Origin of the sequence: Streptomyces sp. SUK 48 (assembly GCF_009650765.1) — a bacterium.
In the GTDB taxonomy this organism is placed as follows: Bacteria; Actinomycetota; Actinomycetes; order Streptomycetales; family Streptomycetaceae; genus Streptomyces.
Genome location: NZ_CP045740.1, coordinates 1887870 through 1945540, shown reverse-complemented (window position 1 = coordinate 1945540; position 57671 = coordinate 1887870). Strand labels below are relative to the sequence as shown.

Sequence of the window (57671 nt, the reverse complement as noted above, 5' to 3'; positions counted from 1 at the left end):
GACCCGGCGGCCCCCGGCACGCAGCCGGTCCGCCAGTTCCCGTGCGATGGTGGTCTTGCCGGCGCTCGGCAGACCCGTGAGCCAGACGGTGGCTCCGGTGGTCACGTCGTTCTCCTGAGTCCGAGACGGTGTCTGTGTCTGTGTCTGTGTCTGTGTCTTTGTGTGTGCCTGGGGGAGCGTCATCCGTGCAGCCCGCACTCGGTCTTGGCGCGTCCCGCCCAGCGTCCGGCGCGCGCGTCCTCGCCCTCCAGGACCCGGCGGGTGCAGGGGGCGCAGCCGATGGAGGCGTAGCCGTCCATCAGCAACGGGTTGGTGAGGACGCCGTGTTCGGCGACATAGGCGTCCACGTCCTCCTGGGTCCAGCGGGCGATGGGGGAGACCTTGACCTTGTGCCGCTTCTCGTCCCAGCCGACCACCGGGGTGTCCGCCCGGGTCGGGGACTCGTCGCGGCGCAGCCCGGTCGCCCATGCCCGGTAGTCCGCCAGGCCCTCCTCCAGGGGGCGCACCTTGCGCAGGGCGCAGCACAGGTCGGGGTCGCGGTCGTGCAGCCCCGGGCCGTACTCGGCGTCCTGCTCGGCCACCGTCTGCCGGGGCGTGAGGGTGCGGACGTTGACGTCCATCACCGCCGCCACGGCGTCCCGGGTGCCGATGGTCTCCGGGAAGTGGTAGCCGGTGTCCAGGAAGACCACGTCCACGCCCGGGCGCACCCGGGAGGCGAGATGGGCGACCACGGCGTCCTCCATCGAGGAGGTGACGCAGAACCCCTCGCCGAACGTGTCCACCGCCCAGCGCAGGATCTCCAGGGCGGAGGCGTCCTCCAGCTCCCGTCCGGCGCGCTCGGCGAGCTCCCGCGACTCGTCGTCGGTACGCGGCTTCTGATCGGTCGTCATGTCCGCTCGCCCTCTTGGTCGTCGGCCCGGCGCAGTCCCCGCGCGAGCAGTCCGAGGAACTTCAGCTGGAACGCCCGGTTGCACGCCCCGCACTCCCAGGCGCCGTGGCCCTGCTCGCTGGGCCGCAGGTCCTCGTCGCCGCAGTAGGGGCAGTGGAAGGGCGCCGCGCGCTCGCTCACGACAGGGCCTCCTCGGGGGCGCGGGCCGCCCAGACGGCGAACCGCTCGCCGTCCGCGCGCTCGGCCAGATAGCGCCGCAGCACCCGCTCGATGTAGTCGGGCAGCTCGTCCGAGGTGACCTTCAGACCGCGCACCTTGCGGCCGAAGCCCGCCTCCAGGCCGAGCGCGCCGCCCAGGTGCACCTGGTAGCCCTCGACCTGGTTGCCGTCGTCGTCCAGGACCAGCTGGCCCTTGAGACCGATGTCGGCGACCTGGATACGGGCGCAGGCGTTCGGGCAGCCGTTGAGGTTGATGGTCAGCGGCTCGTCGAACTCGGGGAGCCGGCGCTCCAGTTCGTCGATCAGGGAGCTGCCGCGCGCCTTGGTCTCCACGATGGCGAGCTTGCAGAACTCGATGCCGGTGCAGGCCATGGTGCCGCGCCGGAACGTGGACGGGGAGACGGTGAGGCCGAGCGCCTCCAGGGCCGAGGACAGCGGCTCGACCTGGTCCTGCTCGACGTCCAGCACGATCATCTTCTGCTCGACGGTGGTGCGCACCCGCCCCGAGCCGTGCGCCTCGGCGACCTCGGCGATCTTGGCCAGCGTGGTGCCGTCGACCCGGCCGACGCGCGGCGCGAACCCGACGTAGAAGCGGCCGTCCCGCTGCCGGTGCACCCCGACGTGGTCGCGCCAGCGCCGCACCGGCTGCTCGGGCGCCGGCCCGTCGGTCAGCTTGCGCCCGAGGTACTCGTCCTCCAGCACCTGCCGGAACTTCTCCGCGCCCCAGTCGGCGACCAGGAACTTCAGCCGGGCCCGGTTGCGCAGCCGCCGGTAGCCGTAGTCGCGGAAGATCGAGATGACGCCCTCGTGGACGTCGGCGACCTCCGCCAGCGGCACCCAGGCGCCCAGCCGCACACCGATCTTCGGGTTGGTGGAGAGCCCGCCGCCGACCCACAGGTCGAAACCGGGGCCGTGCTCGGGGTGTTCGACCCCGACGAACGCGATGTCGTTGATCTCGTGCGCCACGTCGAGCAGCGGCGAGCCGGAGATCGCGGACTTGAACTTGCGCGGAAGGTTCGAGTACGCCGGGTTGCCGATGACCCGGCGGTGGATCTCCTCGATGGCGGGGGTGCCGTCGATGATCTCGTCCTCGGCGATGCCCGCGACCGGGGAGCCGAGGATCACGCGGGGCGTGTCACCGCACGCCTCGGTGGTGGACAGGCCGACCTCCTCGAGCCGCCGCCAGATCTCCGGCACGTCCTCGATACGGACCCAGTGCAGCTGGATGTTCTGCCGGTCGGTGATGTCGGCGGTGCCGCGCGCGAACTCCTGGGAGACCTCGCCGATCACCCGCAGCTGCCCGGTGGTCAACCGGCCGCCGTCGATCCGCACCCGCAGCATGAAGTACTCGTCGTCCAGCTCCTCCGGCTCCAGGATCGCGGTCTTGCCGCCGTCGATCCCGGGCTTGCGCTGGGTGTACAGGCCCCACCAGCGCATCCGGCCGCGCAGATCGTTCGGGTCGATGGAGTCGAAGCCGCGCTGGGAGTAGATCGTCTCAATACGTGTCCGTACGTTGAGACCGTCGTCGTCCTTCTTGAACTGCTCGTTGCCGTTCAGCGGCGTGAGGTGGCCCTGGGCCCACTGGCCCTCACCGCGGTGACGGCTCACCTTGCGGCGGGGCGCGGAGGCGGCGGGGTTCTGTGGGGAGGCGGCCATGGTTACTACGTCCTTCGGACAGGCTGCGGACAGGGAGAAGCGGCGTTGAAATGGCTCTGACCTGCGCAAAAGCGCACACACGGCGGGGGATGGGGGCCGGGTGCGGGCAGCGGTCGAGCGGGGAGGGGGAACGGGGTGCTGTAAGAGTCAGCTCGCCGGACAGATGGCGCTGGACATGCGGCCGAGGTCGACGTGCCGCCGACTCACCAAGGCAATTCCAGTTCCAGGCATGACGGCAGCGTGTCACGGCGATCTGGACAGAGTCCAGCTTCTTCCATCATGTGGACACCCTTGTCTCGCATCGCGGGACAAGGGTGTGTTGCCTCACATGCGTCGCGGGGAGGCTTGTCCGGGCAGGTCAGGCAGGGTACGCACCCGGCCAGGGGCCCGGGTCGGACACCTCCGGCTCCAGCTCCACCCGGGTGTCGTACAGCGTGAAGCCGCGCCGCTGGTAGTTGGCCATGGCGAACTCGCCGTCCTTGTCGCACGTGTGCAGCCATACCCGCTTCGTCGGCGCCAGCCCCGGCCAGCGCTCGGCGAGGTCCCAGGCGCGCGCGGTGCCCCGGGCCAGCAGATGCCCGCCGATGCCGCGGCCGCGGAAGGCGGGGAGCAGCCCGAAGTAGAGGATCTCCACGGCGCCCTCGTCCTGCGCCGCCAGCTCCAGGAAGCCGGCCGGCGTGCCGCGGTCGTACGCCACCCAGGTCTCGACACCGGGCCCCTCCAGCAGCTCCTGCCAGCGCGCGTACGGCCAGCCCAGCCGGTCGGTCCAGCGGATGTCCCCGCCGACGGCCGTGTAGAGGAAGCGGTTGAACTCGGGGGAGGGCACCTCGGCCCGTACGATCCGCACCTCGTCCTCGGGCGCGGCGGCGGGCAGCAGATCGGCCGGGGACGTCTGCTCCAGGTACCAGGTGGTGACAGGGACGCTGCTCATGCGGGCCAGAGAATCATCCCGCCCGGGTGTCTGTCGATCGACCGGCCCCCTTGGCACGAGGCCGGGCCGGGGCGGAGCCCGGCGGCTCAGCCCAGCGACCGGTCCAGTTCCGTCAGCGGCACCGTGAACAGCATCCGGTCGGACAGCGACCACACGTCACCGGTCTCCCCGTCGTACGACAGGGAGCCCGCGGACTCGGCCCAGCAGCGGTGGGTGGCGTCCGCGCCGCACCGAGCCGCCTTCGCGCCCCGGGTGTCCTGCCGCCACAGCCCCCCGTGCCCGTCTTGCGAACCGGGCAGCCGTCCCACATACCAGGACGTGCGCGGGGCGCCGGGCGCCCGGTACGACAGGACGCCCCGGATGCCGGTCACCTTCGTCCGGTACTCCTCCACCGCCTCCGCCCGGCCCTCCGCGTCGGTGGCGAGCAGCCCGGCGCGGCGCGGGTCGGTGCTGAACGCGTACCGCCACAGCCGCGCGGGGCGCTCACTGCCGGGGGAGGTCCACTCCGCGGCGACCAGGCCGGCCGGTGCCGTGCCCGCGTCCAGGGCGAGCGCGCTCGGGCAGGGCGGCCCGTCGGCGGAGCAGCGGCCCGCGGTGTAGCGGTAGCTGCCGATCGCGGGCATCACATAGCCGTACCCGTCGGCGGACCAGCCGCCGCGCACCCGGCCGATCGCGGGCCCGTCGACGGTGGCGCGCTCGATCCGGCCGAGGTCGTACACATAGAGCGCGGCGGAGCCGCCCCGGCCGGCGGTGACCAGCAGCTTGTCCCGGTACCAGACCATGGAGGAGACCCGGGAGCCCAGGCCCCGGTAGTCGCGGCCCCCGTCCACCGGCACCACCAGCAGCACCCAGCGGTAGACGGGGCGGTCCGGATCGTCGGCGTCCACGAAGGCGACCCGGGCGAGGCCCCGCTCGGCGCTCGGGCCGGTGCGGGTGCTGTGGGTCCAGCCGCTGAGGACCACCCGGTGGGTGCCCCGCACCGCGCCGTCGCCGGCGTCCCCGGACGTGGTCACCGAGGCGGGCCGCCAGCCCGCGGCACCGGTGTCGGCCGGGTCCCAGCACCAGGCGCGGCTGGGCGAGGGCGCCACCGGCAGCGAGGCGCGGTCGGTGTCGTCGCAGCCGGATCCCTCGCGCAGGGTGCGGTCGGTGTCGGCCAGCACGGTGTCCATGCCGACCGGCCGGCCCATCGAGGCGGCCAGGGTGTCCAGGGTGCGCGCGGGCACCAGGCTCTCGCGCAGCCGCAGCCGGCCGGTGTCCGCGGGGGAGGTGAGCGGCTTGAGCGCGCCGGGGCGCTCGGTGACCTGCGCCTGGGAGGTGCTGATCAGGGTGGCGGCCGCGGTCAGCGCCAGCGCGGTCCCGGTCAGCGCGGCGCGCAGGGCCGCGCCCCGCCTGCGCCGACGATGTCTGCCGCGTTGCTTCATGTCGTCCCCTCTTCAGGGCCCTTTCGCTCCGGCGCGCGCCGTCCCCCCGGCCCCCGGCCGAGGCGGGTCAACTGCGCCCGCCGATCGTTGCGTTGACACCGCGGTCGGGCCCGTAGGGGATGCTACGGCAGTAACGGTCCGCGCAGGGCGAAGACCCCGCAAATACCCGGAAGTCACGTCGGAAGCCCCGTGCCCCCGCCGTCACGCGGGTCGCGGCCGCTTGGCCGGCGGGGCCGTCCGCCGGTGCGCCACCACCGCCGCGGTGGAACGGGGCAGCAGGTCACGGGGGTCCTCGGGGAGGACGACCTCGACGTCGGCCGCATCAGAGAAACGATACGGCCGATGCTGGAGAAGTCCCCCGAGATAGCGCCGGATACGCGACATCTCCGCCCGCACCGTCACCGTGCGTGACGGGTCCTGGAAGAGGTCCCCGGCCAGCTCCGCCGCCCCCCGCCCGTCCGGGTGTTCGGTCAGCAGGAACAGCAACTCGGCGTGGCGCGGGCTCAGTTCCCGCGACCAGGCGCCCCCCGGGCCGGACGCCGACACGGTCACCGCGGCGCGCTCCGGCCGGGACAGGTCCAGTACGACGCGGGAGGCGGCCGCCGTACCCGGCTCCCCGTCGGCGCGCAGCAGCCAGCCCCCGCCGAGCGGTTCCGCCGCGCACCAGCCGAGCGAGGGCAGCCACCGGCGGCCCGGCACCAGCGACTTGGGCAGCGCCACCCGCCCCAGGTACGGCATCCCGGTCACCGCCGCCGTCCAGCCGTCCCGGTCCACCACCAGCGCCCGCCCGTCCAGCCGGGCCAGCACCGGTGCCGCGATCGCCCGCAGCCGCTCCAGCGAGCCCAGATGCAGCTCCCGCAGCCGGGCCTCGGCGAGCTTCGCCACCGCGTCCACCCAGGAGAGGGTGGCCGGATGCATGGTCTCCAGCGGGCCGCTCACATCCACCACGCCGAGCAGCCGGCCGTCCCGCGGATCCGTGATCGGCGCCCCCGTGCACGTCCAGGAGGTGTGCGACCGGACGAAGTGCTCGGCGGCGAACACCTGGACCGGCCGCCGGACGACCGCCGGGGTGCCCACCCCGTTGGTGCCGACGACGTCCTCCCGCCAGTCCGCGCCCAGTTCGAACCCGAGCGCGTCCGCCTTGCGCAGCACCGGCGGCGACCCCTCACGCCACAGCACCCGCCCGTCCGCGTCGGCGACGACCATGATGTGCTGGGCGACGTCCGCGACCGAAAGCAGCCCCTCGCGCAGCACCGGCAGCACATGCCGCAGCGGCGACTCCTCGCGCCGTCTGCGCACCTCGTCCGCGGGCAGCAGCCCGGATCTGACGTCGCGGTCCGGGTCGACGCCGCCGCGCAGCATCCGCCCCCAGGACTGCTCGATCACCGGCCGCGGCGCGAGCGGCACACGCTGCCCGGCGAGCGCGGCCTCGCGCACCTCGCTCAGCACCCGTGCCGCCCGCGTCGCGTCCACGGCGGCCAGGCGCGCCACGTTCATCGGCGGGTTCACCAGGGGTTCTCCTCCCGGAGAAGAGGGTCGTACACATTCTTCCAGCCGCCCGAAGAGCGCTTTTCGGCCGGTCGTCCCTCACATACTGCCGGGCCGGGCAGGCCGGAGGCACAGACTTCGCGCAGGTGCGCCGACGAGTTGCAACCCCCTGCAACCCTGGTGAACCGCCGCCTCCCGGTCGAGACTTGACCAGTACGCCCCGCGTGGCGTCCACGGGCCGCACATGGCCCGGGTGGCGGGGGTGGTGCCGTGTCGGCGCGGCACCACCCCCGGCCGGTCACCGGCGCATTTCGGCCAGAGCGCCGAAGTCCGCGAGCGGCCACGGTGATTCAGGCGACCGGCCGCGCCCGCTCCACCACCGACGCCAGATCCAGGCCCCCGGCAGCGTGCCGAAGGTGCCGCCGTGGTCGCCGCCGAGCCGGGAGGCGCAGAAGGCGTCCGCGACCGCCGGCGGCGCGTGCCGCACCAGCAGGGAGCCCTGGAGCACCACCGCGAGCCGCTCTGCCAGCCGCCGCGCCCGGCCCTCCGCGCCCTCCAGATCGGCGAGTTCGGTGAACAGGTCCTTCACCGCGCGGTCCAGCCGGTGGTCGGCGCCGTGCGCCCGCCCGATCTCGGTCAGACACGCGTCCAGCGCCGCCGGCTCCCGTTGCAGCGCCCGCAGCACATCGAGCGCCTGCACGTTCCCGGCGCCCTCCCACACGGAGTTGAGCGGCGACTCGCGCACCAGCCGGGGCATCCCCGACTCTTCCACGTACCCGTTGCCGCCCAGGCACTCGGCGGCCTCGACCACCAGGGGCGCGCACCGCTTGGTGATCCAGTACTTGGCGGCCGGCACCGCGAGCCGCAGGAAGGCGCGCTCCCGCTCGCTCCCGTCGTCGTACGCCGCCGCCAGCCGCAGCGCCAGCGCGGTCGCCGCCTCCGACTCCAGCGCGAGGTCCGCGAGCACCGTGCGCATCAGCGGCTTGTCCAGCAGCCGCCCGCCGAACGCCTCGCGGTACGCGCAGTGGTGCACCGCCTGCGCCACCGCCTGCCGCATCAGGCCCGCCGAGCCGAGCACGCAGTCCAGCCGGCTCGCCGCGACCATCCCGATGACGGCGCGCACCCCGCGCCCCTCCTCGCCGACCCGGCGCGCCCAGGTGCCGTCGAACTCGACCTCGGCGGAGGCGTTGGAGCGGTTGCCCAGCTTGTCCTTGAGCCGCTGGAGCAGGAACACATTGCGCGTGCCGTCGTCCAGGACGCGCGGCACCAGGAAGCAGGTCAGGCCCTCGGACGCCTGCGCCAGCACCAGGAAGGCGTCCGACATCGGGGCGGAGCAGAACCACTTGTGCCCGGTGAGCGCGTAGGCGCCCTCCTGGGCGAGCGGACGGGCCAGCGTGCTGTTCGCGCGCAGGTCGCTGCCGCCCTGCTTCTCGGTCAGGCCCATCCCGAACAGCGCGCCGGGCTTGCGCGCGGCGGGCCGCAGCTCGGGGTCGTACACCGTGGAGGTCACCCGCGGCTCCCAGAGCGCGGCGAGCGCGGGATCGGCGCGCAGCGCGGGCACGGCCGCGTGGGTCATGGACAGCGGACAGCAGGTGCCCGCCTCGACCTGGGTCCAGAGCAGGAACCCGGCCGCCCTGCGCACATGGCCGGCGGGCCGGGTCCAGGCGCCGGTCAGCCCGGCCGAGACGCCCTTGCCGAGCAGCCGGTGCCAGGCCGGGTGGAACTCCACCTCGTCGATCCGGTGGCCGTACCGGTCATGGGTGCGCAGGCGGGGCGGCTGCTCGTCCGCCTGTCTGCTCCACTCCTGGAGCTGCGCCGAACCCCCGGCCCGCCCCAGCGCGGACAGCTCCGCGCGCACCTCGCCGCGCAGCTCGTCCGGTGTGTGCCGATCGACGGCGTCCACCAGCGCGCGGTCGGTGGCGAAGAGGTCGTGGCCGGCCAGTGGGGGCGGCTGGTTCGTCACGGTGTGGGTGGAGAAGCCTGCCATGCTTGCGAACCTACCCGGAACGGCGGCGATGCGGGCCTCCAGGGTGACACAGGGTGGCCGGGCGACGGGAGGAAACGGGACAGCCGGGTGCGGGTCGTGCGCGGGCGCCCGACGGAACGCCCCGTGAGGTGAGGAGGGGCGCTCGCTGCGGATACCTTTGGGTCGTGCAGCCAGCAAGTGATTCCCCCGAACGGTCGGCCGGACGGCTCCACCGGGCCCGCGCTCTCTACCGGAACGTATCCAAGCGCAGGACCGCCTGGCTGCTGCTCAAGGACACCGTCAACTCCTGCATGGAGTACCGCATCCTCGGCCTCGCCGCCGAGGCCGCGTTCTTCACCCTGCTGTCGGTGCCCCCGCTGCTGCTCTGCCTCATCGGGCTGCTCGCCTACGTCGACACCTGGACCGGCGCGCACACCATCGGCAGCCTGGAGACCAACCTCCTGGAAGCCTCCCGGACCGTCCTGTCCGACAAGGGCGTCAAGGAGATCACCGAACCGATCCTGCACGACGTCATCAAGGGCGGCCGGCCCGACGTCATCTCCCTCGGCTTCCTGTTCGCCCTGTGGTCGGGGTCCCGCGCGGTGAACGTCTTCATCGACACCATCACCGTCATGTACGGCCTCGACGGCGTCCGGGGCATCGTGCGCACCCGGATCATGTCCTTCGTCCTCTTCATCGTGGCCCTGCTGATCGGCTCGGTGGCGCTGCCGCTGATGGTCGCGGGCCCGGACGCGGTGGTCCGGGTGGTGCCCTGGTCGGAGACGGTCGTACAGGTCCTGTACTGGCCGGTCGTCATCGTCCTGTCCATCGTCTTCCTGACCACGCTCTACCACGTGTCCGTGCCGGTGCGCTCGCCCTGGATCGAGGACGTGCCCGGCGCGCTGGTCGCCCTCGCGATGTGGGTCCTCGGCAGCTTCCTGCTGCGCATCTACCTCGTGCACACCATCGAGGGCGCCACGATCTACGGCTCCCTGGCCGCGTCCGTCGCCGTCATGCTCTGGATCGGGGTGTCCGCCTTCGCCGTGCTGGTCGGCGCGGCGGTCAACGCCGCGATCGACCGGGTCTGGCCGGCCGCCGCGACGGCCGCCGCGCGCGAGGCCAACGAGCGGGTGCGGCACGCGCAGGTCGCCGAGTACGTCGCCCGGGCCACGGCGGCGCGGGAGAACCTCCCGTACGACCCCGACAACCCTGACGACCCCGACGACCCCGACGACCCGGACATGCCCTCCGAGTTCCCCGAACGCTGGTCGCGCTTCCTGCCGCCGGAGGACGTCACCTCGCGGCTGCGGGGGCCCGCGTGGGGCGGCCATGGGGCGCACCGGCGGGTGACACCCAAGGAGGAGAAGGGCGAGAAGGCAGAGCAGGGGGAGAAGGCGGAGCACGGGGACGGGGAGCGGGGCGACGGCCCGCAGCGGAACGGCGCCGGGCCCCGGCCGGCGAACGGCCCGGGCCCGCGCGCCGACGATGGCTTCCCCTGGTTCCCGGGTAACGGCGGCGGCCCCCATATCCCCGGCGACGGGAGTGGCGAGAACCCTTACCGGCAGTGGTGATCGAGAGCTCTTACCGGCAGTGGTGAACGGGCCCGGCGTCCCGGCCCCGGCCCGGCCCGGCGACGCGGCTCCGGTCGACCGGGCCCCGGCACGGACACCCGCCCCGGTTCAGCCGAACGTGACCGGCCCCCGGGGCGTGTCCACGGTGAAGCGGAGCGCCACCGGCCCCTCGGCCAGGTCGAGCCCGGTGCCCAGGGCCGCCAGCGGGCCGCGCACCTCCTCCGGTCCCGGCACGGTCGCAAACACCCCGAGCAGCGGGGTGAGCGGCAGACCCGAGTCGGCGGGGTGGCACGAGTCGCCCCAGTCGATCAGGAACGGCACCAGACCCGAGGGATGCGCCGGCTCGCCGCCGGTCAGCCGCCACCGCAGCAGTTCCCCGCCCGGGGTGCGGCGGCTCATCGCGTGCGCGGGCCCCGGGTCGTAGCCCCGCGCCCGGGCCGCCGCGATCGTCTCGTCCAGGTCCGGCGGGCTGATCGCCCACGTCAGCACCCGGGGCCCGGGCAACCGGTCCACCCCGAACGGCCGTTCACCGACCGGTGCCGGCTGCTCCGGGTCCGGGCCGACGATCTCCAGATAGGCCCGGCCGCCGAGCCCCACCAGATGGTTCCGGGTGCCGTGGCCGAGGTGCGCGCCGCCGGGCGCGGGAGTCACCCCGGTGCGCCGCGCGAACTCGGCGACGGACGCGGCCAGATCGGGGGTGGCGAGGACAAGGTGGTCCAGGTGCGCGGGAATGGCGTTCACCCCGCGGGAGGCTACGGTCAACGGCCGTGCCGTTCAAGGCCGTCACACGCGCACGGCCCGCATCGACCGCACCACCCGGGCCAGTTGACGTAGACCGGCATCATCAGGTCACCGCAGGCCCCCGTACCTCCTCCGCCGCCCCCTCCGCACGCGCACCACCGGCCGCCGCCACGGCTCCGAACCGGCCGCCGTCGCCGCCCTCGCGGCGGGCTCGGACCCGCCCGCGCCGCCCCGCCGCGATCCCGGCGTCCCCTCACCTGGACGGCGGAATCCGCTGGGCTGTCCGGCCCCTCAAGTGACGTTTCTGCGGTGAACGGATTGCGCCATTCCAGTGAGTAAAGCTGGCGTCATGGCAAGTCAATGTGAGTACCTAGAGATGCTCTTGGATTGGTAAAGAGCATTGAGGGGCGGCGGCCCTCGCCGCTGTGCCGTACCCACAGAAGGAGCCGGACCGTGACCCACGGTAAGAAGCTGCGCGACCGCATCGCCGGGCCCGGAACCACACCGCTGATCGGCGTCTACGACATGTATTCGGCGTCGATCGCGGCCAAGCACTACGACGGTATGTTCGTCTCCGGATTCGGCTTCGCCGCCTCGTACTACGGCCTGCCGGACATCGGATTCATCGCCTGGCCCGACATGGTGGCCTTCGTCCAGCGGCTGCGGGGCGCGTTCCCGCACCACCACCTCCTCGTGGACATCGACGACGGGTACGTCGATCCCGAGGTCGCCTGCCACGTCGTCGAGCACCTGGAGCGCATCGGCGCCTCCGGCGTGATCCTGGAGGACCAGAAGCGGCCCCGCCGCTGCGGCCACGCCGACGGCAAGCAGGTGCTGCCGCTGGAGGAGTACCTGGAGAAGCTGAACCAGGTCCTGGAGACCCGCAAGGACCTGGTGGTCGTCGCCCGCACCGACGCGACGGACGAGCACGACATCCTGCACCGCGCCGAGCGGCTCGCCGCGACCGACGCGGACGTGGTGCTGGTCGACGGGGTGCGCAGCGTGGAGTGGATCAAGCGCATCCGGGAGGTCGTCGGCGGCAAGCCGCTGCTGTTCAACCAGATCGCCGGCGGCAAGTCGCCCCGCCTCTCCCTCGGCGAGCTCTCCGACTTCGGCGTGGACGTCGCCATCTACAGCACGCCCTGCCTGTTCGCCGCGCACGAGGCGATGGACTCGGCGCTCACCGGGCTGAAGGCCGCCGACGGCCGGCTGCCCGTGGTGGACCCGGCGAGCGGGATCGGCGTGCAGGCGTCCACCACCCTGCTGGAGCGGAACATCGCGCGCGAGCGGCTCGCCCCCGAGAGCGTGGGCGTGTGAGGGCCGCCGGGATCGGCACGGCGGCCGCGCTCACCGCGGCCTTCCTCGGCGCGGGCGCCGCCCCGGCGCTCGCCGACAACAGCCTGGTCACCCTGGTCGACAACTCGCACGCCGATTCCTGGCTGGAGGTCGACCGCACGGCCAATGTGCAGACCGGCAAGGGCGACGCGGGCAGCGACCACGACGGCAGCGCGGTGGACGCGATCCAGGCGCTCCTCGGCAACCCCCCGGCGCCGGACGAGGACTGAGGGGCGAGGGCCGGGTGTCTCCCGTGGAGGGGGCGCCCGGCCCTCGTCGGTACCGGCCGTCGCTGTCGCCCCGCACCCGTCGCTGTCGCCCCGCACCCGTCGCCGTCGCCCCGCGCCCGTCGCCCCGCGTCCGGCGCGCGGAGGGCGGCCCGTTACGCCGAACGGCCCAGCCGGAGGTCTGTGCACCGGAATACACCGGGCCCCTGTGGTGCTCTGGAAATGAAAGGTGCATGACGGCGAAGGGCTGGTGGGTGATGACGGCAGACCCGGCGGACCCGGTGGTCCGCACGCCCCACGGTGCCGTCCGCGGCCGCCGCGAGCACGGCGTCGCCGTGTTCCGGGGCATCCCGTACGCCGCCCCGCCCGTCGGCCCCCGCCGCTTCCGGCCCCCCGAGCCACCCGAGCCCTGGGACGGGATACGGGACACGGCCGGCTTCGGCCCGACCGCGCCGAAACCGCCGTACTCCGAGGCGTTCGCCCAGTACCTCTCCGACCCCTCGATCCCCGGCGACGACTGCCTCAACCTGAACGTCTGGACGCCCGACCCGGCCCCCGGCGCCCGGCTGCCCGTCCTGGTGTGGCTGCACGGCGGCGCCCTGACCAGGGGTTCCTCGGCCGTCCCGGTCTACGACGGCCGTACCTTCGCCCGCGACGGCGTCGTCTGCGTCTCGGTCAACTACCGGCTGGGCATCGAGGGCTACGGACTGTTCCCGGACGCGCCGCCCAACCCCGGCCTGCGCGACCAGCTCGCCGCGCTGCGCTGGGTGCACGAGAGCATCGCGGCGTTCGGCGGCGACCCCGACCGGATCACCCTGGGCGGCCAGTCGGCCGGCGCGATCAGCGCGGGCGTCCTGCTCGCCTCGCCGCACACCGCCGGCCTGATCCGGCGCGCGGTGCTGCAGAGCGGCCCGCCCGAGGTCTTCGAGAGGGACAAGGTACGGCGGATGGTGCGCCGGATGGCCGCCCGGCTGAAGATCCCGGCGACCGCCGCCGCCTTCGCCGCCGTCGACCGCGAACTCCTGCTGCGCACCCAGGCCGAGGCGGGCCGGCTCTCCACTCCGGTGCTCGGCGGACCGGCGTTCGGCATCGTCGTGGACGGCGACCTGGTGCCCCGCGACCCGCTGGAGGCGCTGATCGACGGCGACACCGCACGGGACGTGGACCTGCTGATGGGCTGGACCCGGGACGAGTACCGGCTGTGGCTGGTGCCCGGGGACTGCTGGAGCACATCGACCGGCTCGGGGCGGTCGCCGTCGCGGGCGCCATGGCCCGCTGCCACGCGAGCCACGAGATACCGCGCGGCTACCGCGCCCTGCACCCGGACGCGGGCGCCGCCGAGATCGTCGGCCAGATGGTCACCGACCACATCCTGCGCGTCCCGCTGCACCGCCTCGCCGACGCCCGCCCCGCCACCAGCCACCTCTACGAGTTCGCCTGGCCCTCCCTGCGCCCCGAGCTGCGCGCCTGCCACGCCCTGGAGCTCGGCTTCGTGTTCGACTCCGGCGACCTCCCGGAGTCCCAGAAACTGGCCGGCGAGGGCGCCCCGCACGCGCTGTGCGACGAGATGCACGGCGCCTGGGTGCGCTTCGCGGCCACCGGCGACCCCGGCTGGGAGTCCTGGAGCCCCGCCCACCCCGTCCGCGTCTTCGGTGACGGCGAGGCGTACACCGCCCACGGCCCCCGCGACGCCGAGTACGCCCTCTGGTCCACCGCCCCCCACCCCCCGCCGCCCCGCCGCCCCACCTCCGTCCCCCGCGCGCCCGGCGCCGAACTGGCCTCCGCCATGCGCCGGCTGCGCCGGTCGGTGGGGGCACGGCGGCGCTGAGCCCGGGACGCCGGGGGCAACCGGGAGCGACCGGTCAGAGCGTCTGCGCCCCCAGCGTCCGCGCGATCGAGGCGATGCTCTCCGGGCCCACCCGGCAGCAGCCGCCGATCAGACGGGCGCCGCCGCCGTGCCAGGAGGTGACCTGGGCGGGTGTGAAGGTGGCGGGGCCGGTCCAGGTGTGGGTGGCCGACTGCCAGGACTCACCGCTGTTGGGATAGACCACGACCGGTTTGCCGGTGACACGGGCGGCGAGTTCGACGGCGGGGGCCGCGTCCTTCGGGGCGCAGCAGTTCACGCCCACCGCGATGATCTCGTCCGCGTCGGCCGCGAGCGCGAACGCCTCTTCCAGGGGCTGGCCGGCCCGGGTGCGGGGGCCGTCGATCGTGTACGACAGCCACGCCGGGACCCCCAGTCCGCGCACCGCCCGCAGCAGCGCGGCGGCCTCGTCGGTGTCGGGGACGGTCTCCAGGGCCAGGACGTCCGGCGCGGCGGCGGCCAGTGCTTCGAGGCGAGGGCGGTGGAAGCGCTCGAGGTCGGCCACGCCGAGCCCGTAGCGGCCCCGGTACTCGGAGCCGTCCGCGAGCATCGCGCCGTACGGCCCGGCCGAGGCGGCCACCCACAACGGGCGCTCCACGCCCGCGTCCTGGGCGCGCCGGGCCGCCCGCCGGGCCAGCCGGACGCTCAGCGCGAGCAGGCGGGCCGCCTCGGCACGGTCGATGCCGCGCCGGGCGAAGCCCTCGAAGGTGGCCTGGTAGCTGGCGGTGATCGCCACGCTCGCGCCCGCCAGGTAGTAGGCGAGATGGGCCTCGGCGAGCGCCTCCGGGTGTTCGGCGAGCAGCCGCGCGGACCACAGCGCGTCGCTCAGGTCGTGCCCGGCGGACTCCAGCTGGTTGGACAGTCCGCCGTCGAGGACGACCGTCCCGGCGGCGAGGGCCGTGGCGAGGGCGGGGGCGGAGGCGTTGCCGGTCATACGGGTGACGCTAGTCCACCGGGAGGGGGAGCGGCGGGTGGTGTCCAGGGGGTGGGCAGGGCACGGGGACCCCGGACACGTTTCGGTCCGCGCCGAACCGACCCGGGGCTAGCGTAACCGTATGACCGCAGACCTTCGGGAAACCTCGTTCGCCGCGCTGCACCGCCCCGGCGAGCCGCTGCTGCTGCCCAACGCCTGGGACCACGCCTCGGCCGCCGCCCTGGCCGCCCGGGGCTTCCCGGCGATCGCCACGTCGAGCCTCGCGGTGGCGGCGGGCGCCGGGCTGCCCGACGGGGCGGCGGCGACCCGGGAGCACACGGTGCGGCTCGCGCGGACGCTCGGTTCCGGGCCGTACCACCTGTCCGTGGACGCCGAGGGCGGCTTCGGCGACGACCCGGCACAAGTGGCCCGGCTGGCTGCGGAGTTGTGGGCGGCCGGCGCGGTCGGCGTCAACCTGGAGGACGGGCTCGGGGCGAGCGAGCTGCTCGCCGCGAAGATCCACGCCGTCAAGGCCGCCGTGCCGGGGATGTTCGTCAACGCCCGCACCGACACGTACTGGTCGGGGGACGGCGACGAGAAGGACACCCTGCGCCGCCTGGACGCCTATCAACAGGCGGGCGCCGACGGGGTGTTCGTGCCCGGCCTCACCGACCCGGCCCGCATCGCCGAGCTCGTACGGCGCCTCGGCGTCCCCCTCAACATCCTCCACTCGCCCGCCGGATGCACCGTCCCCCGCCTCGCCGATCTGGGCGTGGCCCGCATCAGCCTCGGCTCCCTGCTGTACCGCAGGGCGCTGGGCGCGGCACTGGATGCCATGACCGACATCGCCGCCGGCCGGACGCCGGGCGGTACGACCCCCTCCTACGACGAGGTGTGCGCGCTGGAGCGCAGCGTCCCGGCGAGCAGGCCGGCGAACTCCACCGGATGATCCAGCGTGCCCAGATGCCCGCCGGGGAACTCCGTGAACGCCGCGCCCAGCCGCCCGGCCGTGAACTCGGTCGTACGGTAGAGGAGTTGACCGCGTGACGCGGCACCCGCGACGAGCGTGAGCCGAGCGGCCGACTCCGGTCGCGGCACCGGCGTGTACGCGGTGAACGGATGCAGCACGCTGGCGAGGAACACCCCCATCGGGGTCGCCGACTCGCCCTCGGCGGGCGGCCGTTCGCCACCGTCCAGCTGTCCGAGCAGCTCGGCGCGCCGCTCGGCGCCGTCCGGCAGCACGGCCACGCACGGCGGCTCGTGCGCGACCGCGTGCGCCACCCGCTCCGGATGCCGGGCGAGCAGATCGAGCACCGCGATACCGCCCGAGCTGGTCCCGAACACATACGCCGGCTCGCCCTCGGGCAGGACCGCCGTCAGCACCCGGTGCGCCCCCTCGCTCCAGTCCGTCACCCGCTGCTCCGGCACCGGCAGGCCGAGCCGGCCATGGGCGAGCCCCAGCGGGTCGTACGTCACCACCGTGAACCGCGTGGCCAGCGCCTCGACCAGCGGCCCGAGCCCCATCGGATGCCCGGCGCCGCCCGGCAGCAGCAACAGCACGGGGCCCTCGCCCGTGACGTCGTAGTGGTCGCGGCCGTCGTCCGCCGTCTCGGTCATCGCTCATCCTCTCCGGGGCCGGCGCCCGGGACCCGGGGGCCGGGCGCCGATCGTCCTGACCGGCCGACAGTACGCGCCGGTCCGGCCCCGGAGCCTCCGAATTAGCCGGCGCCCGGACCGGGGGAGAAGACGAAGGAGAACTCCGCCGGTTCCGCGCGCAGTCGGTACCGCGGCAGCGGGCCGGGGCCGCAGGACTGGGAGCCGATGCCGTGCTGGGCGTGGTCCAGGGTGACCCAGACCGTGTCGCCCGGCGCCAGACCGGTGCGGTGGGTGGCGGCGTCCAGTTGCTCCGTGGTCCAGCGGCGGGCCGTCAGGAGGAACACGGGATCGCCCTCGACGCGCAGCCCGCCCAGCTCGGCCCAGCGGACGTCGATCCGGGCGCCGTTCTCCTGCGGACGGACGTACGGCGTCTGGAGATCCTCGACCGTCGACTCCCAACGCCCCAGCATTGCGGCCGACTTGGTGTCCGGGTACGCCTCCCCGGGGCCGCCGCCGAACCACCGCACCCGGTCGGTGGAGGCCGCCCACAGTCCGTACCGGATGCCGAGCCGGGGCAGCGGCAGCGTCCAGTCGCCCTCCGGCACGACGCGCACGGCCAGCCGCAGCCGGTCACCGTCCGCCGTCCAGCGGTACACCGTGGACAGCCCCAATTCCGTGCCGGCGGGGGCCACTCGGGTGCGGACCGTCAGCGTGTCGCCGCCCGCCTCCATCGCGTCGAGCCGGTGCCGCATCCGGTGCAGGCCGAGCCGGCGCCACAGCGGTCCGCAGCGCGGGTCGTGCTGCCAGGCGGCGCCCTCGTCGTTGTCGGTGGGCGCCCGCCACACGTCCAGCCGCAGGCCGGTGACGGGCACGTCGCCGACCGCCGTGAGAGTCCCGGTGCGCGCGTCGAAGCTGCCGGGACCCAGGTGCAACACCTTTCCGGCGGAGCGGAGCCGGGCGGTGGCCGGGACCCGAGGGGGTGTGCGCTCCACGGCCCGGAACTGGCCCCACGCGACGACATGCCCCCGCTCCGCCCAGGGCGCGTCGGCCGCCAGCACCGCCCTGACCAGCCAGTGCGCCTCTCCGTTCGGCGCCCCGGCCGGGGGCGGGGGGAGTGCGACGTCCGCCGACTCACCGGGCGCCAGATCGGGCACCGGCAGCGCTCCGGAGGCCAGCGTCTCCCCGTCCACCTGGTACGACCAGGAGAGGGCGAGCGCCGACAGACCGGCGACGTCGTACCCGTTGGTCACCCGCACCGTGCCGTCCCCGCCGTCGTTGGTGAGGCCGACCGGTTCCAGCACCTTCTTGTACTCCACCAGCCCGGGGGAGGGCCGCCGGTCCGGGAAGACCAGCCCGTCGCAGACGAAGTTCCCGTCGTGCAGCTCCTCCCCGAAGTCACCGCCGTAGGCGAAACCCAGCTCCGGATGCGCGATGCCGTGATCGATCCACTCCCAGACGAAGCCGCCCTGGAGACGGTCGTACGACGCGAACAGCCCCTGGTAGTCGGCGAGTCCGCCGGGACCGTTGCCCATCGCATGGGCGTACTCGCACAGGAGGAAGGGGAGTTGACGCCGGTGCCGCGGGCCCCCGTCCAGGTGCCGGCCGATGCGCTCCACCTCCGCGTGCCCGGCGTACATCCGCGCATACACGTCCGTGTCACGGCAGTCGCGGTCGCCCTCGTAGTGCAGCGGGCGGGAGGGGTCGCGGGCGCGCATCCATCCGGCCATCGCGGTCAGGCCCCGGCCCGTGCCGGCCTCGTTGCCCAGCGACCACAGGACGACCGACGGATGGTTCTTGTCCCGCTCGACCATTCGGGCCGCCCGGTCCAGCAGGGCCGGGGTCCAGCGGTCGTCGTCGACGGGGTTGTCCCGCCAGCCCGTCTCGGTGAAGCCGTGGGTCTCCAGATCGCACTCGTCGATCACCCACAGGCCGTACTCGTCGCACAGGTCGAGGAACGCCGGATGCGGCGGATAGTGGGAGGTGCGCACGGCGTTGATGTTGTGCCGCTTCATCAGCAGCACGTCCGCGCGCATGGTCCCGGGGTCCAGCGCGCGGCCCCGCTCCGGATGCCACTCGTGGCGGTTGACGCCCCTGAACAGCACCGGCCGCCCGTTGACCCGAAGCAGCCCGTCCGCCACCTCCACCGTGCGGAAACCGATCCGCAGTGGCACCCGTTCACCGCCGGTGGCCAGCACTCCGTCATACAGCCGGGGTTCCTCCGCCGACCAGGGCCGCACCGCGACCGTGACCGGCTCGCCGGCCGGGACGTCGATGCCGAGGTCCGCGACCGTGACCCGGCCCTCGACGTCCGAGTCGACGCGCAGGGTGCCGGTGCCGGTGCGGTGGTCGTAGGACGCGTGCACGAAGAAGTCCCCGACGCCGTCGGCCGGACGGTGCAGCAGGGTGACATCGCGGAAGATGCCGGGCAGCCACCACTGGTCCTGGTCCTCCAGATAGGACCCGGCCGACCACTGGTGCACCCGTACGGCGAGCACATTGCCGGCGGCCCGCAACAGCGGCCCGACCGCGAACTCATGGGCCAGCCGCGACCCCTTGAAGGTGCCCAGCTCCGTGCCGTTCAGCCACACCCGGGCGCAGGACTCCACCCCGTCGAACCGCAGCACCGCCCCGTCGCCCGCGCCGTCCGGCCAGTTGGCCGGGAGGTCGAAGTACCGCAGATGGTCGCCGGTCGGATTCTCGGCCGGCACGCGCGGCGGATCGACCGGGAACGGATAGCGGTGGTTGGTGTACACCGGGGAGCCGTGGCCCTGGAGGACCCAGTGGCCGGGGACCGCGAGCTCGGCCCAGCCGCCGGCGTCGTACCCCTCCCGCGCGAAGGACCCGGCCTCCGCCGTCGGCGACAGCCTGAAGCGCCAGGAGCCGTTCAGGGAGAGGGACGTGGCGTCGGAGGACGCATACCAGGCGCGAGGCGGCAGCGCCCCGGAACCGGGAGACACATCCTCGACGTACTCGGTGTCGGTGTCGACGTCGGTGGTGTCGGCGTTGTCGGGGGAGGGGGCGACGGACATCGGTCTCCGATCCGGTGCCACACACGACGGAAAGGGCGGGGTCGGGCGGGAGGGATGCTCACGCGAGGCCAGGGCCTCTCGTGTGGATCATGCCGGGCTCGCGGGCCCTGGCACCGCACCTCGCGGCGTTGTCGTCGGTTGCCATGGCTCCGCCATGTCGCCCTCCTCCGCCTTGCGACGCACGGCACCGGACCCCGCTCCCTGATCCGGCCTGATCCAAACGAAAGACCCTAGGCGCGGCGCCGGGCCCCCGACAAGGGCGCACCGTCAGCCGTCCAGGGCGTCGGCACGGCCGTCCAGGACATCGGCACAGCCGCCCGGGACGTCCTCGCCGTCGCCCAGGACATCCGCGACGAACGCGTTGGTGAACTTGCCCGTCGGGTCCAGCGACCGGACGAGCGACCGGAAATCGCCGAGGCGCGCGTACCGCCCCCGCACCACCGCCGCCGGAATGCCGGACAGCTTCCCCCAGTGCGGACGCGGCTCGAACGGCTCCAGCGCCTCCTCCAGCGCGCGCACCACAGGCAGCACGGCCGCCTCGTCCCGCACCCAGGTGAAGTGCAGCGCCGCCGAGTCCCGCGCGTACGCCGGGCTGAGCCACTGCGGATCGGCGGCGACCGTGCGCACCTCGCAGGTCTGGAGCACCCCCGCGACGCTCGCCCGTATCCCGTCGACCGCGTTCAGCGCGTCGACGGCCGCCGCGCGCGGCACCAGGTACTCCGACTGGATCTCCGCCCCGCTGCTCGGCGTGAACTCCGCTCGGAAATGCGGCAGTCGCTCGTGCCACGGCCCGGCGAGGCCCAGCTGCCCGGTGCAGTTGACGGCGGGCATCCCCGGCACCGGATGCATCGCCCGTGCCGCCGGCCGCGCCCAGGGGAAGTCCACCTCGGGCTGGTCGGTGCGCCGTTTGACCCACACCTGCCGGAAGCCCGGCTCCCGCCAGTCCGTGAACAGGCTGACGCTGTACGCGCAACCGGCGATCGTCTCGAACTCCAGTCCCTCAAGCGGCAGTTCGGTGTACACCCGCTGCTCCACCTCGAACGCCGTTTCGAGGTCGAGGGTGAGCGCGGTGACCACGCCCAGCGCGCCCAGCGAGGTCACGGCGCCGTCGAACCGGGCGTCGCCCCGGGCGATCGTCACCGTCGTACCGTCCGCGACCACCAGCTCCACCTCCCGCACCGCCGAGGCCAGCGGCGGGTTGGCCAGGCCCGAGCCATGGGTGCCGGTCGCCACCGAACCGGCCACCGAGATGTGCGGCAGCGAGGCCATGTTCGGCAGGGCGAGACCCCGGGCGTGCACCGCGCGGGCCAGCTCGGCGTAGCGCACCCCGCCCGCGACCCGGACCGTGCGCGCCGCCGTGTCCACCTCGATCACCGGCGCCAGCCCCGCCACCGACAGCAGCACCCCGTCCGGGCCGGGGTCGGCGACCCGGTTGAAGGAGTGCCCGCTGCCCAGGACCCGCACCTTCGCCGCACCGGACACCAGGGCGCGCAGCGCGTCCGGCGAGGCGGGACGCCGGTACTCCTTCGCGTCGTAGGCGATGGTGCGGGCCCAGTTGGTGACCGTCTCCCTCATGCTGCCGATCCTCTCGCCGGGGCGGCGGGTCCGTTGCCCCGCTTCTGTGCCGCGGCCTACGGTAGAGACCGCCTGGCGCCCGTGGCGCCCCTGCCGCACCGAGCCCGGAGGGTCCGTCCTTGCCCGAGCGCCCGCCGGCCGTGCTCGCGATGGCGGCCGAAAACGTGCCGTACGTCTTCCCGCCCGGCCTCCTCGCCCGTCTGCGCGCCCATCTGGACCTCGATCCCGCCCTGGTGGCCCACGACTTCACCGCGCCCCGGGTCCGCGACGCCCTCGCCCGCGCCGAGGTCCTCGTCACCGGCTGGGGCTGCCCCCGCCTGGACGCGGCCGCCCTGGACGGCGCCCCGAAGCTGCGCGCCGTGCTGCACGCGGCCGGGTCGGTCAAGGGGTTCACCACCGCCGAGGTGTGGCGGCGCGGCATCCTCGTCTCCTCGGCCGCCGACGCCAACGCGCTGCCCGTCGCCGAGTACGCCCTCGCCATGATCCTGCTCACCGGCAAGGACGTCTTCGCGCTGCGCGAGGAGCTGCGCGAGCGCCGGGGCTTCCCCCGCGGCGCGATCCTCCCCGGCCTCGGCAACCACGGCCGCCGCGTGGGCGTCGTCGGAGCCTCCCGCATCGGCCGCCGGCTGATCGCGCTGCTGCGCCCGCACGACCTCGCCGTCGCCCTCGCCGACCCCACCGTGGACGCCGCCGGGGCCGGGCGCCTCGGGGTGCCGCTGCTGCCGCTGGACGACCTGCTGCGCACCAGCGACATCGTCACCCTGCACGCCCCCGCCACCCCCGCGACCCGGCACCTGATCGGCGCCCGCGAGCTGGCCCTGATGCCCACCGGGGCGGTGCTCCTCAACACCGCGCGCGGCTCCCTCGTCGACCATGACGCGCTGGCCGCCGAGGTGCGCACCGGGCGCCTGCGCGCCGTCCTCGACGTCACCGACCCCGAACCGCTGCCCGCCGGCTCCCCGCTGTACGACCTGCCGGGCGCCTTCGTCACCCCGCACCTGGCCGGCTCCCAGGGCAACGAGGTGGCCCGGCTCGGCCGGGTGGTGGTCGAGGAGGCCGCGCGGCTGGCGGCCGGCGAGGCACTGCGCCACGCCGTCGACCCGGACACGCTGGACCGGATGGCCTGACCCCGGACCGCGAGGGAACCCCTCCCGGACGCGCCCGCGGGACCCGGCACCGATCCGCCCGGGCCGGGGGCATACGGTGGGGCGGTACGCCTGAGCCGGGAGGAGACATACGGATGGGCACTCGCACCGCACTGGTCGAGGATCTGATGGAGCGCTTCCCGCACGTGCCGCGGGAAGCCGTCTTCAAGGAGGACCTGCTCCGCGGCGGTGTCGCCTTCGACAGATCCGCCCTGAGCGACAACGAGGGCGGGGACGTCAAGCCGAAGTCCTACTTCATCTTCTCCTTCGACCACGGCACCCTGCCCGAGCTGGGCGAGGCCGCGCTGCGCCGGCCCCCGGAGGAGATCATCCTCACCGGCGGGCCGTACGACCTGCGCCGTACGGTTGTCTCCGTACGGGTGAACCCCGCCTCCCCCTACCGGGTCGCCGCCGACGACCAGGGGGTGCTCGGCCTCTACCTCGACGGCAAGCGCATCGCCGACGTCGGGGTGCCGCCGATGCCGGAGTACTACCGGCACACCCTCTCCAACGGGAAGTCCGTGATGGAGGTCGCGCCCACCATCCAGTGGGGCTACCTGATCTATCTGACCGTCTTCCGGGTCTGCCAGTACTTCGGCGCCAAGGAGGAGTGCCAGTACTGCGACATCAACCACAACTGGCGCCAGCACAAGGCGGCGGGGCGGCCGTACACGGGCGTCAAGGACGTGGAAGAGGTCCTGGAAGCCCTGGAGATCATCGACCGGTACGACACCCAGAAGGCGTCCACCGCCTACACGCTCACCGGCGGCGCCATCACCAAGACGGTCGCCGGGCGCGACGAGGCCGACTTCTACGGCCACTACGCCAAGGCCATCGAGGAGCGCTTCCCGGGCCGCTGGATCGGCAAGGTCGTCGCCCAGGCGCTGCCCAAGGACGACGTGCAGCGGTTCAAGGACTACGGCGTGCAGATCTACCACCCCAACTTCGAGGTGTGGGACCGCCGGCTGTTCGAGCTGTACTGCCCCGGCAAGGAGCGCTACGTAGGCCGCGACGAGTGGCACAAGCGGATTCTGGACTCCGCCGAGATCTTCGGCGCGCGCAATGTGATCCCCAACTTCGTGGCGGGCGTGGAGATGGCGGAGCCCTTCGGCTTCACCACCGTCGACGAGGCGATCGCGTCCACCACCGAGGGCCTGCGCTTCTTCATGTCGCACGGCATCACGCCCCGCTTCACCACCTGGTGCCCGGAGCCGACCACCCCGCTCGGCAAGGCCAACCCGCAGGGCGCGCCGCTGGAGTACCACATCCGGCTGCTCCAGGCGTACCGGCAGACGATGGAGGACTTCGGGCTGTCCTCCCCGCCCGGCTACGGCCCGCCCGGACCCGGCCGCGCGGTCTTCTCGGTCAGCTCCTTCATGGACAGCCTGCCCGCGCGGGACCCGGTCGCGGAGGAGTCGGCCACGGCCTGAACCGCCACCGTGCGTGACCGCTCGCGCACGTGCCGCTTGTCAGCGGGGCCGGGCCCGTGAAAGGCTCGGTTCCGCGAGGTTTATGCCAACTCCGTCGTCCCTGTGGTGAGTTGCCCTCGCCCGTGATGCAGGAGTTCCATGCCCGACCTGCCGACCCCTCAGGACGACGCCGAGGCCGCGCTGTTCTCGGAGTCCTGGGACGCGGTGCTCGCGTACGCCGCCCTGTGCGCCTCCGGTGCCGCCACCGCCCACCGGCTGGCCACCGAGGCGTTCACCCTCGGCATGCGCGAGGTCCGCGCGGCCGGCCGTACCCATGTGCGCGGCGCGGGCCGCAGCCCGGCGCGGCTGCCCACGATCCCGGCCCTGCTCACCGCCGTCCGCGCCACGGCCGCCGCCTGGTCGGCCGCGGGCCGGGGCCGGCTGCTCGCCCCCGGCCTTCCCCAGTGGCTGACCTCGCCCGAGGCGTCCCGCCTCACCGGCTCGCCCCGCGCCCATCCACCGGCGCTGCGGGCCCTGCGCGACCTCGGCGGGACGGACGCGGCGCTGCTGTGGCTGGCCGAGGTGGAGGCCCTGCCGCTGCCCGCGGCGGCACACCGGCTCGGGCTGGACCCGGCCACCGCCCGGACCGAACTCGACCGGGTCCGGGCGCTGTTCCGGGAGCGCTGGCGGCGCGCCCGGGGCGAGGCCCCGGAGCCGGAGGGCGCCGGGCTGGCCGCCGTACTGGCGGGCGGGGTGCTGGGCTGGGGCGGGCTGGACTATCTGGAGCGGCGCCGCCGGTCCGCCGAGGCGCGGCTCGGGACCGGCCGGGCCGGGGAGCCCCCGAGGGGTGAACCCGAGGAGCGTGCCGGGCTCCGGCGGCTGCTGCACGGGGGCGGGATGTTCGCCACCGCCCTGCTGCTGTCGGCGATGGCGCTGGGCGCCTCGCTGATGGCGCCCGGCGGTTCGGGCGCGGACTCCTTCACCGCCCGGGACGACACCGCCGCCACCCGCGACGACAGCGCGGCACCCGACGGCGGCGGCGCGTCCGGCCATGGCACCGCCCGGGGCAGCGGCCGTACCGGCGCCCGCCCCACCCCCGCGGGCTCCACCCCGGCGCCGACACCGGCCCGGACACCGGCCTCGGCCCCGATGCCCGAGCGTGAGCCGGTGCACGGGCCGAAGGGGACCACCGGGACCCCGTCCGCCGCCGCCCGGGTACCCGACGGCCAGGGCGGCCGGGACCCCGGCCGTACGAAGCCCGGGCCCGGCCCCGACGCCCCGCCCAGGGGCCTCTCCTCCCTGGTCCACGGCCCGGTGAGCGTCCCGGCCCCGCCGGCCGGTCGGCCGTCGCCCTGCCGGGTCGTCTACGACCGGGTCAGCCAGTGGTCCGGCGGCTTCCAGGCCACCGTCACCGTCACCGGCGAGCGGGCCCTCGACGGGTGGCGGGTCGACTGGACGTTCCCGGACGGCCAGAAGATCGGCCGGGTCTGGGACGCCACCGTCCGGCAGGACGGCGCCCGGGTCACGGCCACCGCCGCCGACTACGACCGGGCCGCCCCGGCCCGCACCGCCGTGTCCTTCGGCTTCACCGGCACCTGGACGAACGCCGACCGCGCCCCGGCCGCCTTCACCCTCGACGGCCGGCCCTGCGCCTAGGGCCTCTCACCCCCCCAGGGCAACTGGTCTCTACCTGACGAGCCGTCGTACGGCCGTCTCACCAGGTCGTATCACGAGTCGTGATCGTTCTCAGAGCGGATTGCGTCTTGGCCGGCCCCCGGTCCGGTGCTGGACTGGGTCCACGGCGGATCCCGGCCGAACCGGCCGCGGACCGTGCGCCATCGGCGCGACCTCGATCCAGGAGAACGCAATGCCTCTCATCCACGTGCAGCAGACCCCCGGCAAGACCGCCGAGCAGAAGGCCGAGCTGGTCCGCGAGCTGACCGACGCCTACGTCAAGGCCACCGGCAGCAAGCCGGAGAGCGTCTGGGTGACCGTGCAGGAGATCGGCACCGACAGCTGGTCCATCGCCGGCGAGACGCTGGCCGCCCGCGCCGCCAAGCGCTGAGTCCACGGGCCGCCACCCGAACCGCCGTTCCCGGGCGCATCACCCCCGTTACGCCCGGGAACGGCTTCCCTTTTCGGTGACCAAGGAAGTTGCCACGAGCCATGAAGTCCGCATCCACACGCACCCCCTACGCGCTGCTGCTCGCCGTCCTGTCCTCGCTGAACGCGGGCGGCCTGTTCGCCTCCGACATCAACCTGCCCGGCGTGCCGGCCACCGCGCACGCCTTCCACACCCCGGTCGCGTCGGTGCAGTGGACGTTCAGCGCCTTCATGATCGGCATCGCGGTCTCGCAGGCGGTCTACGGGCCCATATCCGACGCCTACGGCCGTAAGCGCGTCATCGTCTCCGGGCTCGGCCTGTTCGTCCTCGCCTCCCTGGTGTGCGCCGCGGCGCCCACGGTCGAGGTGTTCGGCGCGAGCCGGCTCCTCCAGGCGCTCGGCGCGGGCTCGGGCATGGTGCTCGGCCGGGCCGTGATCAGCGACCTGTACGAGGAGAAGGACGCGGCCCGGATGTTCGCCACGGTCATGCCGATCGTCGGTGTCTCCCCGTCCGTCGCCCCGCTGATCGGCGGCTATCTGACGACCTACGTCTCCTGGCGCGCGCCGTTCGTGGTCACCGCCGTGATCGGCCTGGTGACCCTGGTCGCCATGATCACCGCGATCCCCGAGAGCCTGCCGCCGGAGCGCCGCAGCAAGCACCTCGGCGCCACCCTCAAGGGCTACCCGAAGCTGCTGTCCCGCCCGCTGTTCTGGGCCTACACCGTCAACCTGTGCGTGGCGTACGGCGGTTACTTCGGCTACCTGGCGGCCTCCCCGCTGGTCTTCGAGAAGATGCGGCTGGCCACCGAGACCACCAGCTACTGCTACATCACCGTCTCGCTCGCCTACGTCGCGGGCAACCTCACCTCCCGTGCCCTGGTCCGCACCCGGTCCGTCAACCGGCTGCTCTGGATGGGCCACGGCTTCTTCCTCGTCGGCGCGCTGATGATGCTCGGCCTCGGGCTCAGCGGGGCCGGCGGCCGCTGGGGTCTGCTGGTGCTCGTCTTCATGCCGGTGATGACGTTCGGCAACGGCTTCCTGCTGCCGCTGTCGATGAGCGCGGGCGTGACCACGTTCCGCTCCACCGCCGGTTCGGCGTCCGGCCTGATGGGCGCGCTCCAGCTGCTGTCCGCCTCGCTGGGCATCTACCTGTCCAGCCGGCTGCCCGCCGGTGACCTGTTCGCCCTCGGCTGGTTCGTGCTGACCGCCGCGGTGCTCGGCATCTGCGCCTTCGCCTTCTTCCTGTCGCTCGCCTCCCGTGCGACGGCGGCGGCCGCGCCCGCGCCGGTGCAGGGCGGCGGGGAGCACCCGGCCGACCGCCCGGCCGCGGACCTTCAGGAAGCCGCCATGGAATAAGGCCACCCGGGGCCGTAGGAGCGACGACAGCGGCACCCGTACGACGCCGACGCGCGTACGGGTGCCGCGGTCAGGTGTGCGAGGATTCCTCTGCGGCGACCCCGAAATCTGTATTGATCTATTCATCAACATAGGTGATCCGAGTTCTGATCACAGGGCCGCCCGTCGAGGATTGGGGGGTCCTGTGGAATTGCGCCAGATCCAGTACTTCGTCGCCGTCGCGGAGGAACTGCATTTCGGCAGGGCGGCCCAGCGGCTGCACATCGGCCAGCCCGCCGTCAGCCAGCAGGTGCGCCGGCTGGAACGGGAACTGCGCACCCAGCTCTTCGACCGCTCCAGCCGCACGGTCACGCTCACCGCGGCCGGACAGGCCCTGCTGCCCGAGGGCCGCCAACTGCTCAAGGCGCTGGACTCCTTCGCCGCCAAGGCCCAGCGGCTGGCCGCCCAGAAGGACGCCACCTTCCGCGTCGGGATCAGCTCCGCCCTGGGCGAGCGCCTGGACGACTTCCTGGACGCGCTGCCCGACTCCGGGACCGGCACCCGCTTCGAGTTCCAGACCCTCGGCGCCCACCACCGCCTGGAGGAGGTACGGGCCGGCCGGCTGGACGCCGCCTTCGTCCGGGGCGTCGAGAGCGCCCCCGGCCTGCGGCTGCTCACCCTCTGGTACGACCCGCTGGTGGCCGCGCTGCCCGCCGCGCACCCGCTGTCCGGCCGCGCCGGCCTGAACCTCGCCGATCTGGCGGGGATTCCCCTGCGGATCGCCTCGCGCGGCGAGAACCCGGCGCTCCACGACGCCGTCGTCGCCGCGTGCCGCAAGGCCGGTTTCGAACCCACCTTCGGCGCGCCCTTCACGGGATTCCAGGACACCCTCGCCGAGATCGGCGCGAGCGGCGACGGCTGGACCCTGATGTACCCGACGGCGGCCGACACCGTCTCCTCGCGCCGGATCGCGCTGCTCCCGCTGGACGGGGAGCCCATCACCATGCGGATGTTCCTCGCGCTGCCGGAGAACGCCGACCCGATGCGCCTGGAACTGCTCACCGAGACGGCGGCCCGGGTCCGCCGGAAGACGATGGGCGCCGCCTGACGCGGCCCGCTCCACGCACAGCGCCCCGGGAGGGACCCGTACTCCGGTCCCTCCCGGGGCGCTGACTTCCGGTCGTCCCGGCCGCCCTACAGGCTGAGCATCCTCAGCGGCGCGTCCCGTACGACCTCCGTGATCCGGCCCTCGTCGAGACCGGCCTTGGCGAACCAGTCCCGGCTCTGCGTCGTCCACTCCCCGATGTCCATCTGGGAGGTCTGCCCCAGATCGGAGCTGTAGAGCGCGCGCGGCACCTTGGCGAGGACGGCGGCGAAGTCGTCCCAGTCCTGGTAGCCCAGCAGGTACGTCAGCGCGGTCTGCTCCGCGTACACCTGTTCCGCCGACGCGATGTCCAGCAGATCGGCACAGCTCAGACCGGTCATCGGGTTCGCCGGCTGATTGAGCATCACCCGCGGTACGTCGAGCCGCACCGCCTCCTCGACCAGCAGGGCCACCTCGCGTCCGTCGGCATGGCCGGTGGAGATCACGACCGGCAGGTCCCGGGCCATGCGCAGGATCTCCCGCACCTCGGGCCGCAGGGCGCCGTCCCCGTCCGTGACGGTGAGCGGCCGCAGCCCGTCCCGGGCCAGCAGCGGATGCGCCGGGGTACGGGACAGCCGGCTCGTGTGGGTCCGCCCGGTCACCGTCGGCAGATGGACGATCAGGCGCAGCCCGCTGTCCTCCCCGTGCTGCACGACGGCCTGCTCCACGGCCCGGGTGTCCAGGCCGCCCGCGATGTCGTTGAGCACGATCGAGCCGGAGACGGGCAGGCCCTGCTGACGGGCCTCCCACGCCTGGGCCGCGGTGGAGCCCAGGTGGTTCTTCAGCACCACCCAGCCGCCGAGCCGGGCGTACTGCTCACCGGCCGTGGTGGCGGTGTGCCGCCGCACGTAGGCGTCCGGGCCGACGTGGTAGTGGACGTCCACGAACGCCGCCTGTCCGGCGTCGGCCGCGGTCCTCGGTTCAGTCGTCGTCACGGCCCTCGTCCTCCCAGGGGCGCGCGTAGCCGTAGCGGGCCCGCGCCTCGTCCAGCCGGGTGCCGTCCGCCGCGGCCTCCCGGATGCGCCGCTCGGTCCGCTCGACCGCCTCGGCGCGCCGGACGACCTCGGCGACCAGGTCGGCGGGGATGCGCAGGGCCCCGTTGTCGTCCGCGAACACCAGGTCGCCGGGGCGGACCACGGTGCCGTCGATGTCCAGGTCGACGCCGGTGCGGTCGAGCACCACCCGGTTCTTGCCGCTGACCATGGTGACGGCGGTGCTGAACAGCGGGTACCCGGACTCGCGGGTCTCCCGTACGTCACGCACGGCACCGTGCACGACGGTGCCCGCGATGCCCCGGCGCAGCGCCACCGAGGTGAGCAGGGAACCCCAGTTGGTGCAGGCGCCGGTGCCGCCGTTGTCCGCGACCACCACCGAGCCGGGCGGCACGTCGTCGATGTAGTTGGCGGCGTTGTGGAACGCGCCGTCCTCCTCGACGGGCCGGTAGCGCAGGGTGAACGCGGGTCCGAAGGCCACGGCGCCGGATGTGCGGGCGGCGATGCCCGGCAGCACGAACGGCGCGGCCCGCAGGCTGTCCAGCGCGTCGGCGAGAGCGGCCGTGTCCAGCCGCGCCAGGCGCGCGCTCAGCTCACTGTCGAGCAGCGGGTCGGCGGATACGGTGGTCATGCGGTCTCCTCCACGAGCTGACGGGCGATGGTCCAGGCGGCGAACTGACCGGCGTACCCGAGGACTTCGGGGCCCCGGTTGGGGACGGTCAGCTCTCCGGTGCGCTCCCGCGCCCCGTCGTGCAGCGTGCACAGCAGGCGGACGGTGCCGGTGTGGTCGTGCGGACCGCCGCCGTCCCAGGCCGCGTCCAGCGTCACGGACACCCGGCCGGACGGCTCCTGGCCCTCGGCCGGCCGCCGCTCGGCGGCCAGTTCGGCCGCGAAGGCGCCGTCGGTGACCCGGTCGTCGGCCGCCAGCGCCAGTCCGCGTGCGTCCAGCAGCTCGGCGAGTTCCTGGACGGCGGTGCGCTCCCTGCTGGTGACGACGTACGCGCCGAGCGCGTCGTCCAGCCGCTTCGCCAGCTCCGCCGCGCTCTCCGGCGGGCAGTCGATCCGTACGTCCACATAGGGGTAGTGCCAGCGGTAGGCGGGCTTGACCCGCAGTCCCAGGTCCTGGACCAGGGCGTCCACCGCGGCGGCCGCGTCGGCCTCGATGACCCCGAGGGTACGGCGGAACACCGTGACGACGGGCTCCGGTTCGGGCAGGTGGGCGAGGCCCTCGCGCAGGAAGCCGTCGAGCATCGGCAGGCACTCGCGCGGCGGGCCGGGGAGCATCACCACGGTGGTGCCCTGCACGTCGAGGCGGCAGCCCCAGGCGGTGCCGTTGGTGTTGGGCAGCAGTTCGGCGCCCTCGGGGAACTGCGCCTGGCGGCGGTTGTCCTCGTGCACCGAGACGCCGAAGCGGGTCAGCCGCTCGACGACGCCCTGCCACGCCTCCTCGCGGTGCTCCAGCGGGCGGCCGACCGCGCGGGCCACCCCGACCCGGGTCACGTCGTCCGAGGTGGGGCCGAGGCCGCCCATCACCACGATCACGTCGTCGCGGCCGATGGAGGAGCGCACGGCGTCCGCGATCGCCGCCTCGTCGTCGCCGACGGTGTGCCGGACCCGGACCGGTACGGCGCGGGCGGCCAGCCTGCGGGACGCCTCGCCCGCGTTGCTGTCCTCCAGGACCGCCCGCAGCAGCTCGTCCCCGACGGTGACGACGGCCGCGGTGTGGACGCGCGGCACGGCACGGCAGGCGTCCAGCACGGACGCGGCGCACTCGGTGGTGGTCGCCGTACCGCCCAGGTCGTACGTCACCCGGTCCCGGCGGCGCGTCACATGCGAGACCGCCTCGCGCACCTGGCCCGCGGCCTCGCCGAAGCCGAGGTGTTCGAGGAGCAGCCCGACCGTGAGGAAGGCGGCGAGCGGGTTGGCCCGGCCGGTCCCGGCGAGGGCGGGGGCGCTGCCGTGCACCGGCTCGAAGTAGTTGCCGTTCTCCCCGATGTTGGCGCTGGGCGCGAGACCGAGGCCGCCCATCACCCCGCCGCCGAGGTCGGACAGGATGTCGCCGAACATGTTCTCGGCGACGATGACGCCGAAGCGCTCCGGGCGGCGCGCCATCCACAGCGCGACGGCGTCCACGTTGAGGATCTCGTACTCGATCTCCGGGTAGTCCGCGGCGATCTCTTCCAGGCGCTCGCGGGCGTACGCGCTGCTCTGCCGCAGGACGTTCGGCTTGTCGGCGAGGGTGACCCGGGGGTGCCCGTGGGCGCGGGCGTGCTCGAAGGCGTAGCGCAGGATGCGGTCGAGGCCGTGCCGGGTGAGCATGCGCACGCTCGCGGTGGTGGCCTCGCGGCCGCTGATCCGCGCGTTGGGGTGGTCCGCGACGAGCGGCCACATCTCCTCGGGCACCCGGTCCCAGTCGAGGCCCGCGTAGAGGCCCTCGGTGTTCTCGCGCACCACGCAGAAGCGGTACGGGGTGCCGCCCAGGTAGCTCTCGACCGGCCGGAGGTTGGCGAACAGGTCGAGACGCTGGCGCAGTTGGATGATCGGGGACACGTACTGCGGGGCCCGCTCGCGCAGGTGCGGCTCCAGGTCGGCCAGGGCCTCGCGGCCCGGCTTGCTGGTGGTGGCGCCGAGCAGCACCGCGTCGCTGCGGCCGATCAGGTCCCAGGTGCGCTGCGGCACCGGGGTGCCCTCGGTGCGCCAGAACTCCCAGCCGATGTCGCCGTGTTCGAGGGTGAGGGGCAGCCCGAGGGCGTCGATCACCGGGAGGGCCGCATCGAGTACCTCGGGGCCGATGCCATCGCCGGGAAGTACTGCGACGGTCTTACTGGTCATGGATCCTCTTCGTTTGCTGTGGTGCCAGGAACGCGGCGACGGCCCGCCGGGTGGCCTCCGGCTGGTCGGCGTGGGGGCGCATGCCCGCCCCCGGAATGCCGACGCCGCGGTGCCCGGGGCCGGTTGCGAGGTGCTGCTCGCCCACGAGATTCGACTCGGTGCCGTACACGTGCAGCAGTCTGCCGGGAAACGCCTCGACGCGGCTGCGGGCATCGGCGCGGTGCAGCAGGCGCAGGCCGGTGGCCAGGCGCCAGCCGTGGAGCGGGTCGTCGGCGATGTCCGGTGCGCTGTCCGATGTGTCCCGCGAGCCGGCCGGGGCCGGGACGGGCGCGGGGTCCGCCGGGCCGCGGACCACCTCGTGCAGCAGGTCGAGCGCGGCGGCCGTACCCCGCTCGGCCACGGCCGCCGCGATGCGCTCCAGGGTCGCGTCGAGCACCCCGTCGGCGACCGTGGGGGAGGACAGCAGGACGACATCGGCCCGGTGTGTCCAGGGCCGGTCGAGCAGATACTGGACGACGGCGCCGCCCAGGGCGTTGCCCACCAGGACGTCGGGCTCCTCGGCGCGCAGGACCCCCGCCCACCGGTCGGCGAGGGCCGCGAGGTCGTCCCCGTCGCGCAGCAGCGACAGGGTGTCGTACACCGTCACCCGGTGACCGGTCGTCACCAGCGCCTCGGCGACCGGCTCGAAGAAGGCTCCCCGGTCCCAGCGGGCCATGACGGGCGCGAGCACACAGGCGGTGCGCGGCGCGCCCGCCTCGCCCAGGCGTACGGCGACCGGGGCCCGCAGGGACGTCGTGGTGGGCGAGGTCATGCCGCGACCACCGGGCTGGTCAGCTCGCGCGCGGCGCTGAAGGCGGCGCCCATGTGGTCCGCGGGCAGCTTGGCGCGCTCTTCGACGGAGAGGTCGAAGTGGCCGAGGACCAGGTCGGGCAGCGGCAGCGAGGGTCTCGCCTCGGCTATCTCGGACTCCATGCGGTGCGCGAGGGTGAGGATGCGCCCGAGGTCGTACCGGTCGGCGCGCCCGGCGCGGCCCAGATAGGCCAGCCACTGCTCGGTGATCAGGTTGCCGGGGCCCTTGCCCATGCCGAGGACCGAGGAGTCGATCCAGGTGGCGCCGGCGTCGACCGCCGCGATGGAGTTGGCGAGCGCGAGGCCCAGGTTGTTGTGCGCGTGCAGGCCGATCTCGGCGCGGGTCACCGAGCGCACCAGGGTGACCAGGCGGGAGACCTCGTCCGGCAGCAGGCTGCCGTTGGAGTCGGCCAGGTAGATCACGTCCGCGCCCGAGTCCTCGGACATCGCCGAGAGTTCCACGAGCCGCCGCCGGTCGAGCTGGCTGACGCGGGTGATGTTCACGGTGGTGGTGAAGCCGAGGTCCGCGGCCTTGCGGAGCACGGCGAGCCCGGGCTCGGGCGTCGTGGACGGCAGGCAGAACCGTACGAGCCGTACGCCGGCCTCGAACATCTGGGTGAGGTCGTCGTCCTCGATGTTCTTCGGGTGCAGGATCATGCAGATCCGCTCGGGCGGTATGACCTCGGCCATGGCGCGTATGTAGGCGTCGGCGCCCATGCCGGTCAGGCCCAGGTCGGCCTTGGGCTGGAAGGACCCCTTGCGGTAGCCGATCTCAACCCATTCGATACCGGCCGCGACGCTCTCCCGGGCGTGTTCCAGGGCGTATTCGAGCGTGAAGCCGAAGTTGTTGCGGTATCCCCCGTCGCGCAGCGTCACATCGAGATTGGTGACCATGTCTCCTCCGTTGACTGTCCGAGGTGGCGGCCGGGAGGGCGAGAATGGTGGCTCTTATCGTGCACCGCAGCGAAAAATCGGTGTCAACAGATAACTGACACATGGTGGCGATTTCCCCCGTCCCCCGTCGCCCCTATTGATGCTGCCCTTGTTGATGCTTCGACAGGTGCGTATAAATACGTACCCGGAATTACTCGGGGCGCGGCCAATGCGTAGTCACTTCGCTAGCCGCAGCCCCTGAAGGCGGAATGGATGCTAGCGGTTTCGGCGCGGGAAGTGCAAGGTGGGGCTGGTGGGTGAAGGCCACTCCCGCATCACGCCGCATTAGTCGAAGAAATTTACTTTCTATATACCGTCACAGTGGGGGCTGTTCCTCGCGCATCGGTCCGTCACGCGTCAAGTCCAGCACCGGCGCCCCGACCGTCCAAGACGCAATTCGCACTGGTATCGATCATGATCAGTGATGATGGGAGGTGGCTGCCGCCGTGGCATACTCACGGACTCGTCGGCGAAACCGAACGTTCAAATTCGCGTTACAGGATGGCGGACGACAGCGTTGTCAATCAAGAGCCGCGAAGGAGAATCGGTGATAGCCGATCCGGTGCCCCTGGACGGCCTCGGCAGCGTCCCCCGGGCGGACCTCGCGCACGCGTACGGGTCCGCCGCCGACGTCCGACCCCGAGCGGGCGGAACGCCTGGACGGCCTGGACGATCTGGACGTCGCGATCCACCACCTGGGCGGCGCCGTGTACCCGGCTGGCGCGGGGACCCTGCCCTTCCTCCCTGAACTCGCCGCGCTGCGCGCCCTCGCCGACCTGGGCCCCGAAGCCCCCGCGCTCGCCCCGCTGTCGCGCACCTGCCGGGACCACGTCGAGCCGGGGCCGCGTTAATTCGGTGGCACGCGTGGCCGTGCCCTCCTAGGGTGAGGACCACGTCGTGAGGCGGCCGCCGGCCGCCCCGGACGATCGCTTACGGAAGAGGAGGTGTCGACCGATGACTGTCGCTGCGACGGGCGCTGCCCGCATCCAGAGGTTCATCAAGTCCACCTCCGTGGCCACCGGCTGACCCGAGCGCGTCGCAGACGACCGCTCCCGTCCGGGGCCACCCCTGTGAAGGGTCTCCCTTGACTTCCAGCTCCGCTGTGTACTCCGCCCTGGCCCCCTACGGCTGGGACGACGACTGGGCCGACGCGTTCGCGCTGTACGCCGCCGAAGGGCTGCTGCCCGGCCGGGTGGTGCGGGTCGACCGCGGCCAGTGCGACGTGGTCACCGCCGGCGGCACCGTCCGCGCCGACACCGCGTTCGTCACCCCCCACGACCCCCTGCGGGTCGTCTGCACCGGCGACTGGGTCGCCGTCGAGGCGGGCGGCAACCCCCGGTACGTCCGGGCGTATCTGCCGCGCCGCACCGCCTTCGTGCGGTCCACCTCCTCCAAGCGGTCCGACGGACAGATCCTCGCGGCCAACGTCGAGCACGCCGTCGTCGCCGTCTCCCTCGCCGTCGAGCTCGACCTCGGCCGGGTCGAACGCTTCCTCGCCCTCGCGTGGGAGTCCGGGGCGCAGCCCGTGGTCGTGCTCACCAAGGCCGATCTGGTGACCGACCCGGTCACCCTGGCCCACCTCGTGCAGGACGTCGAGAACACCGCGCCCGGTGTGCCCGTGCTCGGCGTCAGCGCGCACTCCGGCGACGGGCTCGACGTCCTGCGCGCCCTCGTCGGCGACGGCACCTCGGTGCTGCTCGGCCAGTCCGGCGCGGGCAAGTCCACCCTGGCCAACGCGCTGATCGGCGCGGACGTCATGGACGTGCGGGCCGCCCGGGACGTCGACGGCAAGGGGCGGCACACCACGACCACCCGCAACCTGCTCGCCCTGCCCGGCGGCGGGGTCCTGATCGACACCCCGGGGCTGCGCGGGGTCGGCCTGTACGACGCCGGGAGCGGGGTCGGGCAGGTGTTCGCCGAGATCGAGGAACTGGCCGAGCGGTGCCGCTTCCACGACTGCGCCCACGAGAGCGAACCGGGCTGCGCGGTGCGCTCCGCGGTGGACGGCGGGGACCTGCCCGTCCGCCGTCTGGAGAGCTACCGCAAGCTGCTCCGCGAGAACCAGTGGATCGTGGCCAAGACCGACGCCCGCCTGCGCGCCGAGATCCGCCGCGACTTCAAACGCAGGGGCGCCGAAGGCCGGGCCGCGATGCAGGCCAAGCAGGGCCGCTGGGCGTGACCGCCGCGGAGGGGCCGCCCCGGCCGGTTCGGGGCGGCCCCTCCGTACGCCCGGTCGGCGCGGCTCGGCCCGTATCCGGCGGGGGTCCCGGCAGGTCGCGCTGTGTCCGTCTCCTCGGTGAATGCTAGAAATGCATCATGAAGAGGCGTTTCGGCCTGTTTCCGGGACGGGACGCTTCCGCCCCGGCCGGAGCGTCCCCCGCTGCCGCCGACTCCGGTCGGTTCACGTGGCTGCCGTCCGGTGCCCGGAGCGTCGCCGGACAGATGTTCGTCCTCCAGCTGATCATCCTGCTGCTGTTCGGTGTGGCGGCCGGCACCGTCCTGGTGGTCCAGGCCAAGCAGGCCGGTGTGAACGAGGCGCGGCAACGCACCTTCGCCGCCGCCGCCGGCTTCGCCCACGCTCCCGGGACGCTGGCCGCGATGGAGTCCCCGGACCCCTCCGCCCTGCTCCAGCCTCGCGCCGAGCAGGTCCGCAAGGAGACCGGCATCGACTACCTCGTGGCGTTCAGCCCGGCCGGAATCCGCTGGACCCACCCCGACACCCACCTCATCGGCCGGCACGTCATCGGCAACTACGCGCAGCCGCTGCACGGACACCCGCGCACCTACACCCTGTCCACCCCCATCGGCGTGGCCGTGGAGTCCACCGTGCCCGTCCTGGGCGCCCACGCCAAGGTCGTCGGACTGGTCACCGCCGGTATCACCGTGCGCAACATCCACCACCAGGTGATCCGGCAGCTGCCCCTGCTGCTCGCGGCCGGCGGCGGCGCGCTGCTGCTGGCGACAGCCGGCATCGCCCTGGTGAACCAGCGGCTGCGGCGCCAGACCCGGGGCCTGGAACCGGCCGAGCTGCGCCGGATGTACGACCACCACGACGCCGTGCTGCACGCCGCCCGCGAGGGTGTCCTCATCGTCGGCGGCGACGGCACCCTGCTGCTCGCCAACGACGAGGCCCGGCGCCTGCTCGGTCTCCCCGCGGACGCCGAGGGCCGACAGCTCACCGACCTCGGGCTCGCGCCGTCCCTCGCCACGCTGCTGTCGTCCACCCGCCCGGCCACGGACGAGGTGTGCGAGGCCGGCGACCGGCTGCTCGCGGTGAGCGTCCGCCCGACCGCGCCGCACGGCTGCCGGCCCTCCAGCATCGTCACCCTGCGCGACACCACCGAACTGCGGGCCGTCGCCGGGCGCGCCGCTGTCGCCCAGCGCCGGCTGCGGCTGCTGTACGACGCCATGAGCAGCATCGGCACCACCCTCGACGTGGAGCGCACCGCCGAGGAGCTGACCCGGTTCACCGTCCCCCGATTCGCCGACTACGCCTGCGTGGACCTGCTCGACTCGATCCTGCGCGGCGGGGAGCCCGAGGGCACGATGATGCGCCGTACGGCGCTGTCCGGCATCGACACCGACCATCCGCTGTACCCCGTCGGCACCCTCGTGGACTTCGCCTCCCCGACCCCGCAGGCCATCGGCCTCGGCACCGGCACCCCGGTCCTGGAGCCCGATCTGCGCAAGGACGGCGGCTGGGAGCAGAACGACCCCGACAACGCGCACCGCATCCTCGCCCACGGCATCCGCTCGATGCTGGTGGTACCGCTGCGCGCCCGGGGCGTCCTCATGGGCGTGGCGAGCTTCTGGCGCACCGCGGACGCCGAGCCGTTCGAGGCGGAGGACCAGGCGGTCGCCGAGGAACTGGTGGCCCGGGCCGCGGTCGCCATCGACAATGCCCGCCGCTACACCCGCGAGCACACCACCGCCGTCACCCTCCAGCGCAGCCTGCTGCCGCGCGGCGTCCCCGACCAGTCGGCGCTGGAGGTGGCCTACCGCTATCTGCCCGCGCAGGCCGGGGTGGGCGGCGACTGGTTCGACGTCATCCCGCTGCCGGGCGCCCGGGTGGCCCTGGTCGTCGGCGATGTCGTCGGGCACGGGCTGCACGCGGCGGCCACCATGGGCCGGCTGCGCACCGCCGTCGCCAACTTCTCCGCGCTCGACCTCGGCCCCGACGAACTTCTCGTCCACCTGGACGAACTGGTCAGCCGCATCGACAGCGACGAGCGGGGCGACGCCCAGGAGACGGAGGAGTTCGAGGGGCTGCTGCGGGACGAGCGGGTCGCGCGCGACGGCATCGCGAACGTTACCGGCGCCAGCTGCCTGTACGCGCTCTACGACCCGGTCGCCGGACGCGTCACCATCGCGCGGGCCGGCCACCCCGGCCCCGCTCTGGTGCTGCCCGACGGCACCGCCACCTACCCCGACGTGCCGGTCTCCCCGCCGCTGGGCCTCGGCGACGGCATGCCGGTGGAGACGCTGGAGCTGGAGCTGCCGGAGGGCTCGTACCTGGTGCTGTACACCGACGGGCTGCTGGAGGACCGGCAGCGGGATATCGGGGCCGGCCTCGACCTGCTGCGCGACGCCCTGGCGGGCCCGGCGGGGGACGGCCCCGAGGCCCTGTGCACGGCCGTCCTGGACGCGGTGCTGCCCGCCCGGCCGATCGACGACGTCGCCCTGCTGGTGGCCCGCACCCGGCTGCTGGGCCCCGGGCATGTCGCCGAGTGGGAGGTGCCCCGCGACCCGGCGGCCGTGGGCCCGGTGCGCGCCGAGTGCGCCGCCACGCTGGAGGCATGGGGGCTCGGGGACGTCGGCTACACCGCCGAGCTGATCCTCAGCGAGCTGATCACCAACGCGGTCCGCTACGGCTCCCCGCCCATCCGCGTCCGCCTCCTCCACGACCGGGGCCTGATCTGCGAGGTCTCCGACGGCAGCAGCACCGCCCCGCATCCGCGCCGGGCGGCGGCCACCGACGAGGGCGGCCGGGGGCTGTTCCTCGTCGCCCAGCTCGCCTCCCGCTGGGGCACCCGCTACACCGCCCGCGGCAAGGTGATCTGGGCCGAGCTGTGCCCGCAGGAGGACACCCCGGTGCCGGCCGCCGGCCCGGAGGCGGCGGACAGCACGGACGACATCCTGGACCAGTGGGAGAGCATCTGACTCCCCGCACTGGCCACAGGCGGAGTTCTACGGGCCGGGGTCAGATGCCGAACGCGGCAGCGTAGCGGACGGTGCCGCCGGGGAGCGGGTGGCCGGCGTCGAGGCTCAGCGCCATCAGGGCGTCGTCCGGGACGTCGACGGTCAGGCGGATGCCGTGGTCCGAGGCGCGGGTGAACCCGAACCGGGGGTAGTAGCCCGGATGCCCGAGGACGATCACATGCTGTTCGCCCTGTGCCCTCGCCGCGGCCAGGGCGGCGTGGATGGCCGCGCTGCCCGCGCCGGTCCGCTGCCGCTCGGGCCGGACCGCGCAGGGCGCCAGGGCCAGGGCCGGGGCGGTGCCGATATGGCACCGGGTGAGCAGCGCGTGCCCCACCGGCCGGTCGGCCTCGTCCACCGAGACGAGGGAGAGGCCCTCGATCCAGGCGGCCGGATCGGCGCGCAGCGCGTCGACGAGGTCGGCCTCGGCGGGGGTGGGGAAGGCGGCGAGGTTGATGTCGCGGACGGCGGAAAGGTCGGCGGTGGTCTCGGCGCGCGAGATCCAGATGTTGCCCATGACGTCGGATGTCCGTTCAGGGAGATGTTCGTGTGGTGGCCCCGCGAGCTCACGCTCTCGGCGGGGCGGCGACAGGAGGGTCAGGCCACGGCCCGGGGCATGAGGGAGACCCGGACACCGCACACGGTGGCCATGAGCGCGGTCATCGACCTCACCTCCCGCTTTCCCACTCCTGATCGGACACGAACCCGGCCATCCTACCGGACCCGACTCCATGTCCGTTTTCCGCCAGCCGGTGTCCGCGCGGCGGGCCACACTGGACCGTGTGATGGACGAGGACAGCAGGTACGAGGCGGTGCGCAGCCGGGACGGACGATTCGACGGGGCGTTCTTCTTCGCCGTCGAGACGACTGGGATCTACTGCCGGCCTAGCTGCCCCGCGGTGACCCCCAAACGGCGCAATGTGCGGTTCTATCCGACGGCCGCCGCCGCCCAGCGCTCCGGGTTCCGGGCCTGCCGGCGCTGCCGCCCGGACGCGGTGCCCGGCTCGGCGGAGTGGAACGCGCGCGCGGACGTCGTCGGCCGGGCCATGCGGCTGATCGCCGACGGCGTGGTGGACCGCGAGGGCGTCGCCGGGCTCGCCACCCGGCTCGGCTACAGCGCCCGGCAGGTGCAGCGGCAGCTCACCACCGAGCTGGGCGCGGGACCGGTGGCCCTGGCCCGCGCGCAGCGGGCGCACACCGCGCGGGTCCTGCTCCAGACCACCGGGCTGCCGGTCACCGAGATCGCGTTCGCGGCCGGGTTCGCCAGTGTGCGGCAGTTCAACGACACCGTCCGCGAGGTGTACGCGGCCACCCCGACCGAGGTGCGCACCGCCGCCCCGCGCGGTGGTGCCCGCCCGGCCGCCGCCGACGGCACCGGCATCCCGCTGCGGCTCGCCCACCGGGGCCCCTACCAGGCGGCCGCCGTCCTCGACCAGCTCGCGCGGGAGGCCGTGCCGGGGGTCGAGGAGGTCACCGGGCGGCCCGGCGCGCGCACCTACCGGCGCACCCTGCGGCTGCCGTACGGCACCGGGATCGCCGCCGTCGCCGAACGCACCCGGGCGCCGCGCCCGGGCACCGGCACCCGTCCGGGCGGCTGGCTGGACGCGGGGCTGCGCCTCACCGACCCGCGCGACCTCACCACCGCCGTGCAGCGGCTGCGCCGGCTGTTCGACCTGGACGCCGACCCGTACGCCGTCGACGAGCGCCTGAGCGCCGATCCCCGGCTCGCCCCCCTGGTCGCGGCCCGCCCCGGGCTGCGCGTCCCCGGCGCCGTCGACCCCCTGGAGGCGGCGGCCCGCGCGCTGCTGGGCCCGGCCGGGTGCGGACGCCTGGTCGAGGCGTACGGCAAGCGTCTCGACGCCCCGGACGGCGCCCTCACCCACCTCTTCCCGGAGGCGGCGGCGCTCGCCCGGGCGGAGGCAGTGCCCGCACCGCTCGCCGCGCTCGCCGCCGCCCTCGCCGACGGCACCCTCCGCCTCGATCCCGGCGCCGACCGGGCCGACGCCCAGCGGGAGTTGCTCGCGATGCCGGGGATGGACCCGGCCACCGCCGCGCTGATCCGGGTCCGCGCGCTCGGCGACCCCGATGTGACCCCGCCCGGCGTGCGGGCGCCCGACGCCTGGCGTCCCTGGCGGACGTATGCCGTACAACACCTGGACGTGGCAGGAGAGTTGATCCGATGACCGCCGGAAGCTTCACCCATCTCGACACCCCCCTCGGCCGGCTGCTGCTCACCGCCGACCCGGACGGCACGCTCACCTCGCTGCACTGCGCGCGGGACGTCCCGGCGGGGCTGCGGGAGGACCCGGAGCCGTTCGCCGAGGCGCGCGAGCAGCTCGACGCCTACTTCGCCGGTGAACTCCGCGCGTTCCGGCTCCCGTTGCGGTCTCCCGGCACCGAGTTCCGCCGGCGGGTCTGGGACGCCCTCGGCGAGGTGCCGTACGGCAGCACGCTCACCTACGGCGAACTGGCGGCCCGCATCGGCGCCCCGCGCGCCGCCGTCCGCGCGGTCGGCGGCGCCCTCGGCGCCAACCCCCTGCTGATCGTGCGCCCTTGTCACCGTGTCATCGGCGCCGACGGCTCCCTGACCGGCTACGCGGGCGGCCTCGACCGCAAGATCCGCCTGCTGACCCTGGAGGGCGCGCTCAGGGGGTAGCCGTACGCTGGCCGGGTCGCGGTTCGCCGGTGCGGTCAAAGGGGCTTGGGCATGGACGACCTCGTGGTGGTGCTCTTCTTCGGCGTGTTCCTGTCGGCGCCCCTCTGGATGACCTGGGGTGCCGGAAAGGTCTCCGGGATCTGTGCCGCGTCCAGGCCCGGCGGCGGCGCCGAGCCGGTGGCCGTCGCCCTCGCCGCGGTGCTGATCTTCGCGCTGGCCGCCGGGCTCGCGCTGTTCTTCGGGGCCTGAACTCCAGGAACTTCAGTGGGACTTGCCGGTCAGCCGGTCCCGTCGGCCGGCCGGAAGACGCGGTCCAGATGGTAGGCCAGTACCTCCGTGGCCGATTCCGCGGTGCGCTGGCCGACCAGGACGCTCGTGCCGAGGCCGGCGGACAGGGCCAGCAGACCGGCCGCGGCCGGGCCGGGGTCCGTGCCCGGGAGCAACTCGCCCGCGTCGGCGGCGCGTCGGAGCAGCGCGGCGACCGTCGCCTCCGCCGCGTCGGGGTCCTTGATGAAGGGCTGCGCGGCGAGCGCCTCGTCCGTCACCGAGAGGACGGCGTACGAGGTGTACAGGTGGTGGAACGTACGGCTCTCCGCGTCCACCGGCAGCGCGGCCGCCAGCAGCGCCTCGATCACCGACCGGGGCCCGGGGTCGGACCCCGCCGCGGCGATCCGCGCGGTCACCCGCTCCCCGAACCTGGCCGCCAGATGCCGCAGCCCGAAGAGCAGCAGCTTCTCCTTGGATTCGAAGTAGTACTGCACCAGCCGCAGTGACACACCCGCCTCCGCGGCCACGTCGCGCATCCCCACCGCGTGCAGCCCGAGCCGCCCCGCGGCCCGCACCAGCGCCTCCGCGATCTCGGCCCGCCGCTCGCCGTGGTCCACGCGCCTGGGCATCGTCGGCCCCTCCTCAGCTTCCGCACTCCGGTCGTCTTGATGGTACAGCCGTACCATCAATATGGTACGTTCGTATCACGAAAATCGACTGCCCCGGAGGTGGCCGTGTCCAAGCCCGCAAGCACCCCCCGTCCCCCGGCCGACGTCGGCCGCTACGTCAGCGACGCCTGGCGCGAGCGCTACTTCGCCGCCTGCGACGCGCTCTACGCGCTGGGCGCGCCCGCGTCCTGGGAGGGGGATGTGGAGACGTCCTCCGGCACCACGCACGTCTACCGGTACGACCCCCCGGCCGCCCCCGACGGCGCTCCCCGTGGCGTCGCCGGCCCGGACGCCCCCGGCCGCATACCCGTCGTCCTCGTGCACGGCGCCGGCAGCTGCTCGGCGATGTGGTACCCGAACACCGGCGACCTCAGCGCCGAGCGGACCGTCTACGCCCTCGACACCCCCGGCGACCCCGGCCGCAGCGTGCAGCGCGCCCCGATCCACGAGCCCGAGCGGGCCGCGCGGTGGCTGGACGAGACCCTCGCGGGCCTCGGCCTCGACCGGGTGCACCTGGTCGGCACCTCCTACGGCGGCTGGCTCGCCCTCAACCAGGCGCACCGCGCGCCCGACCGGCTCGCCTCGGTCACGCTGCTCGATCCGGGCGGCCTGGAGAAGGTCGGGCTGCGCTTCTTCGCCTGGATCTTCGTCAGCCTCTTCGCCACCTTCGCCCCCAAGGCGCTGCGCCCCCGCCTCGCGTCCTGGCTGGAGCAGCCGGTACTGGTCGTGCCCGAGCTGCGCACGATGATCCGGACCGGCGTGCGCGCCTACCGCATCCGCAGGCCCGCGCCGAAGCCGCTGACCGACACCGAACTGGCCACCGTCCGCACCCCGTTGTATCTGCTGCTCGGCCGGCGCAGCCTGCTCGTGCACCCCGACCGGCAGGTCGAGCGCGTCCCCCGGCTGGTCCCCGGCGCCCGCGCCGAGATCATCGCGGACACCGGTCACGGCCCCCAGATCGACCACGCCGCGGCGACCGACCGGGCGATGCTCGACTTCATGGCCGACACCGAACGGGGTCACGTCACGGCGCGGACTCCTCAAGTCCCCAGCTGAGCACCCGCCGCGGATGGATCCGGATCACCTCCTCGCTGAGCTGCGGCCCCAACGCGTGTGAGCCGACGAGGAGTTCGGCCTCGCCCCGGATGTCGACACCGCGCACCCGCCAGGGCTCGACGCTCACGATGTCGTCCACGACGAGCGCGATCCTCGGGTTCTCCCGCAGATTGCGCCACTTCTTGGTGCTGCCCATCGCGTAACCGCCGATCAGGATGGTGCCGTCGTCCTGGAGGCGGTAGCCGACGGGGTTCGCCTGCGGCTGGCCCCGGGGGTCGACGGTGGCCATCCGGCCGAGGCGCTGGGAGCGCAGATACGACAGTTCCGCCGCGCTGAATCCGGTCATGACGCCAGCCAAGCACCCCCGGCCGCCCCGCGCATCGGCTGGATGTCCCGGGCCCCGCGCCCTGCACCGGCGCCTCGAGGTGTCCCAAGCCCGCGCCCATTGGGCCGACCGGGTGGAATCGCGGCCGACTTGCGGCGGTGCGGGCCGCCGCTGTGGCACGGTCGCCTCCGGCGGAGCACGGGGAAGGGCGGGCGCACATGGGCAAGGTGAAACGGGTCCTCACGGTCCTGCTGCTGGCGCTGGCCCTGCCGGGCACCCGGGCCTCCGTCGGCGTCGCCGCCGCACCCGGGGCCGTCCACACCGCCGCGCGCTGGAGCGGCAGTTGGGAGATGGCGCCCTCCGGGACCACCGCCGGGCGGCCCGGCGCGGCCATCCGCAATGTCGTCCGGCTCAGCGTCGGCGGCACCGCCGTACGGGTCCGGGTCAGCAACCGGCTCGGCACCGGGCCGCTGCGGCTCGGGGCGGTCACCGTGGCGCTGCGCCGGGGCCAGGGGCCGGACGCCGCACCGGGTACCCTGCACGCCGTCACCTTCCGGGGCGCGTCCACGACGACCGTCCCGGCGGGGCGGGACGCCGTCAGCGACCGGGTGCCGCTGACCGTGCCGGACGCCGCCGACCTCCTGGTCACCGTGTACACGCCCGAGGACGACGGCCGCGCCACCTATCACGCCAGCGCCCTCCAGACCAGCTACCTGGCCCCCGAGGGCGCGGGCCATGCCGACGACACGAGCGGGTCGTCGTACAAGAAGATCATCAAGTCCTGGTACTACGTGACCGGCGTCGACGTCCTCGGCCGCGCCGGCGGCAGCGTGGTGGCCTTCGGCGACTCCCTCACCGACGGCACCGGCTCCACCCCCGACACCGACCGCCGCTGGCCCGACCGGCTCGCTGCCCGGCTGCGCGACCGCGGACTCGGTGTCCTGAACGCCGGGATCAGCGGCAACCGGCTGCTGCGCGACGGCACCGGGCCGAGCGCCCTCTCCCGGCTCGACGCCGACGCACTCGACCGGGCCGGGGCGCGGATCCTCGTCGTCCTCGAGGGCATCAACGACATCAAGGGCCTGCCCCCGGCGAACGACCCCGCCGCCTACGCCGACGCCTACCGCACCCTCGTCTCCCGCGCCCACGCCCGGGGCATCCGGGTCGTCGGCGTCACCCTCACCCCGTTCCGCGGCTACGCCGCCTACACGGACGGCCGCGAGGACGTACGGCAGCGGGTCAACGCCTTCATCCGCACCGGCGGCGCCTTCGACGCGGTCGCCGACGCCGACGCGGCCGTCCGCGACCGGGCCGAGCCGACCCGGATCCGCCCGGCGTACGACCCGGGCGACCATCTGCACTTCACCGACGCGGGGATGGCCGCGGTCGCGGAGACGGTACGGCGGGCACTCGGCGGGCTCAGTCAGGCCGGCCGCGGGTGACCCAGCCGCGCTCATGGGCGTGCCAGCCCAGCTGGAGCCGGGTGCTCACCCCGGCCAGCTCCATCAGCCGCTTCACCCGGCGCTGCACGGTGCGCAGGCCCAGATCCAGCTGCTTGGCCACGCTCGCGTCGGTCAGCCCGGCCAGCAGCAGCGACAGCACCTCCAGATCGGTGGCGTCCGGGCCGTCCGGCACCTCCTCCGCCGCGCCCTCCGTGTTCAGCCGCAGCGGCAGCGCCTCCCGCCACACCGACTCGAACAGCCCGGCCAGCAGCTCCAGCAGACCGCCGGCGTGCACCACGAGCGCGGCCGGCTCCGCGCTGTGCGAGGTCAGCGGCACCATCGCGAGCGAGCGGTCGGCCACCACCAGCTTGGTCGGCACCCGGTCCGCCATCCGCACCCGCTCACCCCGGCCGAGCGCCTCCGTCAACCCGCCGAGCGCCTGCGGCAGATCGAGCACCGACCGCTCCACCACCACGCGGTAGCGCACCCCGCGCGCGGCCGCCTGCTCCTCCGCCTCGTTCTCCGGCGCGGTCACCGCCACCGGGTCGCCGGTCACCAGCGCGCACACCTCCTCGGCGGCGCCCAACTGGAGCTGGAGGAAGCGCTGCGCGACCGCGGAGGCGCCGGTCACCACCTCCACCAGGTCGTGCACCGCGGGCTCGGCCGCCGCCGCCCGGTACTCCCGCGCGAGCAGCGCCGCCGCCAGCTCGGCCCGCTCCAGCTCGTGCCGCTGCCGGGTGAGCAGCGCGCCCAGCGCCACCGCGGGCGGCGCCGCCACCCAGCGGCCCGGCCGCGCCGAGGAGCGGGCCGCGAGCCCCTGCCGCTCCAGCCCCTGCAACGCGCGCTCGGTGTCCTGCACGCCCAGCGTCAACCGCCGCGCCAGATCGGCCACATCGGCCGCGCCCACCGCCACCAGCGCCCGGTACGCCGCCTCGTGCCGGTCGTCCAGACCTATCGCCGTCAGCATCGCCCGCCGTCCCTCCCCTGAGTACGCCCCGAGTACGTACAAGCCACCTGAGTGCGAGGCGTCCCGTGTACCGGCCGTCCGGGAACAGGCTGTCACGGAGGGCCGTGGCTGGCGGAAACCGGCCACGGCGTAAACCCGCCACCGCCATCATCGCCGTCTCACAGGTGCGTCTGGAAGGGTGGGCCTGGCGCGGCAGCTTTCCGTGCGCCGCGATCCGGCCACCCGGCGGGTGGCCGACATGGTCCGGTCCGCGAGGACCGAGCACGCCGTCGGACGGTCCCCCCGTGGGGGGTGGGGCCGTCCGGCGGCCGTTCACCTTTTCGCGGCCGGAATTTCCCGATGCCCCGTTTTCCCCGCGCCCGCGTGGTGACAATCAGGGCATGAGCCAGCAGGGGGGAAGGCCCACCGCCCGTCCCGAGGACGACTGGTGGGGTCAGCTGTACGACGACGCCACCGGGGACACGGGCCCGACGACCGCGCCGGACTCCCTGGACGACCGCTTCACCTCGGTCCGCGACACGGTCCGGGAGAGACCGTCCCCGCCCGCCCCTCCGGCCGGACCGGAGGTTCCGGACCCGTCCGACGACGGACCCGCGACCGGCACTCGGGGAACGCCCGACGCTACGACCCCGGCGGACAACCCGTCCCGGGCCGACGTCCGGGGTTCGGGCGACGATCCGCGTCCTTCCGACGGCGCGACGCCAACCGGCGCCCGGGAACCCTCTGATGCTGCTCGGGGTACCACCGACGCTGCGGCCCCACGGGATACCCCGCCCCGGATCGACATCCCGGCCCCACGCGATGCTCCGGTTCCGTCCGACCGCGCGGCTCCAACTGGCGTCACGGGAGCGTCTGATGCCGTAGACCCGGCGGCTTCCCGCTCCCGGGCCGATGCTGCGGACGGGTCCGGTGGTGCGGCTCCGTCCGGTGTCCGGGGGCCGTCCGATGCGGGGGCTCCGGTGGATGGTCTGTCCTGGGGTGACGCTTCGGGGCCGCGTGATGCTCCGGTTCCGCCCGACCGCGCGGCTCCAACTGGCGTCACGGGAGCGTCTGATGCCGTAGACCCGGCGGCTTCCCGCTCGCGGGCCGATGCTGCGGACGGGTCCGGTGGTGCGGCTCCGACCGGTGTCCGGGGGTCGTCCGATGCCGGGGCTCCGGTGGATGGTGCGTCCTGGGGTGACGGGTCGGAGCCCGTGTCCGGTGCTCCGGGGCCGTCCGAGGGTGAGGCTCCTGCCGATGCCCCGCCCCGGGCCGGTGCTTCGGGCGGCCTCGGTGTTCCGGGTCCGTCCGCTGGGGCGGCCTCGTCCGGCGTCCGGAGACCGGCCGATGCCCCGCCGTGGGGCGACGTTCCGGGTTCGGCCGAGGGCCGGGTCCCGTCCGACGCCGCCGCCCCGTCCGGCGGACCGGGAACGCCCGCCGCCCCCGACCCCGGCGGCCTCCCCGCCCCGAGGCCCCCCGACGCCCCCGCCCTCCAAGTCCGCCCCGTCCAGTCGGCCCGGCCCGGTTTGTCCGGCCGGCACCCGGCGCCCGAGCCGCCCTCGGTGCCCGAGCCCGCCTCGGCCCTGGACTTCGTGGGGTCCGGGCCGCCCACCTACGACCCCGAGCCCACCGCCCTCCCCGAGGCCGAGCCCGAAGAGCTGGGGGAGCTGGTGGCGGACACGGTCCTGGACGGGGCCCGGTACGGGACGTGGACCCTGCGGTCGGTCTCGCTGCGCGGGGACTCGGCCCGCTACCGGGGCGAGCCGCGCAGGGACGCGCTGCTGACCGCCCGCTTCGGCACCGGCGAACACGCGCTGGTCCTCGTCGCGATGGCCACCGGCGCCCGGGCCACCCCCGAGGCCCACCTCGCGGCGGCCGAGGCGTGCCGCTGGATCGGCCGGGCGGTGGGCCGCAGCCACCGGCGGCTCGCCGAGGACATCCGCGCCACCCGCCGCGCCGACCTGAAGGCGGGCCTGCACCGGCTCACCGACCGCAGCCTCGGCCGGCTCCGCGCGAGCGCCGCCGAACGGGGCGCACGGCCCGAGGAGTACACGGCCGCCCTGCGCTGCCTGCTGCTGCCCGCCGACCCGCACTGCCGTACCCGCGTCTTCTTCGGCGTCGGCGGTGGCGGCCTCTTCCTGCTGCGGGACGGCATCTGGCGGGACATCGAGCCGCGCGCCGCACAGGGGGAGCCCCCCGCGCCGCCGACCGCGCCCGAGCCCGCCGAGGACGACGACCGCCTCACCCTCGACCTGGGCCTCCCCGCCCCGCCGGACCCGTACGAACCGCTGCCCGCGCCGCCGCCCCCGCCCGCCCCCGACCCCTTCCGCTTCCAGGTCTCGCTAGCCCGCCCGGGTGATGCGCTGCTGATGTGCACCCCGGGCCTCGCGGAGCCGCTGCGCGGTGAGCCCGCGCTGAGCGCCTATCTGTCCCGGCGCTGGTCCGGCCGCCGCGCGCCCGGCCTCGCCGCGTTCCTCGCCGACGCCCGGGTACGGGTCAAGGGGTATGCCGACGACCGTACGGCCGCCGCCCTGTGGGAGGCGTAACCGCCCCTCGTATGCCTCCATGGAACCGGGGCACCACGCACGGATCCGGGACGGGTCCGGGACCTCGCACGGCTCCCGGACCCCGGAAGGGGCTGACGAGAGAACATGGCCAAGCAGAACGTAGCCGAGCAGTTCGTCGACATCCTCGTCCGCGCCGGCGTGCGCCGCCTCTACGGCGTCGTCGGCGACAGCCTCAACCCGGTCGTGGACGCCGTCCGCCGTCACTCCCGCATCGACTGGGTGCATGTCCGCCATGAGGAGACCGCCGCCTTCGCGGCCGGCGCCGAGGCCCAGATCACCGGGAAGCTGGCCGCCTGCGCCGGCTCCTGCGGCCCCGGCAACCTGCACCTCATCAACGGCCTGTACGACGCCCACCGCTCCATGGCTCCGGTGCTCGCCCTCGCCTCCCAGATCCCCTCCAGCGAGATCGGCCTCGGCTACTTCCAGGAGACCCACCCCGACCGGCTCTTCCAGGAGTGCAGCCACTACAGCGAGCTGATCTCCAGCCCCCAGCAGATGCCCCGGCTGCTGCAGACCGCCATCCAGCACGCGATCGGCCGGAGCGGGGTCAGCGTCGTCTCGCTGCCCGGCGACATCGCCGCCGAACCCGCCCCGGAGAAGGCCGCGCAGAGCGCCCTGGTCACCTCCCGGCCCACCGTCCGCCCCGGCGACGCCGAGATCGACGCCCTCGTGCAGATGATCGACAAGGCCGGCAAGGTCACGCTGTTCTGCGGCAGCGGCACGGCCGGGGCGCACGCCGAGGTCATGCGGTTCGCCGAGAAGATCAAGGCCCCGGTGGGACACGCCCTGCGCGGCAAGGAGTTCATCCAGTACGACAATCCGTACGACGTGGGGATGAGCGGACTGCTCGGCTACGGCGCCGCCTACGAGGCCACCCACGAATGCGATCTGCTGATCCTGCTCGGCACCGACTTCCCGTACAACGCCTTCCTGCCCGACGACGTGCGGATCGCCCAGATCGACGTACGGCCCGAGGTGCTCGGCCGGCGCTCCCGGCTCGACCTCGCCGTGTGGGGCGACGCCCGTGAGACGCTGCGCTGCCTCATCCCGCGGGTGCGGGAGAAGACCAGCCGGCGCTTCCTGGACCGGATGCTGAAGAAGCACGCCGACGCGCTGGAGGGCGTGGTCAAGGCGTACACCAGGAAGGTCGACCGGCACGTCCCGATCCATCCCGAGTACGTGGCCGCGGTCCTGGACGACATCGCCGACGACGACGCGGTGTTCACCGTGGACACCGGCATGTGCAACGTGTGGGCGGCGCGCTACATCTCGCCCAACGGCCGCCGCAGGATCATCGGTTCGTTCTCGCACGGCTCGATGGCCAACGCGCTGCCCATGGCGATCGGCGCGCAGTTCACCGACCGGCGCCGGCAGGTGGTGTCGATGTCCGGCGACGGCGGATTCACCATGCTGATGGGCGACTTCCTCACGCTGGTGCAGCAGGATCTTCCGGTCAAGGTGGTGCTGTTCAACAACTCCTCGCTCGGCATGGTCGAGTTGGAGATGATGGTCTCCGGACTGCCCGCGTACGGCACCGCCAACGCCAACCCGGACTTCGCCGCGGTGGCCCGCGCGTGCGGGGCGTACGGGGTGCGGGTGGAGAAGCCCAAACAGCTCGCCGGCGCGCTCAAGGACGCCTTCCGGCACAAGGGCCCGGCCCTGGTGGACATCGTCACCGATCCCAACGCCCTGTCCATCCCGCCGAAGATCAGCGCCGAGATGGTCACCGGGTTCGCGCTGTCCGCCTCCAAGGTCGTGCTGGACGGCGGGGTCGGCCGCATGGTCCAGATGGCCCGCTCCAACCTGCGCAACGTGCCCCGGCCCTGACACCACCCGGTCCGGGGAGCTGATTTCGGCCAGTTTCACGGCCCGTGACGGCTTGCCGACCGGCTGTGCCGGACGCGGCGGTCCGGTCGTCACGGGGCGTCAGCGGCGTCAGGGGGCCGCCCGGAGGGCCGTCACGAGTTTCCGCGACCGCCGCGCGCCCGGGTGCGGCGGGCCCCGGTGGTGGCCGAACCGCCGGTCATCGGGCCGGTGCCAGGACTGGCCGTTGGTCCACTGGGCAAGCATCCCCCCGTGAACGTGTTCGAGCAGGAGGGGCAGGGTTCGAGCGGCGTGCGGGCGGGGGCCATGAAGAGGCAGGCACGAGGAGGCGGTCCCGTGACCACCGGGACCCCCTCCGCGGAACCGGGGGACGGCACGGGGGAGACCCCGGGGGAAGTTCCGGGCGGCGTCCGGGAGATGGCGGGCGGCGTGCGGACCGTGGCGGAGCCACGGCGCGTGCAGGCCGTCGGCGAGCCGCGGTCCGCGCAGGCCACCGGGGAGCCACCGGGGTGCCTGGTGCGGGTTCCCGTCGACGATTCCTTACGGGACGGGCCGGAGGCACGCGACGGTCGTGACGGACACGACGGGCGTGACGGACGGGACCGGCCCGGCGGGCGCGGCCGGGTCGTGGAGCCGCCGCAGCGGCTGTGGCGCAGGCTCGGGCGGGCGGATCTGCACTCCGTGCCCGAGGCCCGCCGGGAGCTGCGCGAGCTGCTGCGGGACTGGGGCAAGCCGGGGCGCTCGGAGATCGCCGAGCTGCTCACCAGCGAGCTGGTCACCAACGCGCTCGTGCACACCGACGACGACGCCGTGCTCACCGCGGTCGTGGCACCGGGCGGACTCCGGGTGGAGGTACGGGACTTCGTGCCCCGAAGACCCCAGGTGCGCACCCCGGACCCGGACGACGACACCCACGGCCGGGGCATGGTCCTGGTGGAGTCGCTCGCGGACGCCTGGGGCGTACGGCCGCACGGGGTCGGCAAGTCGGTGTGGTTCGAACTGGGCGCCGAGGCAGCGTGAGCGGCGAGGGCCGGGGGCCGGGGACGGACATGGGCCGGGGGCGCGACCCGTGCGGTCGCGCCCCCGGCCCATGCGGTCCGGTCATCTGACGTCCGGACACTCCTAGCCGAACTGCTGCTCCATCTCCTTGAGCTTGCGCTCCAGGGAGTCCAGCCGGGGCAGGGCCATGGTGTCGTCCTCGGCGGTGAGGTCGACGGTCACCGGCTCGGACCCTTTGGCCAGGGGCTCAGACCCTTTGCGGACCGGCTGGAGGGAGGGACGCGAGGGCACCGGCAGCTGTTCCGCGGTCGCTATGGCAGGCTCCGCGGAGGTGGCACCCGAGGAGCCGCGCTCCACCGCCTGCACCTCGACCTGCCGGCCGCCGACCCGGTTCACGAACCGGCCGTGGCCCCGGCTGATCGCCTTGAGCTGGGCGCGCTCCATCCGCTCCTGCTCGCGCCTGCGCTGGCGCGACTGCTCCTTCTGCCGGTTGTCCTCGCGGACCTCCTCGACCGCCTCGTCCAGGCTGCGCACGCCCTCCAGGAGCATCAGCGACCACGCCCGGTAGGTCTCGCGGGGGCGCGCAGCCAGCGCACGATGCGGATCTGCGGCAGCGGGCGCGGCACCAGGCCCTGCTCGCGCAGCGCGGCGCGGCGGGTCTGCTTCAGCGCGCGGTCGAACAGGACGGCCGCCGACAGGGACATGCCGGAGAAGAACTGCGGGGCGCCCGCGTGGTCGACGCCGCGCGGCGCGTGCACCCAGTTGAACCAGGCGGCGGCCGCGGCGAACAGCCATACGAGGATGCGCGAGCCGAGGGCCGCGTCACCGTGGCTGGCCTCGCGCACCGCGAGGACGGAGCAGAACATGGCCGCGCCGTCGAGGCCGAAGGGCACCAGGTACTGCCAGCCGTCGGTCAGGCCGAGGTTCTGCTCGCCGAAGCCGACGAGGCCGTGGAAGGACAGGGCGGCCGCCACCGCCGCACAGCAGAACAGCAGCACGTAGGAGGCGGTGCCGTAGATGGCCTCCTTGCGCCGCCGGCGCTCCTCGCTGCGCTCCCAGGAGTCGTCCGCACTCGCGTTCTCCCCGGAGGAGCGCTTTCCGCGCGCGAGCACCGCTACCGCCGCCACCATGCCCAGGAGCAGTACGGCGCCCGGAAGCAGCCAGTTCAGCGATATGTCGGTCAGTCTCATCAGGGGTCCCTTGCATTGGGATAGGGCGTAACGCCCGCCATATTGACCCACTCCGGGCGGCCCTCAGGGGGTTTCGCGGCAAGAGGCCGCCAAGAGGGTGCGAGGGGATGCCCGGGGACGGCGATCTGCTCGAACTGCCGCATGAGGGGCGGGAGTTGAGTTCGAATAAGACTACCCGTACGGATGGTTCAACGGAAAGTTCCTGCGAACGCCGAGGAAGTTGTGAATCACCTGTCCGTGCGCGGCGGCCCGATTCGAGTTGATCTTAGTGGACCGCGGGGGTCCGCTCGCCCCGATCGGCCCCGGGGAGCGACCTCGATCGAGTTTGACGTACCGCTCGGTACGTCTAGGGTGCTTGACGAACAACCGACAACCCGTCGTTAATGACCCCAAGTACCGACAAGCCGCCAGGAGGACCCCGTGAGGCAGGGCGCGCAGGGCCCCGCGGCGGCGTACACGCACGGTGAGGGACTGGTTCCGGGTCCGCGCCGGCCCGCGGGCGAGCGGCCCGTGATACAGCGGGCCTCGGTGCGCGGGCAGGTCCTGGAGGCCCTGCGCACGGCGCTGGTCGCGGGCGAGCTGAAGCCGGGCGAGGTGTACTCGGCGCCGGTGCTCGGGGACCGCTTCGGGGTCTCGGCGACGCCCGTGCGCGAGGCGATGCAGCAGCTGGCCCTGGAGGGCGCCGTCGAGGTGGTGCCCAACCGCGGGTTCCGGGTGCTCGAACGGGGCGCGCGGGAGCTGGCCGAGCTGGCGGAGGTACGGGAGCTGCTGGAGGTCCCGGTGATGCTGCGGCTCGCGCGTACGGTCCCGGCCGCGCGCTGGGCCGAGCTGCGGCCGCTCGCCGAGGACACGGTCCGCGCGGCGGCGTCCGGCTGCCCCGCGACGTACGCCGAGTCCGACCGCGCCTTCCACCGCGCGATGCTGGCCTACTCCGGCAACGAGGAACTGGTCCGCATCGCCTGCGACCTCCACCGCCGCGCCCAGTGGCCCCTGGCCGGCGGTCCGGTCCGGCACGCCCGCGCGGACCTGGTCGCGGACGCGGCGGAACACGTCTCCCTGCTGGAGGCCCTGGTCGCCCGGGACCTCGACGTGGTGCGGGAGCTGGTGGCGGAACACTTCACCGGCGCGGCCTGAACGAAGCCGGAACGGGTCCGGGCGGTCCTGCCCGGGCGCGGGTCCGCCGCGGCCCGTCGCGCGGTTTTCCGCGCTCCCTCTGGGCGCCTCAGGAACCGTCGCCGCCATGCTCAGCGTGCGCCGACTTCGAGAACCCGTCGTGCCACGCCGCCCGCGCCCCCGAGTCGCCGATCCGGTACACATCCACCACCGCCCCCACCGCGACGACCACGGACAGCAGCCCGAGGACGATCCGCACCGGCAGCGCCGACCAGCGCGAGCCGACGCGCTCCGCGCCCTGGGCCGGGTCCGCCGCGCGGCGCGGCGCGCGCCCCGCCCACCACACCACCACCGCCAGCGCGCACAGCCCCAGCGCCCACGGCAGCAGCCCGTCGCCCAGCTCGGTGTGCCGGCGCACGAGCGGGTCGTCGTCGACATGCCGCTCCAGCCATTCACCGGCGTTCGTCGTGAGCGGCACGCTGACCAGGGACACGAGGCCCAGCGCGGGCAGCAGGACGCCGAGCCGGCGCGCGGCCCGCGGCCACACCGCCGCGGCGACCAGCGCGATGGCGGTCAGCGGCACCAGCACCACGACGAGGTGGACGAGCAGGACATGGGCCGGAAGCCCGTTGACGAGGGTCATGCGACGCGCTCCTGAAGTGGGGGGCTCGGGGCGCGTCACCCTGGCACAGCCGTCTCTCAGTTCCTTCTGAGCACGCCCCCGCGCTTCCCGCGCCCCTCTCGCCCGCCCCCACGCCCCCGCGCTTCCACGCCCCCGCTCACGCCGTGGCCGGCCCCGCCGCCGGGGGCGCGAGCTGAGCCGCCAGCCAGGTCGGCACGCCCCCCAGGAGGCGGAACAGCCGCCGTGCCTCGTCCCGCAGCCGGGTCGCCGCCGGCTCGTCCTCCGTGTCCGCCAGGGACACCAGCGCGGGCGCCGTACCCACGAGGTAGCCCAGCTCCTCCCGGATGCGCAGGGACTCGGCGAAACCGTGCCGTGCCTCCGCCAACTCCCCGTCCCGCAGGGCGAGTCCGGCGAGATGACGCCAGGTGAACGACAGCAGCAGCGGATCGGCGTGCGCGGTCGCGCCGGCGTGCGCCCGGCGGTACGCGGCGCGCGCCGCCTGCGGGGAGCGGGACAGGTTCTCCGCGAGCAGCCCCCGCCGGAAGTCCAGCAGCGACCGCCCCGCCGCCCCCGGCGGGATCAGCGCCGCCGCCCGCCCCAGCGCGGCCCGCGCCTCGTCCACCCGGTCCCGGACGCCGTGCAGCGTCGCGGCGTACGCGAGCTGTCCGCGCTCGCACGCGGCCGCGCCGCGCTCCTCGTCGGTGTGCGCGAGCGCCTCCGCCGTACGCAGCGCGTCCTCCGCGTCCGCCCAGCCGCCCTCCGTGTACAGGCAGCGCTCCACCAGCAGCATCGCCCGTTGCAGCGCGGTGCCCGGCGTGTCCGGTGGCAGCAGGGCCGCGGCGTCGGCCCAGCAGGCCCGCGAGCGCAACCGCCATACCGCGGTCTGGAGAGGATCGTCACCGGCGGTCGTTCCGTTCCCAGACATGGCGGTATACGCCACGTTGACCTCCCCAGGCACACCATCGGGCTGTTGAGTGGTGGCGGCATTCCAGCACCGATCGCCACACCTGGCCAAGGGGGTGGGTGAAAGATTTCACAAAGTCGTGGGGGCGCGGCGCGGACGCGGTTCGTCCGTTTCGCCCCGCGCGGCTCAGCTCATGCGCAGCGCCAGGAAGAAATCGAGCTTGTCCTCCAGGCGCGACAGGTCCCGTCCCGTCAACTGCTCGATCCGCCCGACGCGGTAGCGCAGCGTGTTGACGTGCAGGTGCAGCCGGGTGGCGCAGCGGGTCCAGGAGCCGTCGCAGTCGAGGAACGCCTCCAGGGTCGGTATCAGCTCCGCGCGGTGCCGGCGGTCGTAGTCCGTCAGCGGGTCGAGCAGCCGGGCCGTGAAGGCGCGGCGCACATCGTCCGGGACGAACGGCAGCAGCAGCACATGGCTGGCCAGCTCCTGGTGCCCGGCCGCGCAGACCCGGCCGGGCCGGGCCGCCGCCACCCGGCGGGCGTGCCGTGCCTCCTCCAGGGCGCCGCGCAGGCCCTCCGCCGAGTGCACGGCCGCGCTGACGCCGAGCGTGAGCCGCCCGTCCCCGTCCAGGCCCGCCGACAGCGGCTCGCGCACCACCTGGAGCAGCGCGTCGGCGAGCAGCCCGGTCTCCGCCCCCTCGCGGTCCGCGGCGACGGCCGGTACGGCGGGCAGCGGCACCAGCGCCACCGCCTCGTCCCCGGTGTGCGCGACAGCGATGCGGTCGGCCGGCTCGGGGCCGGTCGCCAGCGGATCGACCAGCACCTCCTCCAGCAGCGACTGGGCCACCGGGCCGCCCTCGATCTCCTCGCCCTCCCACTCCACCCGGGCCACCACGACCTGCCAGTGCGGGGCCGCGCCGAGGCCGGGCAGCAGCACCGGCGCGGCCACCCGCAGCCGGGCCGCGATCTCGGCGGGCGCCGCGCCCGTCTGCACCAGCTCCAGGACCTCCTGGGCGAGCCGGCGCCGTACCGTACGGGCCGCCTCCCGGCGGTCGCGCTCCACCGAGATCAGCTGGGTGACGCCCTGGAGCAGGTCCATCCGCTGCCCGTCCCAGTCGCTCGCGTCCGCCTCCACGGCCAGCAGCCAGTCCGACAGCACCGTCTCGCGCACATCGCGCGCGCCGCCCGGGGTGCGCCCCGAGGAGCGGATGGGGAAGAGCGAGTACGTCGTACCGTCCAGCAGGACCCGGTGCGGGCCGCGCCGGCCGGTGCGGGTGGCGGCCAGCTGCTCGGCGGCCAGCCGGGCGCAGGTCCCGGGGGGCAGCTCGGGGCCCGCCACCTTGGAGCCGGCGATCAGCCGGCCGGTGGGGGAGAGCACCCAGGCGCGCAGGTCCAGGTCGGTGCCGAGCAGGTCGAGCACCACATCGGGGCCGCCGCCCGCCGGTCCCGAGGTCATCATCCGGCGGTGCCGGTCCACCACGGCGGCCAGGTCCCCGGCGCGCTCGCCGGACACCTGTCGTACGACATGCTCGGTGACCGTCGCGAACGCCACCGACTCGTCCACCGCGAGCAGCGGCAGCCGGTGCTGGGCGCAGGCCGCGATCAGGTCCTCCGGCACCCCGCCCAGCTCGGCGGTGCCCGCCGCGAGGGCCGCCACCCCGGCCTGCACCAGCAGGCGCACGAACGGCTCGGAGTCCGCCTCGTCCCGCCGCCAGGCCAGACCCGTCAGCACCAGCTC

Annotated in this window: 47 protein-coding genes and 3 pseudogenes (2 of these 50 cut by a window edge); 23 read left to right on the top strand and 27 right to left on the bottom strand. The window is 74.2% G+C overall.

Translation table 11 applies throughout. From position 1 onward, the window contains the following. From cysC to GHR20_RS08145, 9 genes and pseudogenes are all read right to left on the bottom strand, one after another. On the bottom strand, positions 1–183 hold the beginning of the coding sequence (gene cysC / locus GHR20_RS08180; RefSeq protein WP_153812790.1) for an adenylyl-sulfate kinase. The gene continues 432 nt to the left of window position 1, outside the view; 183 of the gene's 615 nt are visible here — the first part of the coding sequence; the start codon lies at positions 181–183; the stop codon falls past the left edge of the window. Next, on the bottom strand, positions 180–890 hold the full coding sequence (locus tag GHR20_RS08175; RefSeq protein WP_153812789.1) for a phosphoadenylyl-sulfate reductase: 711 nt from the start codon (positions 888–890) through the stop codon (positions 180–182). The genes cysC and GHR20_RS08175 overlap by 4 nt, the downstream gene beginning before the upstream one ends. Next, on the bottom strand, positions 887–1069 hold the full coding sequence (locus GHR20_RS08170) for a hypothetical protein (RefSeq protein ID WP_153812788.1): 183 nt from the start codon (positions 1067–1069) through the stop codon (positions 887–889). The genes GHR20_RS08175 and GHR20_RS08170 overlap by 4 nt, the downstream gene beginning before the upstream one ends. Further along, on the bottom strand, positions 1066–2763 hold the full coding sequence (locus GHR20_RS08165) for a nitrite/sulfite reductase (RefSeq protein ID WP_153812787.1): 1698 nt from the start codon (positions 2761–2763) through the stop codon (positions 1066–1068). The genes GHR20_RS08170 and GHR20_RS08165 overlap by 4 nt, the downstream gene beginning before the upstream one ends. Positions 2764–2910: 147 nt before the next feature. Beyond that, on the bottom strand, positions 2911–2994 hold the full coding sequence (locus tag GHR20_RS38290; RefSeq protein ID WP_310739661.1) for a putative leader peptide: 84 nt from the start codon (positions 2992–2994) through the stop codon (positions 2911–2913). A 127-nt stretch (positions 2995–3121) separates the two neighbouring features. After that, a complete protein-coding gene (locus tag GHR20_RS08160; RefSeq protein ID WP_153812786.1) occupies positions 3122–3694 on the bottom strand; it encodes a GNAT family N-acetyltransferase in 573 nt (190 codons plus the stop codon). 86 nt (positions 3695–3780) lie between these two features. Beyond that, positions 3781–5115, bottom strand: a complete 1335-nt coding sequence (locus GHR20_RS08155; RefSeq protein ID WP_153812785.1) for a hypothetical protein — start codon at positions 5113–5115, stop codon at positions 3781–3783. 201 nt (positions 5116–5316) lie between these two features. Further along, entirely contained in the window at positions 5317–6627 is a 1311-nt protein-coding gene (locus tag GHR20_RS08150; RefSeq protein ID WP_153812784.1) for a GAF domain-containing protein, read from the bottom strand. Between the two features lie 326 nt (positions 6628–6953). Then, a pseudogene (locus GHR20_RS08145) lies at positions 6954–8590 on the bottom strand (acyl-CoA dehydrogenase family protein). Positions 8591–8754: 164 nt separating this feature from the next. Between GHR20_RS08145 and GHR20_RS08140 the strand changes: the two are divergent. Further along, a complete protein-coding gene (locus GHR20_RS08140) occupies positions 8755–10140 on the top strand; it encodes a YihY/virulence factor BrkB family protein (protein ID WP_243877978.1) in 1386 nt (461 codons plus the stop codon). Between the two features lie 108 nt (positions 10141–10248). Here the strand turns inward: GHR20_RS08140 and GHR20_RS08135 are convergent, their stop codons facing one another. Continuing rightward, positions 10249–10881: a VOC family protein gene (locus GHR20_RS08135; RefSeq protein ID WP_153812783.1), complete on the bottom strand. Its 633-nt coding sequence runs from the start codon at positions 10879–10881 to the stop codon at positions 10249–10251. A gap of 453 nt (positions 10882–11334) precedes the next feature. Here GHR20_RS08135 and GHR20_RS08130 point away from each other — a divergent pair, with 453 nt between their 5' ends. The 3 genes and pseudogenes from GHR20_RS08130 to GHR20_RS08120 all read left to right on the top strand — a co-directional run bounded on the left by GHR20_RS08130 (position 11335) and on the right by GHR20_RS08120 (position 14271). Then, a complete protein-coding gene (locus GHR20_RS08130; protein ID WP_153812782.1) occupies positions 11335–12198 on the top strand; it encodes an isocitrate lyase/PEP mutase family protein in 864 nt (287 codons plus the stop codon). Beyond that, positions 12195–12446, top strand: coding sequence for a hypothetical protein (locus tag GHR20_RS08125; RefSeq protein WP_194858838.1), 252 nt, complete (start codon positions 12195–12197; stop codon positions 12444–12446). Before GHR20_RS08130 ends, GHR20_RS08125 begins: the two co-directional genes overlap by 4 nt. 254 nt (positions 12447–12700) lie before the next feature. Continuing rightward, positions 12701–14271: pseudogene (locus GHR20_RS08120) on the top strand (carboxylesterase family protein). A gap of 34 nt (positions 14272–14305) precedes the next feature. Here the strand turns inward: GHR20_RS08120 and mmuM are convergent. Further along, a complete protein-coding gene (mmuM, locus tag GHR20_RS08115) occupies positions 14306–15241 on the bottom strand; it encodes a homocysteine S-methyltransferase (protein WP_153812781.1) in 936 nt (311 codons plus the stop codon). Between the two features lie 121 nt (positions 15242–15362). Between mmuM and GHR20_RS08110 the strand changes: the two genes are divergently transcribed. Further along, positions 15363–16169 (top strand): isocitrate lyase/phosphoenolpyruvate mutase family protein, encoded by an 807-nt coding sequence (locus tag GHR20_RS08110; protein ID WP_153812780.1) that lies wholly within the window; start codon positions 15363–15365, stop codon positions 16167–16169. Here the strand turns inward: GHR20_RS08110 and GHR20_RS08105 are convergent. The 3 genes from GHR20_RS08105 to GHR20_RS08095 form a co-directional block, all read right to left on the bottom strand. After that, complete coding sequence (locus GHR20_RS08105) at positions 16103–16837, bottom strand: alpha/beta hydrolase (RefSeq protein ID WP_153812779.1); 735 nt, start codon at positions 16835–16837, stop codon at positions 16103–16105. The two genes, GHR20_RS08110 and GHR20_RS08105, sit on opposite strands and share 67 nt — an antisense overlap. A gap of 101 nt (positions 16838–16938) precedes the next feature. Next, positions 16939–19845 carry a glycoside hydrolase family 2 TIM barrel-domain containing protein gene (locus GHR20_RS08100; protein ID WP_153812778.1) on the bottom strand — a complete coding sequence of 969 codons (2907 nt, stop codon included), beginning with the start codon at positions 19843–19845 and terminating at the stop codon, positions 16939–16941. Positions 19846–20112: 267 nt separating this feature from the next. Further along, positions 20113–21420 (bottom strand): FAD-binding protein, encoded by a 1308-nt coding sequence (locus GHR20_RS08095; protein WP_153812777.1) that lies wholly within the window; start codon positions 21418–21420, stop codon positions 20113–20115. Positions 21421–21539: 119 nt separating this feature from the next. On the opposite strand from GHR20_RS08095, the gene GHR20_RS08090 reads away from it, so the two are divergent. The 6 genes from GHR20_RS08090 (at position 21540) to GHR20_RS08065 (ending at position 28520) form a co-directional block, all read left to right on the top strand. Further along, positions 21540–22547, top strand: coding sequence for a hydroxyacid dehydrogenase (locus tag GHR20_RS08090; protein ID WP_153812776.1), 1008 nt, complete (start codon positions 21540–21542; stop codon positions 22545–22547). Between the two features lie 113 nt (positions 22548–22660). After that, positions 22661–23995 (top strand): radical SAM protein, encoded by a 1335-nt coding sequence (locus GHR20_RS08085; RefSeq protein ID WP_148023077.1) that lies wholly within the window; start codon positions 22661–22663, stop codon positions 23993–23995. Between the two features lie 138 nt (positions 23996–24133). Next, the gene (locus GHR20_RS08080) at positions 24134–25630 is read left to right on the top strand and encodes a cellulose-binding domain-containing protein (protein WP_153812775.1); all 1497 of its coding nucleotides are present in this window, start codon (positions 24134–24136) and stop codon (positions 25628–25630) included. Positions 25631–25841: 211 nt separating this feature from the next. Next, complete coding sequence (locus GHR20_RS08075; protein WP_031050342.1) at positions 25842–26039, top strand: 4-oxalocrotonate tautomerase family protein; 198 nt, start codon at positions 25842–25844, stop codon at positions 26037–26039. A 101-nt stretch (positions 26040–26140) separates the two neighbouring features. Next, the gene (locus GHR20_RS08070; RefSeq protein WP_111581095.1) at positions 26141–27433 is read left to right on the top strand and encodes a multidrug effflux MFS transporter; all 1293 of its coding nucleotides are present in this window, start codon (positions 26141–26143) and stop codon (positions 27431–27433) included. Between the two features lie 184 nt (positions 27434–27617). Further along, on the top strand, positions 27618–28520 hold the full coding sequence (locus GHR20_RS08065) for a LysR family transcriptional regulator (RefSeq protein WP_148023079.1): 903 nt from the start codon (positions 27618–27620) through the stop codon (positions 28518–28520). Positions 28521–28606: 86 nt separating this feature from the next. Here GHR20_RS08065 and GHR20_RS08060 read toward each other — a convergent pair whose 3' ends face one another. From GHR20_RS08060 to GHR20_RS08040, 5 genes are read right to left on the bottom strand one after another with little or no spacing between them, the layout of a single operon-like run. Next, entirely contained in the window at positions 28607–29491 is an 885-nt protein-coding gene (locus GHR20_RS08060; protein WP_111581097.1) for a DUF6282 family protein, read from the bottom strand. After that, on the bottom strand, positions 29478–30179 hold the full coding sequence (locus GHR20_RS08055) for an RraA family protein (RefSeq protein ID WP_153812773.1): 702 nt from the start codon (positions 30177–30179) through the stop codon (positions 29478–29480). The genes GHR20_RS08060 and GHR20_RS08055 overlap by 14 nt, the downstream gene beginning before the upstream one ends. Further along, entirely contained in the window at positions 30176–32380 is a 2205-nt protein-coding gene (locus tag GHR20_RS08050) for an isocitrate/isopropylmalate family dehydrogenase (RefSeq protein ID WP_148023081.1), read from the bottom strand. Before GHR20_RS08050 ends, GHR20_RS08055 begins: the two co-directional genes overlap by 4 nt. Beyond that, positions 32370–33191: an alpha/beta hydrolase gene (locus tag GHR20_RS08045; RefSeq protein WP_153812772.1), complete on the bottom strand. Its 822-nt coding sequence runs from the start codon at positions 33189–33191 to the stop codon at positions 32370–32372. Before GHR20_RS08045 ends, GHR20_RS08050 begins: the two co-directional genes overlap by 11 nt. Further along, positions 33188–34123 (bottom strand): 3-hydroxy-3-methylglutaryl-CoA lyase, encoded by a 936-nt coding sequence (locus tag GHR20_RS08040; protein WP_153812771.1) that lies wholly within the window; start codon positions 34121–34123, stop codon positions 33188–33190. The genes GHR20_RS08045 and GHR20_RS08040 overlap by 4 nt, the downstream gene beginning before the upstream one ends. Positions 34124–34869: 746 nt before the next feature. Between GHR20_RS08040 and GHR20_RS08035 the strand changes: the two genes are divergently transcribed. The 3 genes from GHR20_RS08035 to GHR20_RS08025 all read left to right on the top strand — a co-directional run bounded on the left by GHR20_RS08035 (position 34870) and on the right by GHR20_RS08025 (position 39322). Next, on the top strand, positions 34870–35013 hold the full coding sequence (locus tag GHR20_RS08035) for a hypothetical protein (protein ID WP_153812770.1): 144 nt from the start codon (positions 34870–34872) through the stop codon (positions 35011–35013). A gap of 233 nt (positions 35014–35246) precedes the next feature. Beyond that, complete coding sequence (gene rsgA, locus GHR20_RS08030) at positions 35247–36341, top strand: ribosome small subunit-dependent GTPase A (RefSeq protein WP_153812769.1); 1095 nt, start codon at positions 35247–35249, stop codon at positions 36339–36341. Between the two features lie 263 nt (positions 36342–36604). Further along, the gene (locus tag GHR20_RS08025; RefSeq protein ID WP_241670541.1) at positions 36605–39322 is read left to right on the top strand and encodes a SpoIIE family protein phosphatase; all 2718 of its coding nucleotides are present in this window, start codon (positions 36605–36607) and stop codon (positions 39320–39322) included. Between the two features lie 40 nt (positions 39323–39362). Here the strand turns inward: GHR20_RS08025 and GHR20_RS08020 are convergent, their stop codons facing one another. Next, positions 39363–39875, bottom strand: a complete 513-nt coding sequence (locus GHR20_RS08020; protein ID WP_153812767.1) for an N-acetyltransferase — start codon at positions 39873–39875, stop codon at positions 39363–39365. Between the two features lie 268 nt (positions 39876–40143). On the opposite strand from GHR20_RS08020, the gene GHR20_RS08015 reads away from it, so the two are divergent. The 3 genes from GHR20_RS08015 to GHR20_RS08005 are packed head-to-tail and all read left to right on the top strand — an operon-like array spanning position 40144 to position 42263. Continuing rightward, positions 40144–41541 carry an AlkA N-terminal domain-containing protein gene (locus GHR20_RS08015; RefSeq protein WP_194859109.1) on the top strand — a complete coding sequence of 466 codons (1398 nt, stop codon included), beginning with the start codon at positions 40144–40146 and terminating at the stop codon, positions 41539–41541. After that, a complete protein-coding gene (locus tag GHR20_RS08010) occupies positions 41538–42014 on the top strand; it encodes a methylated-DNA--[protein]-cysteine S-methyltransferase (protein ID WP_153812766.1) in 477 nt (158 codons plus the stop codon). The genes GHR20_RS08015 and GHR20_RS08010 overlap by 4 nt, the downstream gene beginning before the upstream one ends. 51 nt (positions 42015–42065) lie before the next feature. After that, positions 42066–42263: a hypothetical protein gene (locus GHR20_RS08005; protein ID WP_153812765.1), complete on the top strand. Its 198-nt coding sequence runs from the start codon at positions 42066–42068 to the stop codon at positions 42261–42263. Positions 42264–42292: 29 nt separating this feature from the next. On the opposite strand, the gene GHR20_RS08000 is transcribed toward GHR20_RS08005, so the two are convergent. Continuing rightward, the gene (locus tag GHR20_RS08000; RefSeq protein WP_153812764.1) at positions 42293–42910 is read right to left on the bottom strand and encodes a TetR family transcriptional regulator C-terminal domain-containing protein; all 618 of its coding nucleotides are present in this window, start codon (positions 42908–42910) and stop codon (positions 42293–42295) included. A gap of 105 nt (positions 42911–43015) precedes the next feature. Between GHR20_RS08000 and GHR20_RS07995 the strand changes: the two genes are divergently transcribed. Beyond that, positions 43016–44005, top strand: coding sequence for an alpha/beta fold hydrolase (locus GHR20_RS07995; RefSeq protein ID WP_243877977.1), 990 nt, complete (start codon positions 43016–43018; stop codon positions 44003–44005). Here the strand turns inward: GHR20_RS07995 and GHR20_RS07990 are convergent. Next, entirely contained in the window at positions 43974–44351 is a 378-nt protein-coding gene (locus GHR20_RS07990) for a PPOX class F420-dependent oxidoreductase (protein WP_153812762.1), read from the bottom strand. The two genes, GHR20_RS07995 and GHR20_RS07990, sit on opposite strands and share 32 nt — an antisense overlap. 197 nt (positions 44352–44548) lie before the next feature. Here GHR20_RS07990 and GHR20_RS07985 point away from each other — a divergent pair, with 197 nt between their 5' ends. Next, positions 44549–45772, top strand: coding sequence for an SGNH/GDSL hydrolase family protein (locus GHR20_RS07985; protein WP_153812761.1), 1224 nt, complete (start codon positions 44549–44551; stop codon positions 45770–45772). Here GHR20_RS07985 and GHR20_RS07980 read toward each other — a convergent pair. Beyond that, a complete protein-coding gene (locus tag GHR20_RS07980) occupies positions 45750–46739 on the bottom strand; it encodes a LuxR family transcriptional regulator (RefSeq protein ID WP_153812760.1) in 990 nt (329 codons plus the stop codon). The genes GHR20_RS07985 and GHR20_RS07980 overlap by 23 nt on opposite strands. A 380-nt stretch (positions 46740–47119) precedes the next feature. On the opposite strand from GHR20_RS07980, the gene GHR20_RS07975 reads away from it, so the two are divergent. From GHR20_RS07975 to GHR20_RS07965, 3 genes are all read left to right on the top strand, one after another. Continuing rightward, on the top strand, positions 47120–49264 hold the full coding sequence (locus tag GHR20_RS07975) for a protein phosphatase 2C domain-containing protein (RefSeq protein ID WP_153812759.1): 2145 nt from the start codon (positions 47120–47122) through the stop codon (positions 49262–49264). A 105-nt stretch (positions 49265–49369) separates the two neighbouring features. Continuing rightward, positions 49370–51112: a pyruvate dehydrogenase gene (locus GHR20_RS07970; protein WP_153812758.1), complete on the top strand. Its 1743-nt coding sequence runs from the start codon at positions 49370–49372 to the stop codon at positions 51110–51112. Positions 51113–51736: 624 nt separating this feature from the next. Further along, positions 51737–52129, top strand: a complete 393-nt coding sequence (locus GHR20_RS07965; RefSeq protein WP_111581368.1) for an ATP-binding protein — start codon at positions 51737–51739, stop codon at positions 52127–52129. Between the two features lie 102 nt (positions 52130–52231). On the opposite strand, the pseudogene GHR20_RS07960 reads toward GHR20_RS07965, so the two are convergent. Continuing rightward, positions 52232–53298, bottom strand: a pseudogene (locus GHR20_RS07960) (DUF2637 domain-containing protein). 420 nt (positions 53299–53718) lie between these two features. Between GHR20_RS07960 and GHR20_RS07955 the strand changes: the two are divergent. Further along, the gene (locus tag GHR20_RS07955) at positions 53719–54432 is read left to right on the top strand and encodes a GntR family transcriptional regulator (RefSeq protein WP_153812757.1); all 714 of its coding nucleotides are present in this window, start codon (positions 53719–53721) and stop codon (positions 54430–54432) included. Between the two features lie 88 nt (positions 54433–54520). Here the strand turns inward: GHR20_RS07955 and GHR20_RS07950 are convergent, their stop codons facing one another. From GHR20_RS07950 to GHR20_RS07940, 3 genes are all read right to left on the bottom strand, one after another. Beyond that, complete coding sequence (locus tag GHR20_RS07950) at positions 54521–55054, bottom strand: DUF2231 domain-containing protein (protein ID WP_153812756.1); 534 nt, start codon at positions 55052–55054, stop codon at positions 54521–54523. A 136-nt stretch (positions 55055–55190) separates the two neighbouring features. Beyond that, positions 55191–55958 carry a hypothetical protein gene (locus GHR20_RS07945; protein WP_161214977.1) on the bottom strand — a complete coding sequence of 256 codons (768 nt, stop codon included), beginning with the start codon at positions 55956–55958 and terminating at the stop codon, positions 55191–55193. 165 nt (positions 55959–56123) lie between these two features. Continuing rightward, positions 56124–57671: the 3' portion of a PucR family transcriptional regulator ligand-binding domain-containing protein gene (locus tag GHR20_RS07940; RefSeq protein ID WP_153812755.1), read on the bottom strand. 135 nt of this gene lie beyond the right edge of the window; only the last 1548 of its 1683 coding nucleotides appear in the window; its start codon lies beyond the right edge, outside the window; the stop codon is at positions 56124–56126.

Bases quoted from the DNA above. Each gene is read 5' to 3' on its own strand.
- GHR20_RS08160 (WP_153812786.1), bottom strand. From the start codon at position 3,694: ATGAGCAGCGTCCCTGTCACCACCTGGTACCTGGAGCAGACGTCCCCG.
- GHR20_RS08020 (WP_153812767.1), bottom strand. From the start codon at position 39,875: ATGGGCAACATCTGGATCTCGCGCGCCGAGACCACCGCCGACCTTTCC.
- GHR20_RS07985 (WP_153812761.1), top strand. From the start codon at position 44,549: ATGGGCAAGGTGAAACGGGTCCTCACGGTCCTGCTGCTGGCGCTGGCC.
- GHR20_RS08040 (WP_153812771.1), bottom strand. From the start codon at position 34,123: ATGGTCACCAATCTCGATGTGACGCTGCGCGACGGGGGATACCGCAAC.
- GHR20_RS08005 (WP_153812765.1), top strand. From the start codon at position 42,066: ATGGACGACCTCGTGGTGGTGCTCTTCTTCGGCGTGTTCCTGTCGGCG.
- GHR20_RS08175 (WP_153812789.1), bottom strand. From the start codon at position 890: ATGACGACCGATCAGAAGCCGCGTACCGACGACGAGTCGCGGGAGCTC.
- GHR20_RS08015 (WP_194859109.1), top strand. From the start codon at position 40,144: ATGGACGAGGACAGCAGGTACGAGGCGGTGCGCAGCCGGGACGGACGA.
- GHR20_RS08100 (WP_153812778.1), bottom strand. From the start codon at position 19,845: ATGTCCGTCGCCCCCTCCCCCGACAACGCCGACACCACCGACGTCGAC.
- GHR20_RS08155 (WP_153812785.1), bottom strand. From the start codon at position 5,115: ATGAAGCAACGCGGCAGACATCGTCGGCGCAGGCGGGGCGCGGCCCTG.
- GHR20_RS07970 (WP_153812758.1), top strand. From the start codon at position 49,370: ATGGCCAAGCAGAACGTAGCCGAGCAGTTCGTCGACATCCTCGTCCGC.
- GHR20_RS38290 (WP_310739661.1), bottom strand. From the start codon at position 2,994: ATGCCTGGAACTGGAATTGCCTTGGTGAGTCGGCGGCACGTCGACCTC.
- GHR20_RS08010 (WP_153812766.1), top strand. From the start codon at position 41,538: ATGACCGCCGGAAGCTTCACCCATCTCGACACCCCCCTCGGCCGGCTG.
- GHR20_RS08085 (WP_148023077.1), top strand. From the start codon at position 22,661: ATGGGCACTCGCACCGCACTGGTCGAGGATCTGATGGAGCGCTTCCCG.
- GHR20_RS08095 (WP_153812777.1), bottom strand. From the start codon at position 21,420: ATGAGGGAGACGGTCACCAACTGGGCCCGCACCATCGCCTACGACGCG.
- GHR20_RS08075 (WP_031050342.1), top strand. From the start codon at position 25,842: ATGCCTCTCATCCACGTGCAGCAGACCCCCGGCAAGACCGCCGAGCAG.
- GHR20_RS07950 (WP_153812756.1), bottom strand. From the start codon at position 55,054: ATGACCCTCGTCAACGGGCTTCCGGCCCATGTCCTGCTCGTCCACCTC.
- GHR20_RS08050 (WP_148023081.1), bottom strand. From the start codon at position 32,380: ATGACCAGTAAGACCGTCGCAGTACTTCCCGGCGATGGCATCGGCCCC.
- GHR20_RS07945 (WP_161214977.1), bottom strand. From the start codon at position 55,958: ATGTCTGGGAACGGAACGACCGCCGGTGACGATCCTCTCCAGACCGCG.
- GHR20_RS08045 (WP_153812772.1), bottom strand. From the start codon at position 33,191: ATGACCTCGCCCACCACGACGTCCCTGCGGGCCCCGGTCGCCGTACGC.
- GHR20_RS08055 (WP_153812773.1), bottom strand. From the start codon at position 30,179: ATGACCACCGTATCCGCCGACCCGCTGCTCGACAGTGAGCTGAGCGCG.
- GHR20_RS07975 (WP_153812759.1), top strand. From the start codon at position 47,120: ATGAGCCAGCAGGGGGGAAGGCCCACCGCCCGTCCCGAGGACGACTGG.
- GHR20_RS07990 (WP_153812762.1), bottom strand. From the start codon at position 44,351: ATGACCGGATTCAGCGCGGCGGAACTGTCGTATCTGCGCTCCCAGCGC.
- GHR20_RS08070 (WP_111581095.1), top strand. From the start codon at position 26,141: ATGAAGTCCGCATCCACACGCACCCCCTACGCGCTGCTGCTCGCCGTC.
- GHR20_RS07980 (WP_153812760.1), bottom strand. From the start codon at position 46,739: ATGCTGACGGCGATAGGTCTGGACGACCGGCACGAGGCGGCGTACCGG.
- GHR20_RS08110 (WP_153812780.1), top strand. From the start codon at position 15,363: ATGACCGCAGACCTTCGGGAAACCTCGTTCGCCGCGCTGCACCGCCCC.
- GHR20_RS08165 (WP_153812787.1), bottom strand. From the start codon at position 2,763: ATGGCCGCCTCCCCACAGAACCCCGCCGCCTCCGCGCCCCGCCGCAAG.
- GHR20_RS08080 (WP_153812775.1), top strand. From the start codon at position 24,134: ATGCCCGACCTGCCGACCCCTCAGGACGACGCCGAGGCCGCGCTGTTC.
- mmuM (WP_153812781.1), bottom strand. From the start codon at position 15,241: ATGACCGGCAACGCCTCCGCCCCCGCCCTCGCCACGGCCCTCGCCGCC.
- GHR20_RS08000 (WP_153812764.1), bottom strand. From the start codon at position 42,910: ATGCCCAGGCGCGTGGACCACGGCGAGCGGCGGGCCGAGATCGCGGAG.
- GHR20_RS08025 (WP_241670541.1), top strand. From the start codon at position 36,605: ATGTTCGTCCTCCAGCTGATCATCCTGCTGCTGTTCGGTGTGGCGGCC.
- GHR20_RS08105 (WP_153812779.1), bottom strand. From the start codon at position 16,837: ATGACCGAGACGGCGGACGACGGCCGCGACCACTACGACGTCACGGGC.